This is a genomic window from Pelagibius sp. (genome assembly GCF_028281305.1).
In the GTDB taxonomy this organism is placed as follows: Bacteria; Pseudomonadota; Alphaproteobacteria; order Kiloniellales; family Kiloniellaceae; genus Pelagibius.
The window spans coordinates 1-56998 of record NZ_JANQKD010000045.1 but is presented as its reverse complement, the minus strand read 5'-3'; the positions used below and the strand labels follow the sequence as shown (position 1 = coordinate 56998).

At 64.9% G+C, this 56998-nt stretch carries 49 protein-coding genes and 1 tRNA gene (1 of these 50 cut by a window edge); 35 read left to right on the top strand and 15 right to left on the bottom strand.

The window, feature by feature from the left end; translation table 11 throughout:
* From Q0982_RS11190 to Q0982_RS11175, 4 genes are all read left to right on the top strand, one after another.
* Positions 1–783 carry the 3' portion of a carbohydrate ABC transporter permease gene (locus tag Q0982_RS11190; protein WP_299395418.1) on the top strand. It extends 87 nt beyond the left edge of the window, so only the last 783 of its 870 coding nucleotides appear in the window; its start codon lies off the left edge, out of view; the stop codon is at positions 781–783.
* Positions 780–1787, top strand: a complete 1008-nt coding sequence (locus tag Q0982_RS11185) for a carbohydrate ABC transporter permease (RefSeq protein WP_299395416.1) — start codon at positions 780–782, stop codon at positions 1785–1787. Before Q0982_RS11190 ends, Q0982_RS11185 begins: the two co-directional genes overlap by 4 nt.
* Before the next feature lie 112 nt (positions 1788–1899).
* Positions 1900–3354, top strand: coding sequence for an extracellular solute-binding protein (locus Q0982_RS11180; protein ID WP_299395414.1), 1455 nt, complete (start codon positions 1900–1902; stop codon positions 3352–3354).
* Between the two features lie 97 nt (positions 3355–3451).
* Positions 3452–4537 (top strand): ABC transporter ATP-binding protein, encoded by a 1086-nt coding sequence (locus tag Q0982_RS11175; RefSeq protein WP_299395412.1) that lies wholly within the window; start codon positions 3452–3454, stop codon positions 4535–4537.
* A 33-nt stretch (positions 4538–4570) separates the two neighbouring features.
* Here Q0982_RS11175 and Q0982_RS11170 read toward each other — a convergent pair whose 3' ends face one another.
* Positions 4571–6346, bottom strand: a complete 1776-nt coding sequence (locus Q0982_RS11170) for an ATP-binding protein (RefSeq protein ID WP_299395411.1) — start codon at positions 6344–6346, stop codon at positions 4571–4573.
* A 185-nt stretch (positions 6347–6531) separates the two neighbouring features.
* Between Q0982_RS11170 and Q0982_RS11165 the strand changes: the two genes are divergently transcribed.
* From Q0982_RS11165 to Q0982_RS11130, 8 genes are all read left to right on the top strand, one after another.
* Entirely contained in the window at positions 6532–7566 is a 1035-nt protein-coding gene (locus Q0982_RS11165; protein ID WP_299395408.1) for an aldo/keto reductase, read from the top strand.
* A gap of 23 nt (positions 7567–7589) precedes the next feature.
* Positions 7590–8426 carry an amidohydrolase gene (locus tag Q0982_RS11160; RefSeq protein ID WP_299395406.1) on the top strand — a complete coding sequence of 279 codons (837 nt, stop codon included), beginning with the start codon at positions 7590–7592 and terminating at the stop codon, positions 8424–8426.
* Between the two features lie 90 nt (positions 8427–8516).
* Positions 8517–9212: a pentapeptide repeat-containing protein gene (locus Q0982_RS11155; protein ID WP_299395404.1), complete on the top strand. Its 696-nt coding sequence runs from the start codon at positions 8517–8519 to the stop codon at positions 9210–9212.
* 16 nt (positions 9213–9228) lie between these two features.
* Positions 9229–10983 carry an FG-GAP-like repeat-containing protein gene (locus Q0982_RS11150; RefSeq protein WP_299395402.1) on the top strand — a complete coding sequence of 585 codons (1755 nt, stop codon included), beginning with the start codon at positions 9229–9231 and terminating at the stop codon, positions 10981–10983.
* Between the two features lie 157 nt (positions 10984–11140).
* Positions 11141–12190, top strand: coding sequence for a D-xylose ABC transporter substrate-binding protein (gene xylF / locus Q0982_RS11145; protein WP_322097007.1), 1050 nt, complete (start codon positions 11141–11143; stop codon positions 12188–12190).
* 134 nt (positions 12191–12324) lie between these two features.
* Entirely contained in the window at positions 12325–13569 is a 1245-nt protein-coding gene (locus Q0982_RS11140) for a sugar ABC transporter permease (RefSeq protein ID WP_299395400.1), read from the top strand.
* A gap of 12 nt (positions 13570–13581) precedes the next feature.
* On the top strand, positions 13582–14355 hold the full coding sequence (locus Q0982_RS11135) for an ATP-binding cassette domain-containing protein (protein WP_299395397.1): 774 nt from the start codon (positions 13582–13584) through the stop codon (positions 14353–14355).
* Between the two features lie 69 nt (positions 14356–14424).
* Positions 14425–15192 (top strand): SDR family NAD(P)-dependent oxidoreductase, encoded by a 768-nt coding sequence (locus Q0982_RS11130; RefSeq protein ID WP_299395396.1) that lies wholly within the window; start codon positions 14425–14427, stop codon positions 15190–15192.
* A 128-nt stretch (positions 15193–15320) separates the two neighbouring features.
* On the opposite strand, the gene Q0982_RS11125 is transcribed toward Q0982_RS11130, so the two are convergent.
* Entirely contained in the window at positions 15321–15863 is a 543-nt protein-coding gene (locus Q0982_RS11125; protein ID WP_299395394.1) for a lipopolysaccharide assembly protein LapB, read from the bottom strand.
* 395 nt (positions 15864–16258) lie between these two features.
* Here Q0982_RS11125 and Q0982_RS11120 point away from each other — a divergent pair, with 395 nt between their 5' ends.
* From Q0982_RS11120 to Q0982_RS11100, 5 genes are all read left to right on the top strand, one after another.
* On the top strand, positions 16259–19312 hold the full coding sequence (locus Q0982_RS11120) for a molybdopterin oxidoreductase family protein (RefSeq protein WP_299395392.1): 3054 nt from the start codon (positions 16259–16261) through the stop codon (positions 19310–19312).
* On the top strand, positions 19309–20061 hold the full coding sequence (locus tag Q0982_RS11115; protein WP_299395389.1) for a 4Fe-4S dicluster domain-containing protein: 753 nt from the start codon (positions 19309–19311) through the stop codon (positions 20059–20061). Before Q0982_RS11120 ends, Q0982_RS11115 begins: the two co-directional genes overlap by 4 nt.
* A gap of 69 nt (positions 20062–20130) precedes the next feature.
* On the top strand, positions 20131–21081 hold the full coding sequence (locus tag Q0982_RS11110; RefSeq protein ID WP_299395388.1) for a DmsC/YnfH family molybdoenzyme membrane anchor subunit: 951 nt from the start codon (positions 20131–20133) through the stop codon (positions 21079–21081).
* A 155-nt stretch (positions 21082–21236) separates the two neighbouring features.
* Positions 21237–22157 (top strand): sulfite exporter TauE/SafE family protein, encoded by a 921-nt coding sequence (locus tag Q0982_RS11105; RefSeq protein ID WP_299395386.1) that lies wholly within the window; start codon positions 21237–21239, stop codon positions 22155–22157.
* Positions 22158–22171: 14 nt separating this feature from the next.
* On the top strand, positions 22172–22915 hold the full coding sequence (locus Q0982_RS11100; RefSeq protein WP_299395383.1) for a TIGR02186 family protein: 744 nt from the start codon (positions 22172–22174) through the stop codon (positions 22913–22915).
* 14 nt (positions 22916–22929) lie between these two features.
* On the opposite strand, the gene mdoH is transcribed toward Q0982_RS11100, so the two are convergent.
* The 5 genes from mdoH to Q0982_RS11075 form a co-directional block, all read right to left on the bottom strand.
* The gene (gene mdoH / locus Q0982_RS11095; RefSeq protein ID WP_299395380.1) at positions 22930–24999 is read right to left on the bottom strand and encodes a glucans biosynthesis glucosyltransferase MdoH; all 2070 of its coding nucleotides are present in this window, start codon (positions 24997–24999) and stop codon (positions 22930–22932) included.
* A 32-nt stretch (positions 25000–25031) separates the two neighbouring features.
* Complete coding sequence (locus tag Q0982_RS11090; RefSeq protein ID WP_299395378.1) at positions 25032–25553, bottom strand: hypothetical protein; 522 nt, start codon at positions 25551–25553, stop codon at positions 25032–25034.
* Complete coding sequence (locus tag Q0982_RS11085; RefSeq protein WP_299395376.1) at positions 25550–26992, bottom strand: glucan biosynthesis protein; 1443 nt, start codon at positions 26990–26992, stop codon at positions 25550–25552. The genes Q0982_RS11090 and Q0982_RS11085 overlap by 4 nt, the downstream gene beginning before the upstream one ends.
* 473 nt (positions 26993–27465) lie before the next feature.
* Positions 27466–27912: a PRC-barrel domain-containing protein gene (locus Q0982_RS11080; RefSeq protein ID WP_299395374.1), complete on the bottom strand. Its 447-nt coding sequence runs from the start codon at positions 27910–27912 to the stop codon at positions 27466–27468.
* Between the two features lie 182 nt (positions 27913–28094).
* Positions 28095–29156 (bottom strand): YdiY family protein, encoded by a 1062-nt coding sequence (locus Q0982_RS11075; RefSeq protein WP_299395372.1) that lies wholly within the window; start codon positions 29154–29156, stop codon positions 28095–28097.
* Between the two features lie 473 nt (positions 29157–29629).
* Between Q0982_RS11075 and Q0982_RS11070 the strand changes: the two genes are divergently transcribed.
* Positions 29630–30004 carry a hypothetical protein gene (locus Q0982_RS11070; protein ID WP_299395422.1) on the top strand — a complete coding sequence of 125 codons (375 nt, stop codon included), beginning with the start codon at positions 29630–29632 and terminating at the stop codon, positions 30002–30004.
* A gap of 272 nt (positions 30005–30276) precedes the next feature.
* On the opposite strand, the gene Q0982_RS11065 is transcribed toward Q0982_RS11070, so the two are convergent.
* Positions 30277–31242, bottom strand: a complete 966-nt coding sequence (locus Q0982_RS11065; RefSeq protein ID WP_299395370.1) for a patatin-like phospholipase family protein — start codon at positions 31240–31242, stop codon at positions 30277–30279.
* Between the two features lie 236 nt (positions 31243–31478).
* Here Q0982_RS11065 and Q0982_RS11060 point away from each other — a divergent pair, with 236 nt between their 5' ends.
* Genes Q0982_RS11060 through Q0982_RS11045 form a run of 4 tightly spaced genes read left to right on the top strand, consistent with a single transcriptional unit; the run spans position 31479 to position 37350 of the window.
* Complete coding sequence (locus Q0982_RS11060; RefSeq protein WP_299395367.1) at positions 31479–32432, top strand: metalloregulator ArsR/SmtB family transcription factor; 954 nt, start codon at positions 31479–31481, stop codon at positions 32430–32432.
* 23 nt (positions 32433–32455) lie between these two features.
* Complete coding sequence (metF, locus tag Q0982_RS11055) at positions 32456–33424, top strand: methylenetetrahydrofolate reductase [NAD(P)H] (protein ID WP_299395364.1); 969 nt, start codon at positions 32456–32458, stop codon at positions 33422–33424.
* A complete protein-coding gene (gene metH, locus Q0982_RS11050) occupies positions 33421–36930 on the top strand; it encodes a methionine synthase (RefSeq protein WP_299395362.1) in 3510 nt (1169 codons plus the stop codon). Before metF ends, metH begins: the two co-directional genes overlap by 4 nt.
* 51 nt (positions 36931–36981) lie before the next feature.
* Positions 36982–37350 (top strand): hypothetical protein, encoded by a 369-nt coding sequence (locus Q0982_RS11045; RefSeq protein WP_299395359.1) that lies wholly within the window; start codon positions 36982–36984, stop codon positions 37348–37350.
* A 48-nt stretch (positions 37351–37398) separates the two neighbouring features.
* Here the strand turns inward: Q0982_RS11045 and Q0982_RS11040 are convergent, their stop codons facing one another.
* The 4 genes from Q0982_RS11040 to ggt all read right to left on the bottom strand — a co-directional run bounded on the left by Q0982_RS11040 (position 37399) and on the right by ggt (position 41553).
* Positions 37399–38493 carry an MFS transporter gene (locus Q0982_RS11040; RefSeq protein ID WP_299395358.1) on the bottom strand — a complete coding sequence of 365 codons (1095 nt, stop codon included), beginning with the start codon at positions 38491–38493 and terminating at the stop codon, positions 37399–37401.
* A gap of 112 nt (positions 38494–38605) precedes the next feature.
* Complete coding sequence (locus Q0982_RS11035) at positions 38606–39172, bottom strand: GNAT family N-acetyltransferase (protein ID WP_299395355.1); 567 nt, start codon at positions 39170–39172, stop codon at positions 38606–38608.
* Positions 39173–39196: 24 nt separating this feature from the next.
* Positions 39197–39904 carry a ribonuclease activity regulator RraA gene (locus Q0982_RS11030; protein WP_322097006.1) on the bottom strand — a complete coding sequence of 236 codons (708 nt, stop codon included), beginning with the start codon at positions 39902–39904 and terminating at the stop codon, positions 39197–39199.
* Between the two features lie 47 nt (positions 39905–39951).
* Entirely contained in the window at positions 39952–41553 is a 1602-nt protein-coding gene (gene ggt / locus Q0982_RS11025; RefSeq protein ID WP_299395350.1) for a gamma-glutamyltransferase, read from the bottom strand.
* A gap of 455 nt (positions 41554–42008) precedes the next feature.
* Here ggt and Q0982_RS11020 point away from each other — a divergent pair, with 455 nt between their 5' ends.
* The 9 genes from Q0982_RS11020 to rfbA all read left to right on the top strand — a co-directional run bounded on the left by Q0982_RS11020 (position 42009) and on the right by rfbA (position 51677).
* A complete protein-coding gene (locus Q0982_RS11020; RefSeq protein WP_299395348.1) occupies positions 42009–44306 on the top strand; it encodes a heavy metal translocating P-type ATPase in 2298 nt (765 codons plus the stop codon).
* A 102-nt stretch (positions 44307–44408) separates the two neighbouring features.
* A complete protein-coding gene (locus Q0982_RS11015) occupies positions 44409–44681 on the top strand; it encodes a hypothetical protein (RefSeq protein WP_299395345.1) in 273 nt (90 codons plus the stop codon).
* 220 nt (positions 44682–44901) lie between these two features.
* On the top strand, positions 44902–45918 hold the full coding sequence (locus tag Q0982_RS11010) for a TRAP transporter substrate-binding protein (protein ID WP_299395343.1): 1017 nt from the start codon (positions 44902–44904) through the stop codon (positions 45916–45918).
* 126 nt (positions 45919–46044) lie between these two features.
* Positions 46045–46584: a TRAP transporter small permease subunit gene (locus Q0982_RS11005; RefSeq protein ID WP_299395340.1), complete on the top strand. Its 540-nt coding sequence runs from the start codon at positions 46045–46047 to the stop codon at positions 46582–46584.
* A gap of 84 nt (positions 46585–46668) precedes the next feature.
* The gene (locus Q0982_RS11000) at positions 46669–48042 is read left to right on the top strand and encodes a TRAP transporter large permease subunit (protein WP_299395338.1); all 1374 of its coding nucleotides are present in this window, start codon (positions 46669–46671) and stop codon (positions 48040–48042) included.
* A 115-nt stretch (positions 48043–48157) separates the two neighbouring features.
* Positions 48158–48718 (top strand): dTDP-4-dehydrorhamnose 3,5-epimerase, encoded by a 561-nt coding sequence (gene rfbC, locus Q0982_RS10995; RefSeq protein WP_299395335.1) that lies wholly within the window; start codon positions 48158–48160, stop codon positions 48716–48718.
* 72 nt (positions 48719–48790) lie between these two features.
* Complete coding sequence (gene rfbB, locus Q0982_RS10990) at positions 48791–49861, top strand: dTDP-glucose 4,6-dehydratase (protein WP_299395333.1); 1071 nt, start codon at positions 48791–48793, stop codon at positions 49859–49861.
* Positions 49862–50779, top strand: a complete 918-nt coding sequence (rfbD, locus tag Q0982_RS10985; RefSeq protein ID WP_299395330.1) for a dTDP-4-dehydrorhamnose reductase — start codon at positions 49862–49864, stop codon at positions 50777–50779.
* A 25-nt stretch (positions 50780–50804) separates the two neighbouring features.
* Positions 50805–51677, top strand: coding sequence for a glucose-1-phosphate thymidylyltransferase RfbA (gene rfbA, locus Q0982_RS10980; RefSeq protein ID WP_299395329.1), 873 nt, complete (start codon positions 50805–50807; stop codon positions 51675–51677).
* Positions 51678–51705: 28 nt separating this feature from the next.
* Here rfbA and Q0982_RS10975 read toward each other — a convergent pair whose 3' ends face one another.
* Positions 51706–52212, bottom strand: coding sequence for a hypothetical protein (locus Q0982_RS10975; protein ID WP_299395326.1), 507 nt, complete (start codon positions 52210–52212; stop codon positions 51706–51708).
* Positions 52213–52437: 225 nt separating this feature from the next.
* Here Q0982_RS10975 and Q0982_RS10970 point away from each other — a divergent pair, with 225 nt between their 5' ends.
* From Q0982_RS10970 to Q0982_RS10955, 4 genes are read left to right on the top strand one after another with little or no spacing between them, the layout of a single operon-like run.
* Entirely contained in the window at positions 52438–52707 is a 270-nt protein-coding gene (locus tag Q0982_RS10970) for a MoaD/ThiS family protein (RefSeq protein WP_299395325.1), read from the top strand.
* Positions 52708–52712: 5 nt separating this feature from the next.
* Entirely contained in the window at positions 52713–53789 is a 1077-nt protein-coding gene (locus tag Q0982_RS10965; RefSeq protein ID WP_299395322.1) for a hypothetical protein, read from the top strand.
* A 60-nt stretch (positions 53790–53849) separates the two neighbouring features.
* Positions 53850–54950: a tryptophan 2,3-dioxygenase family protein gene (locus tag Q0982_RS10960; protein WP_299395321.1), complete on the top strand. Its 1101-nt coding sequence runs from the start codon at positions 53850–53852 to the stop codon at positions 54948–54950.
* 24 nt (positions 54951–54974) lie between these two features.
* A complete protein-coding gene (locus Q0982_RS10955; protein ID WP_299395318.1) occupies positions 54975–56156 on the top strand; it encodes an aminotransferase class V-fold PLP-dependent enzyme in 1182 nt (393 codons plus the stop codon).
* On the opposite strand, the gene Q0982_RS10950 is transcribed toward Q0982_RS10955, so the two are convergent.
* Positions 56153–56722 carry a PAS domain-containing protein gene (locus Q0982_RS10950; RefSeq protein ID WP_299395317.1) on the bottom strand — a complete coding sequence of 190 codons (570 nt, stop codon included), beginning with the start codon at positions 56720–56722 and terminating at the stop codon, positions 56153–56155. The genes Q0982_RS10955 and Q0982_RS10950 overlap by 4 nt on opposite strands.
* A gap of 178 nt (positions 56723–56900) precedes the next feature.
* A tRNA-Asn gene (locus Q0982_RS10945) sits at positions 56901–56976 on the bottom strand.
* Positions 56977–56998: the final 22 nt, after the last annotated feature.

Below are 56998 nucleotides of genomic sequence, written 5' to 3'. Positions count from 1 at the left end.
ACCGTGAGTTTTCAGTCCGTGCGGCTGGTGCCGCCGCGTCCGCCGCGTTTCATCGGCTTCGACAACTACGTGTCCCTGCTCGGCGAAGAGCGCTTCTGGCAGGTCGTCACCACAACCTCAGGCATCGTCTTCTCTTCGGTCCTGGTTCAGTACGTCATCGGCTTTGCCGTGGCTTTAGCCTTGTTCAGCCGGGTGCCGGGCGAACGCCTGTTCCGGGTCGTCTTCCTCTTTCCCATGCTTATGGCGCCGATTGCCGTGGCTCTGGTGGGGCGGATGCTGTTTCACTCCACCGTGGGCCCGGTGAACCACTTCTTCACCCTCCTGGGCTTCCCGAATCTGCCGTTTCTGACCGATGCCAACTGGGCCTTGGCGACCATCGTGACCGTGGAGGTCTGGCAGTGGACGCCCTTTGTTATCCTTCTGATGCTGGCCGGTCTGCAGAGTCTGCCACGCGATGTCTATGAGGCCGCGTCGCTGGAGAACGCCACGCCCTGGCAGCAGTTCTGGGGCATTACCTTCCCCATGCTGCTGCCGATCTCGGCGGCGGTGGTCTTTATCCGCATTATCGAAAGCTTCAAGATCATCGACACGGTTTTCGTGCTGACCGGCGGCGGGCCCGGCATTTCGACGGAAACCCTGACCCTCTATGCCTACCAGGAGGGCTTCAAGAAGTTCAATCTGGGCTACACCTCGGCGTTGTCTTTCCTCTTCCTGATCGTGGTGATTGTGATCGGCGTGGTCTACCTGGCGGTCCTGCGGCCCCATCTGGAGAAGCGGTCATGATGCGCCGTCCGCTCGTCTTCGGCCTCTGCCTGTTCTGGGCGCTGGTGACGCTGTTCCCGCTCTACTGGACGCTGGTCACCTCCCTAAAGCCGCCCACCGCGGTCAACGGCGGGCCGACCTATCTGCCCTTTATCGACTTCGTCCCGACGCTGCAGGCCTATCGGGACGCCTTTTCGGGCATTCGCGGCGACTTCATCGCGCCTTTCGTCAACTCCTCCCTGATCTCGATCACGGCAACGGCGCTGGCGGTGCTGTTCGGCACCATGGCGGCCTACGCCCTGGTGCGTTTCGAGTTCCGGGTCCGGCTGCTGTCCGGGCTGATCTTCGCCGCCGTGGCCATCGGCGGGTTTGTGCTCTTCAACGAAGCCCTGGGATACTCCCGGGCCGAGGCCATGGGGCTGGCGTTCGCGGTCTCGCTGCCTGCCTGCCTGCTGGCCAACCGCCTGCCGCTTCCGGGGCCGGTTCTTGGCAACAACGACGTGCTGTTCTGGTTCGTTTCGCAGCGCATGTTCCCGCCCATCGTCACGGCCTTTGCCCTGTTTCTTCTCTATTCGGAGATCGGGCGGGAGGGCTTTAAGCTGCTGGACAGCTTCCTCGGCATGGTGCTCTGCTACACGGCCTTCTCAATTCCCATTGTGGTCTGGCTGATGCGCGACTTCCTGGCCGCCCTGCCGGTTGAAATCGAGGAAGCTGCGCTGGTCGACGATGTCCCGCGGATCCGGATTTTCTTCGAGATCGTGCTGCCGATGGCGCGGCCGGGCCTGATCGCCACCTCGCTGATCACTCTGGCCTTCATCTGGAACGAGTTCCTCTTCGCCCTGCTGCTGACCACTTCGGAATGGCAGACCCTGCCGATTCTGCTGTCGGGCCAGAACTCCTACCGCGGCGACGAGTGGTGGGCGATTTCTGTGGCTGCGCTGTTCGGCATCGCGCCGATGATGGTGGTGGCCATGCTGCTTGCTAAGCTGATGCGCTCCGGCCTCACCCTGGGCGGCATTCGATGAGAGCAAGACAACAAGCAAGACGGACCGGCGCTGCAAGACGCCCAGCAAAGCGGATTGTGAAGAGGTGGCCGGCCACCAAAACCAAAGACAAGAGAGAAAGGGAGAAACGCCAATGAAAAAGCATCTCTTCGCCACGGCCAGCGGACTGGTCGTGGCCTTTGGAGTCTCGGGGGCAGCGCTCGCCTGCTCGCCGGACTTCTCCGGGGTTACCCTGAAGGTCGGCTCGCAGACCGGGCCCTTCATTGCCTCGGCAATGCAGGCGGCCGGCGAGAGCTGGGAAAAGCAGACCTGCGGCACCGTGGAAGTGGTGGAGTTCCCCTTCGGCGAACTCTATCCCAAGTACCTGACGGCGATGGTGGCGGGCGAAGCCGCCTTCGACGTGATCACCTTCGCGCCGGCCTGGACACCGGACTTCGCGCCCTACCTCTCCGAGATGCCGGAGAAGATCCGCACGACGGCGGAGTGGGAGGACATTGCCCCGGTTTACCGCGACCGCCTGATGGTGTGGAACGGCAAGCATCTGTCGCAGACCATCGACGGCGACCTGCACACGCTGTCCTACCGTCTCGACCTCTTCAACGACCCCGAGGAGCAGGCGGCCTTCAAGGCCAAGTACGGCTACGACCTCGCGGCGCCCGAGACCTGGGACCAGTACTACGACATCGCGGAGTTCTTCACCCGGCCGGAGGAGAACCTCTGGGGCACGGCCGAGGCCTTCCGCCGCGGCGGCCAGCAGTTCTGGTTCTTCTTCACCCATGCGGCGAGCTACACCAACAACCCGAACAATCCGGGCAGCATGTTCTTCGATCCGGAAACCATGGATGCCCAGGTCAACAACGAGGGCTGGGTGAAGGCGCTTGAGGACTACATCCGCTCGGTCGGCTACGCCCCGCCGGGCGCCCTGAACTACACCTCGGGCGATATCCGCACCGCCTTTGCCGGCGGTCAGGTGGCCATGAACTTCGATTGGGGCGACACCGGCACGATCTCGTCCGATCAGGCCCAGAGCCAGGTGGCGGGGTCCGTGGGCTCCGCGCTGACGCCGGGCTCGACGCAGATCTGGAACCACAAGACCAACGCCTGGGACACCTTCGACGAGCCGGTCCACTCGCCCTTCATGGCCTACGGTGGCTGGCAGGCGGCGGTGCCGCAGTCGGCGAAGAACCTCGATGCCTCCTGGCATTACGTCGAGTGGGCGTCCAACCCCGACAACTCGGGCCAGGCGGCGGTGACCGGCGGCTCCGGGGTCAACCCCTACCGCTTCTCGCACTTCACCAATCTGGACCGCTGGCTGAAGACCTTCTCGGAGGAGGAGGCCAAGATGTACCTCGCCGCTCAGCGCGGCAGCCTGGAGGCACCGAACATCGCGCTCGATATGCGTCTTCCGGGTTACTTCAGCTATACAGAGGAACTGGAGATTGAGCTGTCGAAGGCTCTGTCCGGGGAGGTCTCCCCGCAAGCGGCCTTGGACGCCATCGCGGAGAAGTGGAACGAGTTGACCGACGAGTTCGGCCGCGAGGACCAATTGGCGGCCTACCGGGCCTCCATGGGACTGCCGCCGCTCTGAGGCGCTGATGCTCTGATGCCGGGCACCGGGCTTTCATTCCCGGGGCCCGGCGCCTTCTTCTGACTGTTATGCTTTGGTGTTGAGGGGCCCCGTTTCTATGGCCGATGTGCGTTTACAGGGTGTCAGCAAGGCCTTTGACGAGGTGACCGTCATCCCGGCACTGGATCTGGAGATCGCGGACACGGAGTTCGTGGTCCTTGTCGGACCCTCGGGCTGCGGCAAGACCACCACCCTGCGCATGATCGCGGGGCTCGAGGCGGCCTCCGGCGGCACCATCACGATAGGCGCGCGGGACGTGACGGAACTGCGCCCGGGCCTGCGCAACTGCGCCATGGTGTTCCAGAACTATGCCCTCTATCCGCATATGACCGTTGCCGACAACATCGGCTACGGGATGAAGGTCAGGCGGATGCCGAAAGCCGAGATCGAGGCGCGGATCGCCGAAGCAGCGCGCATTCTGGGGCTGGAACCCTATCTCCAGCGGCGGCCCAAGCAGCTCTCCGGCGGCCAGCGCCAGCGTGTCGCCATCGGGCGGGCCATCGTGCGCCAGCCCGATGTCTTCCTCTTCGACGAGCCCTTGTCGAACCTGGATGCAAAGCTGCGTATCGAGATGCGCACGGAGATCAAGAGCCTGCACCGGCGTCTCAACAGCACCATGGTCTATGTGACTCACGATCAGGTCGAGGCCATGACCATGGCTGACCGCGTGGTGGTGATGAACGAGGGGCGGATCGAACAGGCCGCCGACCCCATCACGCTCTACGAGCGCCCGGCCAACACCTTTGTCGCCGCCTTCATCGGCGCGCCCTCGATGAATTTCGTCCCCGCCCAGGTGACCGCAAAGGGCGAGGGCCTGGCGCTGCGTCTGGAGGATGGCAGCGAACTGGCGATCCCGCCGGAGCGTTGGGAGCGGTACGGCCTCTACAAGGACCGGGCGGTGACCTTCGGCATCCGCCCCGAGCACAATGCGGGCGGCGACACAGGTGCTGCGGTGATCCGCATGACCGCCAGAACGATCGAGCCCTTGGGGCCTCACACCCTGATCATCGGCGAAGCCGCCGGCCGCGGCTACACCGCCCAGGTCGACTCCCACTTTCCGGCCGCGCCGGACGAGATGGTCCCGATTTCCCTCGATATGAGCAAGATGCACATCTTCGACCCGGAAACCGGCAGTTGCATATAGAGCGAAGCCCAGACCTATGCCCCTGGCCGGCCTTCAGCCGTAGGCCTTGGCCGCCTGCGGCGGCTTTTTCGGCAGCAGCCGCTGCGTCGGCAGCAGCACTGTAACCGTCGTTCCTATATCGGGCCGGCTTTCCAGTGTGAAGCTGCCGCCATGCTGCTCCGTCAGCGCCTTGATCAGGGGAAGGCCCAGGCCCGTGCCCTCGTACTTGCGATTGAGGCCGCCGTCGATCTGCCCGAACAGGGACATGGCCTTTGGAATGTCCTCTGCTGCGATGCCGATACCCTCGTCGCACACCTGGATCATATAGCCGCCGTCAGGCGCCGGGCAGGCCCGGGTCGTGACCTTGCTTCCCTTTGGACTGAACTTCACGGCATTTGTGAGCAGATTGACCAGGATCTGCTTCAGTTTGCGGGCGTCGGCGGAAAGCGGGGGCGAGTCCTGAGAAATTTCGAACTCCAGGGCCACGCCGCCTTCGGCGGCGCGCGGCTGCACCAGACGCTCAGCCGAAGCCGCAATCTCGAAAATGTCCACTTCCTCTTCGGCCAGTTCGTCGGCGGCACCCGACTCTATCTTGGAGAGGTCGAGAATGTCGTTGATCAGGCTGGTCAGGTGCTGGGCCGAATCGTGGATATCCGCGGCGTACTCTCGGTACTTGGCAATAACCGGCTCGGCGGACTGGTCTCTGATGACCTCTGAGAAACCGATGATCGCGTTCAAGGGGGTGCGAAGCTCGTGGCTCATGTTGGCCAGGAAGGCGGACTTCGCTTTGTTGGCTTCCTCGGCTTTGTCTCTCGCCTGTAGAATGGCCTGCTCGGCCTCGACCCGCTGTGTGATATCGGTGCCGATGCCGCGGTAGCCCATGAACGCGCCGCCCGCGTCAAAGATCGGCACGCCGTTGATGGCGATGGTGATGACGTCGCCGTCCGCCGTCCTCAGCTTGTAGGAGAACTCTCTGAAGGGGCGGTGGCTGTGCAGGTCCGCCAGATGCTGGGCCCATTTCTCGTTGTCGGTCTCCTCCATGGTGACCTGATGGCGTGTCCGGCCCAGTATCGTTGCCCCGTCGAAGCCCGTGATCTGTCTGTAGCGTTCGGAGACGTAGATGAACTTCAGCTCCGCATTGGTCTCCCAGTACCAGTCGGAGGCCGACTTCGCGAAGTCGCGGAAGCGCTGTTCGCTGCGAACCAGCGCCGTCTCCCATTTCAGGCGCTGGATCTCCCGGCCCAGGAGCGAGCCCAGAACACCCACGCCGACGACGTTCGCAATGGTGAGCTTCGGCCAGATGGTCATCAGCGCCGCCAGCTGCTTTTCCGGCGGCAGCAGCAGCACGACCGGGAGGGTCGCCACAGACGCCCCCGCGGCCAGCAGGGTCAGCCGCTTCACATCGGTCGCTGCCGTGGCCCGGCTGCGGATGAAGTAGTGGTAGGTCAGGCCGATGGCGCCCAAGGTGACGACATAGACGAGGCCGCTGGCCATTCCGGCACCGCCGATTGAAAGGCGGGTCAAGGCGACAATGGTGGTCGTGATCGCCGCCGCAAGCGGGCCGCCAACGACCCCTGCCAGAAGCAACGGGGCGCCTCTGCCGTCACCGAATATGCCCGGCTCCAGCTCGATCGGCACAAACATGAGACCTGCGGAGGTTACGCCGAAGAGCAAGCCGAGGCCGGCTTTCGCCGTCTTGGTCTGCCTGGTCTGAAGAGTAAAGGGGCTGCGCGCCAAAGCGGAGACGGACCAAGCCAGAAGTGCGAGCAGCCCGATGTTCGCGATGAAGGGCACGTAGCCACGCGCGATCGCTTCCCAGAATGTGTCCATCAGCGCTGCCAAGCCCGCCTTCTTGCCAATCCGGCAGCATACAAACACAATGGTTAACTGATTGTAATTGCGTGATCTCCCCTTCGAACTGAGCCTTATAAGGCATTGTTTTGGCGCGAAGACCGGAATGAATGGGGTTACACTCCAGGCACGGTTTTGTCGCATGAGAGGAAGACCACATGGCCATGACGAGTCCGACGAAGCGCAGGCTGGGCAAGACCGGCCTTCAGGTGACCGAGATCGGCTTCGGCACTGCGCCGCTGGGCAATCTCTATGAGAAGATCGATGACCGGGTCGCCACGGAAACCGTGGCTGCGGCCTGGGATGCGGGCCTGCATTTCATCGACACCGCGCCGTTTTATGGCTATGGCCTGGCCGAACACCGGGTCGGAGAATTCCTGCGCAATCAGCCGCGCGATGCCTTCGTGCTGTCGACCAAGATCGGCCGTCTGATCCGCCCTCACGATCCGGATGACGAATGGCCGGGGGTCTTCAAGGGGGCGCTGCCCTTCAAGCCGGTCTTCGACTACAGCTACGATGGGGTCATGCGCTCCTTCGAGGACTCTCTGCAGCGCCTCGGTCTGCACCGTATCGACGTGCTGCTGATCCATGATCTGGAGCCGGTTTCCATCGGCTCCGAGGCCGAGGCGGAGGCTCACCGCAGCGCCCTTTTGAGCGGTGCCAAGGGCGGCGGCTACGGTGCCCTGGACGAGTTGCGGCGCAACGGCGACATTGGCGGCATCGGTGCCGGGCTCAACTACTGGGAGGTGGCCGAGAGCCTGATCGGCGAGGGCGACTTCGACTGCTTTCTGCTCGCCGGGCGTTATACCCTGCTGGAGCAGGAGGCGCTGAACAGCTTTCTGCCGCTCTGCGTGGAGAAGGACATCGGGGTCTTCCTCGGCGGGCCCTACAACAGCGGCATCCTGGCCACCGGTGCAGTGCCGGGCGCCATGTACAACTACGAGCCGGCCGCGCCGGAGATCATCGACAGGGTGAACCGCATCGAAGCGGTCTGCCGCAGTCACGGCGTGCCGCTGGCCAGCGCCGCCCTGCGCTTCCCGCTGGGCCATCCCTCGGTGGCGGCCATCATTCCGGGCGCGCGGAGGCCCCAGGAGGTGGCGCGCAACCTGGCCACCTTCGATCAGCCGATTCCGGCCGCGTTGTGGAACGACTTGGTGGGCGAGGGGTTGCTGCGCCGCGATGCGCCGCTGCCGGCCTGACCGTAGGAAGTTGAGAGACCGCCATGATTGTCGACAGCCACGTCCACCTCTGGCAGATCGCCCGCGGGGATTACGACTGGATGATCGGTCCGGGAACCGAGGCCCTGGCGCCGATCCGGCGCGACTTTGCGGCGGGGGACCTGCGGCCCCTGCTTGCTGGCGCCGGGGTGGACCGGGTCGTGCTGGTCCAGGCTGCCGCGACGGTCGCCGAGAGTCGCTTCCTGCTGCAGCAGGCGGCAGCGATGCCGCAGGTGGCCGGCGTCGTCGGTTGGGTGGCGATGGACGAGGCTGCGGCGGAGGACAGTCTCGAAGACCTTGCTGCCGACCCGGCCTTCAAGGGCGTGCGGCCGATGATCCATGACATCGCGGACCCGGACTGGATGCTGGGCGACGCCTTGACCCCGGCTTTCGAGGTCCTGGTGCGTAAGGATCTGACCTTCGATTGCCTGGTGCGGCCGACCCATCTGCCAAACCTCTTGACGCTGCTCGGCCGCCACCCGGACCTGCGCGCGGTGATCTGCCACGGCGCAAAGCCGGAGATCGAGGCCGGGCACTTTACCGACTGGGCCGCGCAGATGGCCGCTGTGGCGCGGGATACGGCTGCCTTCTGCAAGTTGTCCGGCCTGATCACCGAGGCGGGGCCGGGCTGGACGCCGGCGGGGCTGCGTCCCTATGTCGAGCACCTGTTGGAGGTTTTCGGCCCCGAGCGCCTGATCTGGGGCAGCGACTGGCCCGTCTTGACGTTGACCGCCAGTTACGACGACTGGTGGACGGCAGCGCAGGGGCTTTTGGCGGATCTCAGCGAGGCCGACAAGGCTGCGGTCTTCGGCGGCAACGCGGTGCGGGCCTATCGCCTGTAGCGAGGATCTTCCATTGCTTTTCAAGGCCTTGTGGCTTCGCTACGATTGGGTTGTACAAGGTCCACGGATTCACTTGTCAGGAAGACCCAAATGGCTGCGCTTTTTGGACGACCGATCTTCTTTGTCGCGTTTGCGCTCAGTGTTGTCTGGGGCGTGCCCTTGGCGGAGGCGGCCTGCGCCGACCCGCCCCGGGCCGGCGTAGACTGGACGAAGTGCGAGAAACGCCGGCTGAACCTGACCGGCCAGGATCTCAGCAACGGCAGGTTCGGCTACACAGACTTCAGCCGCAGCGACCTCAAGAGCGTGCGCTTTGTGAAAGCCGATCTGAGCGAGGCGGAGTTCTCCAAGGCGCGGCTGGAGGGGGCCGACCTGAGTGAGGCACGCATGATCAAGACGAACGCCGACCGCGCCAATTTCCGCAAGGCGAGGCTGGTCGGCGTTGACATGACCAAGGCCGAGATGGCGCGCGCCGATTTCACGGGAGCGGACTTCTCCGGTGCGGTCATGGTCAAGGTCGAATTCGGACGCTCCATCCTCTCGGACGCGAACATGGAGGGGGCAGATCTCAGCCGCGCGGAGATCGCACGGGCGATCTTCAAGGGCGCGCGCCTTGCCGGCAGCAACTTTAGCGGGGCCTACACCTACCTTACCCGTTTTGAAGGGGCAGACCTTTCGGAGATCACGGGCCTGGAGCAACATCAGTTGGACGTTGCCTGCGGCGACGACGCGACGGTTCTGCCGGCCGGCCTCGTGCGCCCGTCAAACTGGCCCTGCTCGGACGACTGAGGGGCGGGTGGAAGCGATGCAGCGGGAGCGGGCATGGCGCTGCGGCAAGATGCTGGCGCTCTGCCTTCTGCTCTTCGGTTGCGCCCAGCCGCCCGACGCCTCTCAGGAACAACGCTCTTCGCAGGAAGCGGCAACGGGGCTCGCCGGCGATGCTGCGGCTGGTCTTGCGGTCCCGGTGCCGCGCTTCGCCGAGGAAACCCGGCAAAGCGGCCTGAACCACAGCTATCTGGGTGAGCGCAGGTATGTCGTCGGCGGTGGGCTGGCCCATCTCGACTGCGACGACAACGGCATGACCGACCTTTACCTTGCCGGAGGGGCCGCGCCGGCCAAGCTGCTGCGGAACCGCGGCACCCCAGGCGGCCCCTTGGCCTTTGAGGCGGTGGCGGAGTCACCGCTGGTACTGGACGCCGTCACCGGCGCCTACGCCCTGGATATCGACGGCGACGCTCACCAGGATCTGGCCGTGCTGCGGTTCGGCGAGAACATTCTCTTCCGTGGCCTCGGGGACTGCCGCTTCGAGCGCGCCAACGAGATCTGGGGCTTTGACGGCGGCAATGCCTGGTCCACCGCGCTTTCCGCAACTTGGGAAGAAGGGGCGGACTGGCCGAGCCTCGCCATCGGCAACTACATCGATCTGGAGCAGCCCGGCGCGCCCTGGGGCACCTGCTTCGACAACGCGTTGCACCGCCCCGCCGGTGACGATCGCGCCTTTGCCGCGCCGATCGCCCTGGCGCCGGGTCACTGTGCGCTCTCCGTCCTGTTCACGGACTGGGACGGCGACGGTGCCTCCGACCTCAGGGTCAGCAACGACCGGGAATACTACCGCGGCGGCGAAGAACAGCTCTGGCAGGTTCCGCCGGGCGGCCCGCCGCGGCTCTTTACCCGCGACGAAGGCTGGGCGAGGCTGGAGGTCTGGGGCATGGGTATTGCGAGCCATGATGTCACCGGCGACGGTCTGCCCGACTACTTCCTGACCTCCATGGCCGACAACAAGCTGCGCACGCTTGAACCGGCGGGCGCGGGTGCGGTGCAGAGACCGGCCTACCGCGATATCGCCTTTGCCCGGGGCGTGACCGCGCACCGGCCCTACCAGGGCGACCAAAGCAAGCCTTCGACCGCCTGGCATGCCGAGTTCCAGGACGTGAACAACGACACCCTGGCCGACCTCTTCGTCGCCAAGGGCAACATCGAGGCGATGGAGAACTTTGCCCTGGATGACCCCAACAACCTGCTGCTCGGCCTGCCCGACGGGCGTTTCGTCGAAGCCGGCGGTCTGGCAGGGCTGGATAGCGGTGCGCGCGGACGGGGCGCGGCGGTCGTGGACCTCAACGCCGATGGCCTGCTGGACGTGGTGGTGGTGAACCGCAAGCAACCGGCCCAGGTCTGGCGCAATCTCGGCCTGAGGGCAGATGCCGAGCAGGCAGGCGCGGAGGGCCACTGGCTGGGTCTGCGCCTGCGCCAGGACGGCGGCAACCGCGATGCGGTCGGCGCCTGGATCGAGCTGCGTTCCGCCGGACGTGTGCAGCGCCGGGAGGTCTTCGTCGGCGGGGGTCACGCCAGCGGCGGTCTCGGCTGGCATCATTTCGGATTGGGCGATGCCGAAGCCGCCGAGGTGCGGGTCCGCTGGCCGCACGGCGGGTGGGGGGCCTGGCTGCCGGTTTCCCCGGACCGCTTCGTCGCGGTGGTGCGCAACGACGCGGTGGGCGATCGCGTCACGGAAGTGCAGCAGGTGCGGCGCTGGATCGCAGAGCAATCAACCGCAATGAGGTGATTCCATCAAATCTGCATAACGGCTTTCCCGCTTCCTGAGGAAAACAGCTTATTGACAGAGCGGGTACGTACGTCAAATATGGGCTGAGAGAACAAGATTCGTTGGAACGAGCAGGCGCTGCGGGATGACCCTGCGGTGGACCAACAGGGAGGAACTCATGAAACGCGTGGTTCATGGACTGGCCGCCGGCGTGATGGCGGTGGGATTGATTGCTGCGGCCGCCGGTGTTGCGACGGCGCAGACCGTCGTCGGTGTCAGCTGGTCGAACTTCCAGGAAGAGCGCTGGAAAACCGATGAAGCGGCCATGAAGGCCGAGCTGGAGCGTCTGGGCGCGACCTATATCAGCGCCGACGCCCAATCCTCTAACGAGAAGCAGATCGCCGACATCGAGGGCCTGATCGCCCGTGGCGCCACGGCGCTCATCGTCCTGGCGCAGGATGCCTCGGCGGTTGTCCCGGGGATCAGCAAGGCCAGCGCCGAGGGAATTCCGGTGGTCGGTTACGACCGCCTGATCGAGGTTCCCGGCGTCTTCTATCTGACCTTCGACAACAAAGAGGTCGGCCGCATCCAGGCACGCGAAGTCTTCAAGGTTCAGCCCAAGGGCAACTACGTCTTCATCAAGGGCTCGTCCGCTGATCCCAACGCCGATTTCCTCCATTCCGGTCAGCTTGAGGTGCTGGATGCCGCCATCCAGTCCGGCGACATAAAGGTGGTCGGCGAGCAGTACACCGATGCCTGGCTGCCGGAGAACGCCCAGAAAAACATGGAGCAGATCCTGACCGCCAACGACAACAAGGTGGATGCAGTGGTCGCCTCCAACGACGGGACCGCCGGCGGCGTGGTTGCCGCCCTGACGGCGCAGGGGATGGAAGGCCTGCCGGTTTCGGGGCAGGACGGCGACCATGCAGCGCTCAACCGCGTCGCCAAGGGTCTGCAGACCGTGAGCGTCTGGAAGGATGCGCGCGAGCTTGGCAAGGCCGCAGCCGCCATCGCGGTCGAACTGGCAAAGGGGACGGCGGCCGATCAGGTGCCCGGCGCGACCAAGTGGAGCGACGGTCCCAGGGGTGTCACCATGGATGCCATCTTCCTGAGTCCGATCCCCATCACGTCTGAGAACCTCAACGTGGTGATCGACGCCGGCTGGGTCGGTAAGAACGTCGTCTGCCAGGGCGTGGACGCGTCCTCTGCGCCGGCCGCCTGCAAGTAGCGCGGTCTCACAGCAAAGCAAGGGCGGGCGGCCTCTCCAGGCGGAAATCGGGCGCCCGCCCAGCAAGGGAAGGGTCAGGGCCGCGCGCCGTTCAGCGATGGGCGGGCCGCGGCGCTGGCTGACTGGAAAATCGAATGGCTAGCGACGCTGACGTCAATGCGCCCCTGGGGACGGCTCCCCGGCTGTCGGCCATGGAGCAGTTCTCACGGCTTACCGGGCTCGACACCCGCCTTCTGGCAATGCTGGGGGCGCTCATCGCGATCTGGATCATCCTCAACCTGATGACGGGGGGGATCTTCCTGACGCCACGCAACCTCTACAACCTTGCGGTCCAAAGCTCGGTCGTCGGCGTCATGGCAACCGGCATGGTCCTGGTCATCGTCGCCCGCCACATCGATCTCTCCGTCGGTTCGGTGCTCGGCTTCCTTGGCATGTGCATCGCCTTCCTGCAGGTCGAGGTTTTCCCCTTGGGCGCAGCATGGAACTGGCCGCTGACTATCCTGCTCGGCGTCTTCCTGGGCGTTCTGGTCGGCATCTGGCAGGGATCCTGGGTCGCCTTCGGCGGCGTTCCGGCCTTCGTCGTCACCCTGGGCGGGCTGCTGATGTTCCGTGGCGCCGCCTTCATGATCACCGACGGTCGCACGGTGGCCCCGCTGGACCCGACCTATCAACTGCTCGGCGGCGGGATCGACGGCTCGATCGGCGCCACGGCGAGTTGGACCCTCGGCCTGATCGCCGTGGCGGCGGTGGCCTTCTTCAGCCTGAAGGCGCGGGCGAAGCGGGCGCGCTACGGCTTTCCGATGAAGCCGCTCTGGGCGGAGCTGGCCATGATCGCGGTCTGGTCGTTCCTGATCATCGGTTTCGTCCTTGTGATGAACGCCTACACCAAGCCGCGCAGCGATATTCCCCGCGGCATTCCGGTTCCCGTGCTGATCATGCTGACGGTGGTCATCGTGATGGCCTTCCTGTCGCGCTTCACCAAGTTCGGGCGCTACGTCTTTGCCATGGGCGGCAATCCGGAGGCGGCGGCCCTGTCCGGCATCAACGTGAAGCGTACGACCGTGATGATCTTCGTGGTCATGGGTGTCCTCTGTGCCGTCGCCGCTGTCATCACCACGGCGCGTCTCAATGCCGGGACCAATTCGATGGGAACCCTGGCAGAGTTGAACGTGATCGCCGCCGCGGTCATCGGCGGCACCTCGCTGGCCGGCGGCATCGGCACAATCCCGGGGGCGATCCTGGGGGCCGTGATCATGCAGAGCCTGGACAACGGTATGGTTCTGCTCGGTGTGTCCAGCGCCGTCCGCCAGATTGTCATCGGCCTGGTTCTGGTCGCCGCCGTCTGGTTCGACGTCGTCTACAACCGCGGCCGGCGGTAGGAGGGGAGAGCCATGACCACACCTCTCGTGGAGATGCGCAACATCTCGAAGCGCTTCGGCGGCGTTCAGGCGGTCGACGAGGTCTCGGTCGATCTCTACCCCGGCGAGGTCGTCGGTCTGCTCGGCCACAACGGTGCCGGCAAGTCGACCCTGATCAAGACGCTTGCGGGGGCCTATCCTTGCGATGGGGGCGAAATCTACGTGAATGGCGAGCGCGCTGTCATCGAAACGCCGCGCGACGCGCGTAAGTTCGGCATCGAGACCATCTATCAGACTCTGGCGCTGGCCGACAATCTGGATGCGCCCGCCAATCTCTTCCTCGGCCGCGAGCTGATGACCGCCTTCGGCACCCTGGACGACGACGCCATGGAACACCAGGCGCGTGCGGTGCTGCACCGCCTCAATCCCAACTTCACCAACATCAAGGATCCGGTGAAGAACATGTCGGGCGGGCAGCGCCAATCGGTCGCCATCGCCCGGGCCATCCTCTTCAACGCCAAGATCCTGATCATGGACGAGCCGACCGCGGCGCTGGGGCCGCAGGAGACCGCCATGGTCGCCGACCTGATCCAGCAGTTGAAGAAGGACGGCATCGGCATCTTTCTCATCAGCCACGACCTGCACGACGTCTTCGATCTCTCGGACCGCGTTTCGGTGATGAAGAACGGCCGCCTGGTCGGCACGCGCAAGACCTCCAGCGTCACCAAGGACGAGGTCCTCGGCATGATCATCCTGGGCAAGTTGCCGGGTGAGGAGACGCCGGAGGACATGGCCGCCCGTCACTGACCGCTCCGCTGCGCCGTACGCCGGCCGGCCACAGACGAAGCCTGCCCAATTCCAGAGGTACCCTTCGAGATGACAGGAACTGCGATCTATCCCAGCCTGAAGGACCGTGTCGTTTTCGTCACCGGTGGCGGCAGCGGCATCGGTGCGGCGATTGTCGAGCACTTCTGCCAGCAGGGCGCGAAGGTCGGCTTTGTCGATATCGATGCGGACTGCGCGGGGGAACTGGTGAGCCGGATGGAGGCGGCAGGCCACCACAAGCCGCTCTTCGTGGCCTGCGATCTCAGGGATATCGAGGCGCTGCGTGCCGCAATCGGCCAGATCCGGACGGCGCTCGGCCCCATCACGGTGTTGATCAACAACGCGGCCAACGATCAGCGCCACGACATCGACGAGGTCACTCCGGAATTCTGGGATGACCGGATCGCCGTCAATCTGAAGCATCAGTTCTTTGCCGCACAGGCGGTCTACCCGGACATGGAAGCCGCCGGCGGCGGGGCTATCGTCAATGTCGGCTCGGTATCCTGGATGATCGGGCAGGGCGGGATGCCCTGCTACACAACCGCCAAGTCGGCAGTGGCGGGCCTGACGCGGGCCTTGGCCCGGGACCTCGGACCCAAGAACATCCGCGTCAACTGCGTGGTGCCCGGCTGGATCATGACGCAGCGCCAGATCGATCTCTGGCTGACGCCGGAAGCGGAGGAGGATCTGATGAAGAGCCAGTGCCTGAAGCGCAAGCTCTATCCGGAAGACATCGCCAAGGCGATCCTGTTCTTTGCTTCCGACGATGCCGGCGCCTTTACCAACCAGAGCTATGTCGCAGACGGCGGCTGGGTTTGACAGGCGCTTTTGACGGAAGGGTGCAGAGGCGTGCGGGTGGTTGCCGGCGCAGGCGCCGCTCTGCTACGCACGGCAACCACCCCGCCTGAAGGCGAGGGGGCGGGCCCCCGCCTCAGCTCTCCAGCGCGTCAGTTCGCGCTGCTGTTCGAATTCGGAAGCGCTGCCTGACGCTCCTTGTATTCGGCGATCTTCGCTTTCAACACGCGGTACTCCTCGCAGCCGAAGAAGCAGAGCGAGTCCAGCTTGCTGAGCTGCGCCTCGGCCTTCTCGATCTCACCGGTGGTCAGATAGAGCTCGCCCAGGTACTCGTGGGCACCGCGGTGACTGGGATCGAGGGAAAGGGCGCGCTGGTAGTGGGTCAGCGCCACGTCGTAGTTGCCGAGCTTGCGGTTCGTGTAGCCCAGGTAGTTGAAGATGTCGGCGTTCTTGGGCTGCCGCTCGGCGGCCTTGGTCAGGTGGGCGATGGCCCTTTCGTAGTCGCCCGCCTCGATGTGTTTTTCCGCCTGGACATAGTCCTTATCCGCGGCGGTCGTCGTTTCGTTGCTGCTCCAGCCCGCGGCAAGCGCTGGGGCGGCGGGCGCGGCCAGGGCCGTCACCACCGCAGCGGCAGCGAAGAGCCGAAAGACCATGGTGCGGGTGGGGCTTTGGTTGCGCCGGGCGCTTGCGTTCATCGTCAGATCCTTTCTTCTGTGGATGGCGCCGTCGCTTGATCCGGCGGCTGTGCTTTGTCCCTACCTACGGGCCGGGCCCGGAAAGGGTTTCAACCTCGCCGCCGATAGTGCGGGAGGTGCCGCCCGGCGCCTTGGCGGATGCCCTGGCCAGGGATAGTCCAGGAACGAAGAATCGATAGGGCCAAGGGCCAAAAAACCCCGGAATCCTGTTATCTTGCGGTGGCTTCTGGGCTAGAAGCGAAGAGCGACAGAAAGAGGCTGCGGTCCGCTACACCGTGGCCGACGCCGTACTTTTGTCCGATTCCGATGAGCGAAACCCCGCCGGTTTCCGCGGCGGTCCCCACAGCGGCGCGGCAGTTCGCAAAGGCGATAGCTCGCAAAGACGAGAAGGATTGATGGTCAGCAGCCCATTCGATACCCCGAAGGAGCACGTCGAGACCTCGCCCTCCGTCGCCGATGAAGTCAAGCAGACCACCTGTTACATGTGCGCCTGCCGCTGCGGCATCAACGTCTACCTGAAAGACGGCAAGGTCCGCTATCTGGAAGGCAACCCCGACCACCCGGTGAACAAGGGCGTGCTCTGCGCCAAGGGTTCCGCCGGCATCATGCAGCACAACTCGCCGGCGCGGCTCAGCAAACCGCTGCTGCGCGTGGGTGAGCGCGGCAGCGGCGAATTCAAGGAGATCGAGTGGGAAGAGGCGCTGGGCCTGGCGGTCGACTGGCTGGGCACGGTGCGCCGGCGCGATCCGAAGAAGCTCGCCTTCTTCACCGGGCGCGACCAGAGCCAGTCGCTGACCGGCTGGTGGGCGGCTCAGTTCGGTACGCCCAACTTCGCCGCCCATGGCGGGTTCTGTTCGGTCAACATGGCTGCGGCCGGGCTCTATACCATCGGCGGGTCCTTCTGGGAGTTCGGCGAGCCGGACTGGGAACACACCCGCTACTTCATGCTGTTCGGCGTTGCCGAGGATCATGATTCCAACCCGATCAAGGCGGGGCTCGGCCGGCTGAAAACCCTGGGCCAGGCGAAGTTCGTCTCGATCAATCCGGTGAAGACCGGCTACTCGGCGATCGCCGACGAGTGGATCGGCCTCAGGCCCGGCACCGATGGCCTCTTCGTCATGGCGCTGATCCACGAGTTGCTGAAGGCGGAGAAGATCGATTGGGACTTTCTCGGCCGCTACACCAATGCGACCTGGCTGGTTGTAGACAACCCCGGCGGTGCGGATGACGGGCTGTTCGCCCGCAATGCGGAGGGCGCGGCGCTCTGCTGGGACACGGCGCGCAGCGCGGCAGTGCCGGCCAGCGATGTTTCGGCCAAGGCCGCGGTCGTGGGCCGCTACACGCTGCCTGACGGGCGGACGGCTGTGCCGTCCTTCGAGCTGCTGGCGAAGCGCTATCTCGATGCGTCCTACGCACCGGAGGCGGTGGCCGAACGGGTCGGCATTCCCGCGGAGACCATAAAGCGGATCGCCGCCGAGCTGGCCGAGGCGGCCTTCGAGAAAGAGGTGGTGCTGGACATCCCCTGGACCGATTGGGCCGGGCGCCGCCATGACCGCATGATCGGGCGGCCGGTCTCCATGCATGCCATGCGCGGGATCTCGGCCCACTCCAACGGTTTTCACACCTGCCGGGCCATCCACCTTCTGCAGGTGCTCCTGGGCTCCATCGATTGCCCCGGCGGCTTCGGCTACAAGGCCCCGTTTCCCAAACTGATTCCGCCGAGCCCGCTGCCGGCGGGCAAGTCGGTGGCGCCGGAGCGGCCGATTTCCGGCATGCCGCTCGGCTTTCCGCTCGGCCCTGACGACCTGCTGGTGGACGATGCGGGGGAGCCTCTGCGCATCGACAAGGCCTATAGCTGGCAGTATCCGCTGGCCGCCCACGGCCTGATGCATATGGTCATCCACAATGCCTGGGCCGGCGATCCCTATCCGGTCGATGTCCTGATGATGTACATGGCGAACATGGGGTGGAACTCCTCCATGAACGTCACCGGCACGCTCGACTATCTGACCGACAAGGACCCTGAGACCGGCGATTACAAGATTCCGCGCATCATCTACTCCGACGCCTACTATTCGGAGATGGTGCCCTACGCCGACCTGATCCTGCCGGACACGACCTATCTGGAGCGCTGGGACTGCATCTCGCTGCTCGACCGGCCGATCAGTTCGGCCCACGGTCCCGGAGACGCTATCCGCCAGCCGGTCTGCAAACCGGACCGGGATGTCCGCCCTTTCCAGGACGTGCTGATCGATCTCGGCGGACGGCTCGGGCTGCCCGGCCTGACGGAGGAGGACGGCAGCCCCAAGTACCCCGGCGGCTATCCTGACTACATCGTCAACCACGAGCGCTCGCCCGGCATCGGCCCGCTGGCCGGCTGGCGCGGCGCGGGCGGCGAGCAGAACGGGGTCGGCGCGCCCAATCCGGACCAGTTGCAGCGCTACATCGAGAACGGCTGCTTCTGGACCCACCGCCTGGCCCCGACGCAGCTCTACTTCAAGCACTCCAACCGCAACTACATCACCTATGCCAAGCAGATGGGCTGGCTGCCGACGGAAGAGCCCATCACCATGCAGCTCTACAGCGAGATCCTGCAGAAGTTCCGCCTGGCGGCGCGCGGCCACGGCAAGGTGCAGCCGCCGGAAAGCGAGCGGGCGCGCGTGGAGGCATTCTTCGATCCGCTGCCCTTTTGGTACGCGCCTTTCGAGGAAGCGGCTGTTGAGGGCGAGGGCTATGAGCTTCACGCCATCACCCAGCGCCCTATGCACATGTACCACTCCTGGGGTTCCCAGAATGCCTGGCTCCGGCAGATCACGGCGCGCAACCGGCTGTTCGTGCACCCCAAGACCGCCGAGCGCCACGGCATTGCCAACGACGACTGGGTCTGGGTGATCAGTCACCACGGGCGGGTCAAAGGCCAGGTGCAGCTCATGCACGGGGTCAATCCCGAGACCGTTTGGACCTGGAACGCCATCGGTAAGCGCCGCGGCGCCTGGGCCTTGGATGCGGACGCGCCGGAGAGCAAGCGCGGCTTCCTTCTGAACCACATCATCTCCGAGCTGCTGCCGGCGCGCGAGGGCGGCCACCGCTACTCCAACTCGGACCCCGTCACCGGCCAGGCGGCGTGGTACGATCTGCGTGTCCGGCTGGAGCGCTGCGCGCCCGATGAGGCCGAGGTGACCGATCCCTTTCTGGAGCCGGTCCAGGCCCCGGCACCGACCGGGGCGAGGCCGGCGGTGTTGCGCTACGGCGCAGATTTCAATGAAGCTTCGCCGGGGACACCCGGCCCCGCGGCACCGCGCCTCGAGCACGTGGAGTGGCTGGGCAACCGTCACGAGATCGCCCGCACCGTCGCCGGCGTGGCGGACGGCCACGGCAATCAGAAGCACGGGCAGGACCCTGCCGAGCCGGACGCGGATCCCGCCAGCCAAGTAAAGGTCGCAGAATGACCTCGCTACCCCGCAACCCGGGCCCGACGAAGCTGGGCCTCGTCATCGATCTGGACATCTGCGTCGGCTGCCATGCCTGTGCGGTGAACTGCAAGGAATGGAACACCGGCGGTCACTCGGCGCCGCTGACCGATCACGACCCCTACGGCGCCGATCCCAGCGGCGTGTGGTTCAACCGCATCCACAGCTTCGAGGTGGTCGATGACGACGGCGACAGCCGCACGGTTCACTTCCCGAAATCCTGTCTGCATTGCGACGATGCCCCCTGCGTGACGGTCTGTCCGACCGGCGCTTCCTACAAGCGCGAGGAGGACGGTATCGTTCTGGTCAATGCGGAGGCCTGCATCGGCTGCAAGCTTTGCTCCTGGGCCTGTCCCTACGGCGCGCGGGAGTACGACGAGGATGCGGGCGTCATGAAGAAATGCACCCTCTGCGTCGACAAGATCTACAACGAGAACCTGCCGGAGCGCAGCCGGGTGCCGGCCTGTGTTTCCACCTGTCCCGCCGGGGCGCGGCACTTCGGCGACCTGGGCGATCCGGATTCAGAGGTCTCGCTCCTGGTGGCGGCCCGGGACGGCTATGCCCTGATGCCGGAGCAGGGCTGCGCGCCGGTGAACCGCTACCTGCCGCCGCGCCCCAAGGCGGTTGCCGCGGAGTCATCGGGTGTTTCCGCGCTGGCGCCGGTTGCCGCCGAGGCTGGCTCGGCCGGGATGTTGGCGCGCTGGGTGGACCGGATGCTGAGCCGATGAGCGGCGCTGCGAAGAGCGAGACTCGGACCACGGCGACCCGGACGACAGTGATTTGAGGAGAGGTCCGGCGTGCATCCGGCAAAGTCTGTCATTCTTTTCACCACAGCTTCCGGTGCCGGTTACGGCCTGATCGCGTGGCTGGGCGTCCTCGCCATCCTGGGCCTGGTGCCGGCCGACCGCGGTCTCGGCCTGATCGCTTTCGGGCTTGGCTTCGGCCTGGTGGTCCTCGGGCTGGTGTCGTCGACTTTTCATCTCGGCCATCCTGAGCGGGCCTGGCGGGCGCTCAGCCAGTGGCGATCGTCGTGGCTGTCGCGCGAAGGAGTGGCGGCGGTCTTTACCTTTCTGCCGTCCGGCCTCTTTGCCCTTGGCTGGGTCGTCCTGGGCCGCAATGACGGCGCCTTTGCCGTCCTCGGCCTGATCGCCAGCCTGAGCTGCGTGGCCACCGTTGCCTGCACGGCCATGATCTATGCTTCGCTCAAGACCATCCGGGCCTGGCACTCGCCCTGGACCCTGCCGGCCTACCTGGTCATGGCCGCGCTCTCGGGCGGCCTTCTGCTGCTGGTCCTGCTCGGCCTCTGGGGACAGCCTCTGGCGGGGCCCTTCGGGGCTATCGTCCTGGCGCTCTTTGCGGCAACCCTGGCGGTGAAGCTGCTGTACTGGCGTTCCCTGGCGGACATGGATGACGCCAGCACAGCGGAGTCGGCAACGGGGCTTGGAGACTTCGGCAAGGTGAGCCTCCTGGAGGCGCCACACAGCGAGAGCAACTATCTGATGCAGGAGATGGGCTTCCAGGTCGCCCGACGGCACGCCGAGCGCCTGCGGCGCTTCGTGCTCTTCGGCGGGCTTGCGGCCCCCTTTGTGCTGGTGCTGGCCGGTCTCGCACTGCCTGGCGCAGGGGCTGTGGTGGCGGCGGTGCTGGCGGCTCTGCTGCTGGGGGCAGGCCTGGCGGTGGAGCGCTGGCTTTTCTTCGCCGAAGCCAAGCACGTGGTCACACTTTATTACGGCGAGAGCCGCGCCTAGGCAGGGGAGGAGCCTGGGGTCGGGGGACGAGGTACGCGGGCGGCGCCTTCCGCTGCCATTTCGAAAACGATTTCGTTGCGATGCACCATCGACGGAATATAAGCTGATCCATCTTGGGCCGGTCCCAGGAAAGGGGCCTCTAGAAAGCCGATTTGATGAATATTTATCTGCCCATCGCAGAGATTTCTGTGAATGTCTTTTTGCTGTTGGGCATGGGCGGGGCAGTCGGCTTTCTTTCCGGGCTCTTCGGGGTCGGCGGCGGCTTTCTGATGACGCCGCTGCTCATTTTCATCGGTGTGCCCCCGGCCGTGGCCGTGGCCACCGAGGCCAACCAGATCATGGCTGCCTCGGTTTCCGGCGTGTTGGCACACTGGCGGCGGGGCAACGTGGACTTCCGCATGGGGGGCGTGCTGCTGTTCGGCGGCACCCTCGGGTCGATCTCCGGCGTCTGGCTGTTCACCCTGCTGCGCGGTCTGGGCCAGTTGGACCTGGTGATCTCGCTCTGCTACGTGGTCCTGCTGGGCGTCGTGGGAACCCTGATGTTCGTCGAGAGCAGCCGCGCCCTCTTTCGCCGGCGCCGCCAGATCGACGTGCGCCGCAAGCTGCACCAGCACCACTGGATGCACGGCCTGCCGCTGAAGATGCGCTTCCGCAAGTCGAAGCTCTACATCTCGGCGCTGCTGCCGATCCTCATCGGCTTCGTGGTCGGCATCCTGGCCGCCATCATGGGCGTCGGCGGCGGCTTCATCATGGTGCCGGCGATGATCTACCTGCTGGGTATGCCGACCTCCGTGGTCGTCGGAACGTCGCTCTTTCAGATCATCTTCGTGACCGGCACCGTCACCTTCCTGCAGGCGACCGAGAACCAGACCGTGGATGCCATCCTGGCGCTGATCCTGCTGACCGGCGGTGTTATCGGCGCACAGATCGGTACCCGTGTCGGCACCCGGCTGCGGGGCGAACAGCTGCGCATCCTGCTGGCGGTCCTGGTGCTGGCCGTCTGCGGAAAGCTCGCTTACGATCTGGTGGTGACGCCGAGCGATATCTTCATTCTCGGCGCGCCGGGCGAGCTTTGACGGGGGGCGGTGAGATGAAGCTGAAGCGCATCCTTCTCGCTCTTGCCTTCTTCGCCCTGGCGATGCCGAGTGCGGCGCAGAACCCGCTGATCGCAGACCTGTCGGAGCATCAGATTCAGATCACCACCGGCTTCACGGGAACCCAGGTGCTGCTTTTCGGCACCGTGGAGCCCGACAGCGACGTCGTGGTGGTGGTCCGCGGGCCGGAAGAAGACACCGTCGTATGGCGCAAGGCGCGTTTTGCCGGGATCTGGGTGAACGACCAGCGGATCGTCTTCCGCAGGGTGCCGAGTTTCTTCGCCGTGCGCAGCTCCGCCCCGTTGGAGGAGATAGCCAGCGACACCATACGCGCCCGGCACGGCATGGGGGCCAACTTCCTCAGGCTGCGCCCGGTGGAGCAAACCGTCTCCGATACCGAACTGGCGGAGTTCAAGGCCGGCCTGATCCGCAACAAGCAGCGCGAAGGCCTCTTCGCTTCGAGCGACGAGCGGATCAACTTTCTCGGGGGGCAGCTCTTTCGCACCCGCCTGTTCTTCCCCGCGAACGTGCCGACCGGGTTTTACGATGTCGAGGTCTTCATGCTGAAGGACGGCAGGGTGGAGCACGCGCAGACGACTCCCTTGATTGTCAGCAAGGCCGGCCTGGGCGCCGATGTCTTCTACTTTGCCCACGGCTATTCGGCCTTTTACGGCTTGCTGGCCATCGTGCTTGCCGCCGCCGCAGGCGCTTTGGCGGCCTTCATCTTCCGCAAGGCATAGGCGGGGCCCCGGGGTCAGGCTCTCTTGCCCTCGGTCGCACTCTGGCCGAGGGACAACGGGCCCTCCTCGCTGGACTGCCAGGCCAGGGCATGGAGAGTCGTCATGCTGGCCGGGTCCGAGAGCAGGTCGCTGCGCTGCGACCGCGTCAGGCTCTCGACCCCCTGTTCCTGCAGCTTGGCGACGAGCGCGTCCAGGCGCAGCCGCTCGCTCTTGCTGCGGCTTTCCCGGGCAAGAAGGGTCAGGTGCAGGGCGTTCATAAAGGGATCGGCGATAGCCTTCTCGAAGAGCGTGCCCCGGCGCGGTGCGGCTTGGGCGTCTTGTTCCAGCGCCGTCAGGCGGCGGCAGAGATCCTCCAGCACCGCCGGTCGGTCGCTCTCGCAGGGCGTGAGAAACAGCCCCCGGCGCTGCAGGGCGCGGCCCAGATCGACCCGGCTGGTGAGCCGCGAAAGCGGGATCGCCAGCAGCGGACCCAACAGAACCGGCGTCAGCCAGGGGAAGAAATCGGGCAGGGAGTGCCAGCTCACCCAGCCGGCGGTTGCAGCGACGGCAGTATGACCAAGATGCACCGCCCCGGCTTCGGCCCAGGAGGTCTCGCCGTCGTCGCGCTTCTGGGCCGCCCAGCGGACCGAGCGGCCGGCCAGGATCGACACCACGAAGCCCAGCTGAAAGAGCATCAGGATAGGGGCCAGAAGGATCGACGTCAGGCTTTCCAGCAGCAGGCTGAGCCCGGCCTTGACGCCGCCGCCGTGGGCCATGAGCCGGCGCCGGTCGAGAAACAGGGTGAGATAGCCGAAGATCTTTGGCAGATAGAGAATCGAGAGCGTAATCGCCAGAAGAGTGGCTGCCTCGAAAGCGTAGGAAACCGGCCAGTTGGGGAAGAGATCCCCCTCCATGAAGTAGCTGTGCTCTGTTTGTGCCTGCCGCAGGGCCTCCAGGCCCGAGAGGACCAGCAGGACGAACCAGAACACGGAGGACATGTAAGCCATGATCCCCATGGCCAGATGCAGCCGGCTGAGCGGGCGCAGGCCTTCGGCGAAGACAACGCGCAGATGCTGAAGGTTGCCCTGGCACCAGCGGCGGTCGCGCTTGGCATGGTCGATCAGTGTCGGCGGCGGTTCCTCGAAGCTGCCGGAGAGATCGTCCGCCAGCCAGACCTGCCAACCGGCGCGCCTCAGCAGGGCCGCCTCGACAAAGTCGTGGCTGAGGATCTCTCCGCCGAAGGGTTCTTTGCCCGGCAGCGTCGGCAGCCCGCAGTGCGCCATGAAGGGGGCCACGCGAATGATCGCATTGTGGCCCCAGTAGTTTGCGCTGTCCTGAAACCAGAAGCTCAGTCCGGTCGCATAGACCGGGCCAAAGACACTCGCTGCAAACTGCTGGCTGCGTGCGAAGAAGGATTCCCGGAGCACCGGGGTCGGTGGGACCTGGATCAGCCCCACCTTCGGGTTCGCGTCCATGCGGTTGACAAGGCTGACGAGGCAATGGCCCGACATGATGCTGTCGGCGTCAAGCACCACCATGTAGTCGTAGCGGTAGCCCCAGGATTGGCAGAAGTCGGCGATGTTGCCGCTCTTGCGTGCCAGGTTCTTGGGCCGGTGCCGGTAGAAGACCGGCAGTTTGCCGGCGAACTCTCGGTTCAACTGGCTCCAGGCAAGCTCCTCGGCGAGCCAGACCTCGGGGTCGGTGCTGTCGGAAAGAATGAACAGCTCAAAGCGGTTCTCGTGCCGGGCACGCAGCAATGAGTTCAGTGTCGCCTGCAATCCGGCAAGGACCCTCTGCGGATCCTCATTGTAGATCGGCATCACCAACGCAACGCGGGAGCGTTCGTCTTTGGCACTGTCTTCCGGGATCGTCGTTCGCTCCGCCAGGCGATGGCCGGGCCGACCCAGCACATGGAGCACGAAGCCGGCCAGCGAGAGCCAGAACGCTGTGGTGATCCAGGCAAAAAGCAGGCCGAAGAGGGCAAGAATACCCAGCTCGAGAACCGAGAAACCCTGGCTGGCCAGGATTGTTCCGAGCACCAGAACGGCTGCAGCGGTCGAAGAGACGACCAGCATCAGCAGGACAATCCGCCGCATCTTTGGCATGCGCAAGGCTCCTTGCCCGAGGGCCCGGGCCGCTAGGGGATCAGCACAACCGCCAGGCAGGACAGGCTGACGACAAAGTTATGTGCCGGCCGCCAGGTGGAGGGCCAGGCGGAGGGGTCGACAAGCCAGGACAGTCTGGGACTTCGGACGGAGAGGTCCTGGTCCGGCATGGCCCGGTAGTTCCGCGGCGGCGTGCCCCAATCGGCCGTCGGGTTGAGGCTCTCCGCGGCCCTGCCGCCGCTGCGCTCATCGGTGCTGAAAATCTCGGCGATGCGGCCGCGGCAGGTCAAGCGGGCCTCGTCGCCGGGTGTCTCGATTGCATGGCGCTCGGCCAAGACACGGTCGACTGCGCCGATCACCTGCAGCCAGGACAGTTCGCTTTGCTGGCGGGAGGGAGCGAGAAGGGTGTCGCAGGCCTGAGCGATCAGGGCGGCACGCTCCCGCTCGTCGCCGACCCCTGCGGCGAAGAAGTAACGATCCAGCCTGCAAAGCAGCTGGGCGCGGATCATGTCACGGCGCCCGCCAGGGTGCGGCGTGGTGCCGGCTGTTTTCAACTGAGCTTCCACAAGTAACTCCATGTTTCGCTTAAAGCGTGTTCTTGGTCCTTCAAAAAGGCACGGAGTTCGATGGCCTCTTCTTCGCCGGGGTCCAACTCAAAAAGGGCGAACCAGGTTCCGGTGGCATCGCTTTTGCGTCCGCGTGGCTGCAGAATGCGTCCCGTGGATGCAGTGACCACCAGTTCGACTTTGCCGTCGTCGGGAATCTCGGCCAGCTTTCCGCCGCCGAACTCCAGGGCAAAACGCCGTCGCCCGGGTTCGCTGCCGGCACCTTCCCGGGTCTGAAGGTTGCGCCCGGTGTTCGGGAAATCGTTGAATGCGCTGGCAAAGCGCAGGCGGTAGCGGAAAGGCCACTCCTGGCCGGGTTCGACGCTGCGCTCCGGAACCCAGAGCAGGGCGATGTTGTCGTAGCGCTCGGCATCGCTCGGAATCTCGATCAGCTGAACGGCGCCATTGCCCCAGTCGCCCTGCGGTTCGATCCAGGCACTGGGACGGCGCTCGTAGTTCAGGTCCAGGTCCTGATAGCTGCGCGCATCGCGGTCGCGCTGCATCAGCCCGAAGCCGCGCGGGCTTTCGTTCTGGAACGAGCTGATCTGGAGTTCGCTGCGGTTGGTCAGCGGGCGCCAGATCCACTCGCCGTTGTTGCCGGCCATCAGCAGGCCGTCGGAGTCGTGAACCTCAGGCCGAAGGTCGTCTCTCGGCGGCGTCGAGTTCTCGCCGTAGAGGAACATGGACGTCAGCGGTGCGATCCCGAGCTTCTGCACGGCTTGGCGCGTGAACACGCTCGCCCGGACCTGCATCACCGATTCGATGCCCGGCGTGAGGACGAAGTGGTAAGCGCCTGTAAGGCTTGCGCTGTCCAACAAGGCATAGATCTGGATGGCCTGGTCGTCGGGCCGCGGCTTTTGAATCCAGAACTCCCGGAAGTAGGGGAACTCCTCCTTCTTCGGGAGGCCGGTATCGATGGCAAGGCCGCGCGCCGAGAGCCCGAAATGTTGGCCCGCCGCGAGCACCCGGAAGTAGCTGGCGCCCAGAAAGACCGCAAGCTCGTCGAAATGGTCGCTTCTGTTGAGAGGGTGAAGCAGACGAAACCCGGCAAAGCCGAGGTCTTCGGGGGTCCCTTCGAGCGGGCTGTCGGAATAGTCAAAGAGCGCCGGCGAATAGGGAATCGTCGAGATCTGCTCTTCATCGATGACGTTGATCTTCACGGTCTGGCGAAAGTACGAGCCGCGATGGAAGAGCTGCATCTGAAAAGGCAGCGCTTCGTCGCGCCAGATCGTCGCCTCCGGGCGAAAGCGGACTGCGTGGAACTGTGCCGGCGTCAGCTCGGCGAGGGTCTGGGGAAGGGTATCGGCATCGCCGCCCGCCATGGGCTCCGACGCCAAGCGGGCGGCCGCGCCGCGCAGCTTCTCGAAATCGAAAGGACTGTCGGGCATCGCGCGGTCCCATTGGCCCGCAGCGCTCGATCCCTGAGAGCCCACCCATTGGGCGAGCCCAAAACTGCCTAGTCCGATTCCCGCAAGGAAACGTCGCCGGTCAACCGTATGAAATGACACGCCTTCCTCTCACACCGAGTGGCCCTAGACCTTGCGATCTGCCCTCCAAACGGCCGGGATGTCCCTAAATGGGCTGGGTCTGATCACAGGCTTCCTGCCCCGCGTCCTGGCTACGCAGAGACCTACACATTAGAGACCCGTCGACCCCTGGCGATATTCCACAGGTTGAAAGGTGCCACCTAAAGTTACTTTGCTATGGTTTTGAAATAGCGGCCTTACTGGCCGGACTGCATCGATAAATCGGGTATAGACGGCGGCAATGTCGTCACGGAAGAGTCAAGGAAGTGGCATTTCGCCCGCTGCCATGCGCGCCGGACAGTTTGTTGGCAGACGTTCTGTCATCAGGCGCTTTGCTAGTTGAGATCGCCGATGGAGACCCCTGACTGGTCGGTCTCATAGGGCTGGCGCTCCGCCAGTTCGTCGGCCGTGAGCTTTCGGGTGCGCAAGAGCCTGGCGCCAGCGTCGTACTCGAGCTCGCGCCATTCAATGGCGACCGGCTTGCCGCCAATACCCAGAAATCCCCCGTGAGAAACCACGACCAGTCTCAGCTTCGAAGTGCGCCTGTCGAGGATCACGTCATCGACCTCGCCCAGCAGCTCGTTGTCGCGGTCCCAGATACTCATGCCCTGGATGTCGCGCGCGGTGGACACATCCGCACTGCCGGACTGGTTGGCTGGCGATGCCGCCGGCGCTGACTCCAGAGGCGGTGCTGATTCGGTGGGCGTGGCAGACTGGGCGCCTGCTGCGCCCGATTGCAGGGGAATCGCGAGCAGCACCGCTGCGACAGCGACCGCGATCATGCCCAGACCACGTCCGGAAGCGTCTGTGCCGGACGCGCCGCGGCCTGAAGGAACTCGAATCATTGGGCCTCCAGGGTCAGTAGTTTCGGAGCCGTTGGCCTTTACTCTTCCGACGCGACGCAGGCGGAATTATTCCGTGGGCAATGCGAGGGGCTGTGTGGCGGAAGCAGGAGCAGGCCCTACTAGAACCCATAGACCAGTGAGGCCTTGGTCGTGGTATCCAGTTCATCGGTGTCCTCCGGCACAGGACTGCGGTACTGCGCCGAGAAAGAGAATCGCCCGGCCAGGCTTTCGACAATCTGCAGCGTCAGGCTGGTTTCGTTCTCGAGTTCGCTGCGGTCGCTGTCCAAACGCAGCTCCGTTTCATTCGCCAGCTTGGCCGTCTCAGAGATCTGCCACGCGAGGTCGCTGTTGAGGCGCGCGCCCGGTACAGCTTCGGTCGTCCCTTCGTCGTCTTCGCGGAAGACACGAACGCTCGGACCGGCGGCGAGGGTCCAGGTCAATTGCTCGCCGTCGATCACCCTGGTGCCGAGGCCTGCCGAGGCTGTGATTTCGTATTCGAAGCCGCTGAAACGATCATCCTCGTAGTGGGTGAGGCCGTAGACAAAGGTGCGCTCCGTCAGGTCGTAGTTGAACTGGTACTCGGCCTCAATGGCCTGCTCTTCGGTCGCCAGGCGGGTTTCCAGGTAGTCGAAGGAGCCGCTCAGGATGTGGCGCCAGGGCGCCGCCTCGTAGATGACCTCGGCACTGGCTGAAACGCCCAGATTCTCTGTGTTTCCGCTGCGTGCGACTCCACCGAGCTCGGCCTCCCCCGACCAGGGGCTTTCCGCTTCGGCGGCTGTCTCCGCGGGTGCGGACTGTGCCTGCTGGGCGAGGCTCTGGTTGCCCGGCTGGGGCCTTGCCGCTGCGGCGCTGACCGGTCTTGCAGCGGCCGCCGGGTCGCTAGCCGATGCGGCGGTCAGAGGGGGGTCGAAGAGTGCGGCCAGCAGCAGTTCGGCCGCCCAGTCCGGCCGCAGCCCGATGGCGTGGCGCAGGATCGCACGGTTGTGCTCGGGGGCCGCCGCTATGGTCATGCGAAGCGTGCGCTGAAACGCCTCGATGTCGGTTCCCTTTGCCGATTCGACCACCGCTGCGAGCAGCTCGCTCGGGACTGGCTTCTCGGTCGCGCGGGTGGCTTGTGCGAAAGCGCTGAGCAAGGCGAAGAAGATCAGCGCGAGGTTCAGGGGCAGCTGTCTTTTCAACATGGCCAGCGACTATAGGTGCGCGGCTGCCGTGCTTGCTGTGTTTGATCTGTGTTGGGATTGATCGTTGTTCATGTCCCGCGGCGAAGGCAAAGGCCTTTTTCGTAGGGATCGGCAGTGCCGCGCGGATGTTTCCAAGTGGCCGAGACGACAACCGTGCAGTGCTCCGGGATCCATTCAGTGCTTGCGGTAAGATTCGTTAACGCCTGTCGAACGACTTCACAGTCATCGACGCCACGGCTCTCAGCGCGCATTTGTAATTGCCTTCATGCTGCGTACAACGGCAACACAGTCGAGTGGCTTGACAAGTTCATGGCCGCGAGAGCGACCGTCTCTTCATCGCAACAGTGAGAGCTTTTTGCATTCTGTTGCTTGACGACTGCTTCTCTTTTCTTGTCACTGCTTGACCAAAGAGGCACAATTCGCCGCGCGGGGTGGCATCACCGGATTCGTTCTGACGTTAGGGGATTAGACAATTGGCAACTACCAAGACTGCAAAGAGGCCGGCGAAGAAGAAGGCGCCGGCCAAGCGCGCGGCGAAAAAATCGACCGCGAAGAAGAAGACTGCGCGTAAGACGACGCGCAAGACCACAGCCAAGAGGAAGGTGGCTAAGAAGAAGGTAGCCAAGCGGCCAGCAGCGAAGCGGAAGGTCGCGAAGAAAAAGGTTGCCAAGAAGAAGGTAGCCAAGCGGCCAGCGGCGAAGCGGAAAGTCGCCAAGAAGAAGGTCGCTAAGAAGAAGGTCGCTAAGAAGAAGGTCGCCAAAAAGAAGGTCGCCAAAAAGAAGACTGCGAAGAAGAAAACCGCAGCGAAACGGAAGCCCGCCGCTCGTAAGAGAACGGCGAAAAAGTAAGCTAAATCATAACCTTACGACCTCGCGCCGAAACGGCGGTCCGCCGCCTTCGCTAACCAAGCCGGTAAGAGTTATGGTGATAACGGCGATCGCTCCAACGAGCGGTCGCCGTTTTCGTTCGGGCTTCACGAGGTTTGCTGAAGCCCCGATCAAACCTCACGCAGATGTGCCGTTAAGTCTCTTGCCGACGCCCTTCGGTATCGCTGCTCGGCGTCGCTGGGCGAGACGGCGCATGCGCTCTCACGCGTTGTCTGTCTCGAAGCCGTGCGGACTTACGTGCCGTTGTCGTAGGGCTCGCGACCGAAGATGGAAATGGCATCGTGCAGATCGGGCAGCACACGCTCTACCGAGTCTTCTCCTTCGGCGATGATCTCGTCGGCGCGGTCGAATTCGAAGAGTCCGACGTTCCCGAGTCGCGGCGTGATGTGCACGTCAGGGGGTTCGCCTGCCAAACGAGAGCGCGAAATTCTGTCCTGGACGATCCCCAAAGCGGAGATCATGGCGCCGAACATGCTGGGGTGACTCGGCTCACGGCGAAAGATGCGACTCGCCAGAGCGCCGATTCGCGACTTCGATCTCGCGGCATCGACGGCCTGCATCTCGCTCAAGAGATCGAAGCCGGCGACTGTCGGAACCTCTGCGCCCGCACGTCGCTCCTTGCCGATGATGTCGGCATTCAGGTTGACCGCGATCACCATCTGCGCCCCAAGGGCACGACAGACTGAAACCGGCACCGGATTGACGAGCGCACCGTCGACCAGCCATCGGCGGTCATGCTGCATCGGCTCGAAGATGCCGGGCAGCGAAAAGGAGGTGCGCATGGCGTCGACGATGTCTCCTCTGCGTAGCCAGACTTCATGACCGGTCACCAGGTCGGTCGCGACGGCGACGAAAGGCGTGGTGAGTTCCTCGATCTTCATCCCGCCAAGTTCGTGGCGCATGGCATCGACCAGATGGCGACCGCCCAACATGCCGCCGTTGCGCATGCGGAAGTCGATGTAGGAGATCATGCGCACCTTGTTGAGGGAGCGCGCCCAGGCCTCCAGCGCATCGGCCTTGCCGGCAAGATGGATCCCCCCGACGACCGCGCCGATCGACGTGCCGGCAACCACGTCCGGTTCGATGCCGTAACGGGCCAGGGCACGCAGCACGCCGAGATGCGCCCAGCCGCGCGCGACCCCGCTGCCGAGAGCAAGGCCAATCTTCGGTCGCCATTGCGGTTCGTCCACCTGGGCCATGGTTAATCATATAAGGCCTTCGCTTAAGCGAATCATAATCACCCCGCGGCGAGCCCGCCGTGAGCAGAAGAGGTCAAAACCGGGATTGAGGCGGTACCGCCAAAGGGCGGCGGCAGTCGGGAGAGTCCGCTTGCGCTCTTGACATAACGATATCTTTATATCTTTATAGTGATATCTCGAAGGGGCCGGGGACCGCTATCTCAAGGGGCGGGCAACCACGGGATAGGGCGAGGGCGATGGAAAGACTGCTTACAGCGATGAAGGCTGCCGCGGAGGCGACGCGGCTGCGGCTGCTGGTGCTTTGCGCCCACGGCGATTTGACGGTTTCGGACCTGGTGCAGATCCTCGGTCAGAGCCAGCCGCGGGTTTCCAGGCACCTCAGGCTTCTGACCGAGGCGGGCCTCGTGGATCGCAACCGGGAAGGCTCCTGGGTCTATTACCGGCTGGCGCAGCAGGGGTCGGGCGCCGCTTTGGCACAGACCCTGGTCGACTCTGTGCCGGATGACGATGCGACGGTTCGGAGCGATCTCGGCCGTCTCGAACATCTGATGAAAGAGCGCGCGCAGCGGGCGGAGGATTACTTCCAGCGCGTGGCGGCGCGCTGGGACGAGATCCGCGCGCTCTATGTGCGCGACGACGAGGTCGAGACCTTGTTGCAGAGGTTGGTGACCCAGGAAAAGGTCTCCGACCTCTTGGATATCGGAACCGGGACGGGCCGCATCCTCGAGATCATGTCCCCTCAGGTCGAACGCGCCGTCGGGATCGATCTCTCCGCCGACATGCTGATGATTGCGCGGTCAAAGCTGGAGCGTGCGCGCCTGCGCAACTGTGTGGTCCGCAAGGGCGACATGTATCACCTGCCGGTTGCGCCCGCCAGCTTCGATGCCGTGACGATCCATCAGGTGCTGCACTACGCGGAGCGCCCCGCACAGGCCATCGAGGAAGCCGCCCGCGTGCTGCGCCCGCAAGGCCGACTCTTCATCGTCGACTTCAAGGCGCATGCCTTGGATTACCTGCGCGACCAGCATGAACATCGTTGGCTTGGCTTCGACGACGAGCGCATCGAAAGCTGGCTGCAGGAGGCCGGGCTGGAGTTGGCCGAGTACAAGGAACTGAAAGGCGATCCGCTCACGATTTCGATCTGGACCGCGCGGCGCTTGCAGAGCGACCTGCAGGCAACTGCTGCCTAGACACTTCAGGATGAAGGACGATCATGGCTGACGCGAGACACATCTTGGGACCGACCGCCGGACGCGAGGCAAGGGTCGGCGGCGCGGGGCAAGCCCCCGGACCCCGCTTTTCCTTCGAATTCTTTCCGGCGGCATCCCCCCTGGCCGAGGAGCGCTTCTGGCGTGCATTGAAGGATCTCGAAGCCTTCGACCCGGCCTACGTGTCGATTACCTACGGTGCCGGCGGGACCACGCAGGAGCGGACGATCCGGGCTGTCGAGCGCGTGCTGAACGAGTCGGATCTTGTGCCCGCGGCGCATCTGACCTGCGTGGGCGCCAGCCGGGCCGAAATCGATGCCCTGGCCGAGCGCTACTGGGCGGCCGGGGTCCGGCGCATCGTCGCCTTGCGGGGCGATCCGCCGAAGGACAGCAAAGACTTCAGGCCGCACCCGCAAGGCTACGCCTTTGCCGCCGACCTCGTCGCCGGGTTGCGCCGGGTCGCCGATTTCGACATCTCCGTTGCCGCCTATCCGGAAGTTCACCCCGAGGCGCTGTCTGCCCAGGCCGACCTGGATAATCTGAAGCGCAAGCTGGATGCCGGCGCGCAGAGAGCCATAACCCAGTTCTTCTTCGACCCGGACGACTACCTGCGCTTCCTGGATCGCGCCCGCGCCGCGGGCATCACGGCGCCGATCATTCCAGGTATTCTGCCGATCGTTAACTTCCAGAGGACCCTGCAGATCGCCAAGGACTGCAAGGCCGCGGTTCCCGCCTGGCTGGTGCGGCTCTTTGAAGGCCTGGAAGAGAATGCCGAGGTCCGAAATCCGGTCGCCGTTTCCGTGGCGGCGGAGCTCTGCCGCTATCTCGTGCTGCACGGCGTCGAGGAGTTTCACATCTATACCTTGAACCGTGCCGACCTGACGGCGGCGGTCTGCCGCCTGCTGCTTTCGGACGCCGCCGGCCGGGACCAGGTCGATGCCGCAAGGCCCCTTGCTGTGGGCGGGCTGCGATGAGCGCCTTCTACGATCAGCTTACGCAGCGGGTTCTGCTCTGCGACGGCGGCATGGGCAGCCGCGTGCAGGCCATGGACCTTTCCGTCGAGGAAGACTACTGGGGTCAGGAGAACTGCACCGAGGTCCTGAACCTTTCGCGTCCCGACATCGTGCGGGAAATCCACCGCGGCTACTTCGAGGCCGGCGCCGATATGGTCGAGACCAACAGCTTCGGCGGCTCCCCCATCACTCTTGGCGAGTTCGGTCTGCAGGACCGTGCCCTGGAAATCAACCAGCGCGCGGCCGAGCTTGCCCGCGAGGCATCGGAGCTCTTTGCCGGCGACGGGCGCGACCGCTTCGTGGTCGGCTCCGTCGGGCCGGGGACGCGCCTGCCGTCGCTGGGCCACATTGACTACGACAGCCTGGAGCAGGCCTTCGCGACCCAATGCGACGGCCTGATCGCCGGCGGCGTCGACGCGGTTCTGATCGAGACCTGCCAGGATACGCTGCAGGTGAAAGCCGCCGTCAACGGCGCGAAAGCAGCGCGGCTGCGGGCCGGCAGGCCGGACCTGCCTGTCATGGTGCAGGTGACGGTGGAAACCACCGGGACCCTCCTTGTCGGCGCCGACATTGCCGCTGCTGCGACGGTTCTGCGGGCCCTGGACGTTTCGGTGGCGGGCCTCAACTGCGCCACCGGGCCGCAGGAAATGGCCCCCCATCTGGAATGGCTCGCCGAGAACTGGGCCGGCCCCATCTCGGTCCAGCCCAATGCGGGCCTGCCGGAGCTGGTGGACGGCAAGACGTCTTATCCCCTGCAACCTCAGGAACTGGCCGGCTGGCTGGAACGCTTCCTGCAGGAGGACGGCGTGAACCTGATCGGCGGCTGCTGCGGCACCACCACCGATCACATTGCCGCCCTGGATGCGATGCTGCGCCGCCGCGCCGGCGAAGAGTCAAAGCTGGCGATCCGTCCGGTGCCGAAATCGCGGCAGTCCTTCTGGGTTCCGTCTCTGGCTTCGCTCTATGGCCAGATTCCTCTGCGCCAGGAGAACGCCTATCTTTCCATCGGCGAACGCTGCAATGCCAACGGCAGCAAGAAGTTCAGGGAACTGCAGGAGTCCGGCGATTGGGACGGTTGCGTGGCCATGGGGGTGGAGCAGGCCAAGGAAGGCTCCCACGCCATCGATGTATGCACCGCCTTTGTCGGCCGCGATGAAACCGCTGAGATGAACGAGGTGGTGGGCCGCATGCGCGGCTCGGTGACCGCGCCGCTGGTCATCGATTCCACTGAACTGCCGGTGCTCGAAGCGGCGATGAAGCTCTACGGCGGCAAGCCGGTGCTCAACTCCATCAACTTCGAGGATGGCGAGGAGCCGGCGGCCAAACGGCTGGAGCTGGCGCGCCGCTTCGGCTCTGCGGTGATCGCGCTTACGATCGACGAAGAGGGCATGGCCAAGGAGGCGGACCACAAGGTCGCGGTCGCCAAGCGCCTGCACGACTTTGCCTGCATAAAGCATGGCCTGCCGGCCAGCGATCTGATCATCGATCCGCTGACCTTTACCATCTGCACGGGCAACGAAGACGACCGCAAGCTGGGTGTCTGGACCCTGGACGCCATCGAAGGCATCGCCCGGGAACTGCCGGACTGCCAAATCCTGCTGGGCCTCTCCAACATCTCCTTCGGCCTGAATGCCGCCGCGCGCCATGTGCTGAATTCGGTTTTTCTGGATCACGCCATCAAGCGCGGCCTCACCTCTGCCATTGTGCATGTCAGCAAGATCATGCCCCTGCACAAGATTCCTGAGGCAGAGGTGAAGGCGGCGGAAGACCTGATCTTCGACCGCCGGAGAGAGGATTACGACCCCCTCCAGGCTTTCATCGGGCTCTTCGAGGGACGTTCGGCCGTCGCCACCGAGAAAAAGGCGCGCGCCGAAGACGTGGAGACGCGTCTGAAGGACCGCATCATCGACGGCGACCGCAAGGGGCTGGAAGACGATCTGAACGAGGCCATGGCCAAGCATCCGCCGCTGGATATCATCAACGTCCATCTTCTGGACGGCATGAAGGTGGTGGGCGAGCTTTTCGGCGCAGGCAAGATGCAGCTTCCCTTCGTGCTGCAGTCCGCCGAGACCATGAAGGCCGCCGTGCGCTTCCTGGAGCCGCACATGGAGAAGGTCGAGGGCCAGGAAAAGGGCACTATCGTGCTGGCCACCGTCAAGGGCGACGTCCACGACATCGGCAAGAACCTGGTGGATATCATCCTCACCAACAACGGCTACAAGGTGGTCAACCTGGGCATCAAGCAGCCCATCGACAGCATCCTGACGGCCGTGGTCGAACACGAGGCCGATGCGGTGGGCATGTCCGGTCTGCTGGTGAAGTCGACGGTCGTCATGCGCGAGAACCTGGAGCGTATGACCCGCGAGAAGGTCTCGGTCCCGGTGATGCTGGGCGGCGCAGCGCTCACCCGCAACTATGTGGAACAGGACTGTGCGGCGGCCTACGGCACCGGTCAGGTGGCCTATGCCCGCGATGCCTTCGACGGCCTGTCGCTGATGGACAAGGTGGTGAACGGCAACTTTGATGCGCACGTCAACGAGCGCACGGAAAAGCGGCGGCCGCGCTCCGACAAAACCAAGCGGGTTCTGGGGCAGGCGACGCGGGCCGATGAGCGCCCCGTGGACCTGGAAGAGACCCGCCTGCGCCGTGGCGAACTGGCCGCAGGCGTGGAGGTGCCGGAGCCGCCGTTCTGGGGGCCGCGGGTGCTGGCGCGGGTGCCTCTGGACACCCTGGTGCCCTTCCTCAACGACCGCATGCTCTATCAGTTTCAATGGGGTTTTCGGAAGAACGGCCGTTCGCTGGGGGACTACATGAAGTGGGCGCGGCGGGAACTGCGCCCGACTCTGAAACGCATGCTCGACGTCTCCAAGCAACAGGACATCCTGGTGCCACAGGCGGTATACGGCTACTGGCCGGCCAACGCCGAGGGCAATGACGTGATCGTTTTCGATCCCGAGGAGCGGGACCGGGAGGTGGCGCGCTTTACCCTGCCGCGCCAGGCCCGCGCGGGCGGGCTCTGCATTGCCGACTTCCTGCGCGATGTCGAAAGCGGCGAGCGGGATGTCCTGGGCCTGCAGGTCGTCACCGTCGGGCAGAACGCCTCCGACGTGGCACGGGACTGGTTCAACGACGACCGCTATCAGGACTATCTCTATCTGCATGGCCTGGGTGTCGAGATGGCCGAGGCCCTGGCCGAATACCTGCACAAGCGTATCCGTGCGGAACTCGGTTTCGGCCACGAGGACGCGCGCGACATGGAGGCGATGCTGAGTCAGGGCTATCGCGGCTCGCGCTATTCCTTCGGCTATCCGGCCTGTCCCAACCTGGAGGATCAGGAGCAGCTCCTGGCCCTTCTGAATGCCGAGGAGATCGGCATCGTCATGTCCGACGAGCACCAGCTTCACCCCGAGCAGTCGACCTCGGCGATCGTCCTGCACCATCCGCAGGCGAAGTACTTCTCGGTCTAGCCCCGGCGTACTCCGTCAGGGAAAGGCCGTCCCAGAAAGGGAGAAACACAGATGATGGCAGCATCCAAGAAGGTTCTGGACCTTGGCGACTTTCGTCAGGAGAGCGAGTCTGCCACCGCCGAAGCCGCCAAAGCGGCCGACTGGTGGGAGCAGGAGTGGCTGAAGTTCCCCACGGTCAGCTTGGATGGGGAGGGCGCCTGGCACTACTGGGACGTGCCGGCCGACACCGGGGTCTATCAGGATGACTGGCCCTTGGGCGAGCGGCTGGCCAAGGGGACCATCGCGCAGATGCGCCGCTTCCCGGAGGGCAGCACCGTCCTGCGCCGTATCCTGAAAGAGATGGATCCGGAGACAACCATCGCTCAAGGCTTCCTCACAGCTCTGGAAGACTGCCTCTGCTATCCCGACCGAGAGCTCTAACGGGGAGCTCTAACGGGGAGCTCTAACGGGGAGCTCTAACGGGGAGCTCTAGGTGTCGCGGGCCCGCGCGCCGAAGACCACCAACAACAGCAGAAACAGCGCCGTCAGCGCGAGCGAGAAACGCAGCCCCGCCGCCTCCGCAAGAAAGCCCACCCAGGCCGGGCCCAGCAGCGAGCCGCTGTAGCCGGCGGTCGCCACAGCGGCGATGCCGCTGCCGTGGCCGATGTCCCGGTGGCTGCCGCCGAGGGAGAAAAGGATGGGCACGATGTTGGCGACGCCGAAGCCGATCAGCGCATAGCCGGCGAGTGCAAGAGGAACCGCGCTTGCCGCAAGGGCAAGGGCGTAGCCCAGGACCGCGGCGACCGCGCTGACCCTTAGCACCCGCACCCGTCCATACCGGGCGACGACCCGGTCGCCCAGAAGACGGGCCGCCGCCATGGCCGCGGAAAACACGCCGAAGCCGAGCGCGGCGGTACTGGCACCGGTGTTCAGGACCTCACGCAGATAGACCGCCGACCAGTCGAACATCGCGCCCTCGCAGACAAAGGCGATAAAGGCGAAGGCGGCCACCAGCCAAAGGGGCCGCGGCGGCAGTGCGATGAGGCGCGCCTCGCTTTCCGCACCCCGGGCATCGCCGAGCAACGGCCGCAAGGCAATCAGCGCCGCGGGCAGGAGCATCATGGCCGCGCCGGGGAGGAGATGCTGCAGGCCGCCGCCGAGGGCATAGACGCTGGCAGCCGCACCGGCACCGGCCATGCCCCCGATGCTGAAGAAGGCGTGCAGCGAGGACAGGATCGGCCGCTCAAGCGCGCGCTCGACCGAGACCCCCTGCGCATTCATGCTGACGTCCATCAGGCCGTTGGCGAAGCCGATGACGACAGCGACAAGGAGAAGCTCGGAGAGCGATCCGGCAAGCAGCACCAGAGGCAGGGAGAGGCAGAACCCCAGGGCGCTGAAGCCGACGACCAGGCGGCTGCCGAAGCGGTCGATCTTCGGGCCGCCGAAAAGCATGGCCAGAATCGAGCCGAGGGCAAAACACAACAGCGCCATTCCCAGGTCGCCGTCATCGAGAGCAAGCCTTTGCTTGATCTGCGGAATCGCCGAAGCCCAGCAGCCGATCAGGGTGCCGTTGATGAAGAACACCGCGGTGATCGACCGGCGGGCGTGGAGAACGGCTTGCGAGGCTTGAAGAATGTGGACGCCTCCTGCAAAGCGACGTCGGCGCCCGGGCGGTCGTGGTGAAGGCTTCTGTCTGTCAGCCCGCCGCTGAATGCTGCGCGGCCCGTCGTCCGGACTGCCGCAGTTGCTTTTCCATTTCGGCAGCGGGGATGAAAAGGCCGCCGCCGGTTTTCCAGTGGCGGTGCCGCAGCACCCGGTAGCCTTGGGACTCGTAGAACGGCAGGCCGACGAGGCTGGCGCCTATCGAGACCCGGTGATGGCCCATCGCTTTGATCGCCGCCTCGGCACGCTGGAGCAGCAAGCGGCCGATGCCCAGGCGCGCCCAATCGGGATCGACGTAGAGCCCCCGAACCTCATGGTCTTTGCGCGAGCAGAAGGCGACGACGCCCGCTTTGCGGTTCACGGCGACTTCGAAGATCTCCTCCTCCTCGATCATCGCGGCCCCGTAGCGCTCGGCGGTGTTGCCGCTGGCCCAGCTCTCCAGCTGCGCATCGCTGTAGATGCGGCGCCCAAGGGTCAGGATGGCGCGCTGATGCACCCGCAGCAGGGCATCCCCGTCGTTCGGGGTGCCGCGCCGCAGTCGGTAGCCAGGAAAGAATCGCTTAGCGCCGCGCATGGCCGCAAGGCTAGGAAAGCCTTGCATGCCTTGCAAGGAGGATTTGGCCGTTCAGCCGTCCCCGGTTTCCGTCCGGTAGCGCGCCAGGGTTTCCTCATTAGGCGGATAGAGGCCGGGCAGTTTCGCGCCATGGCCGACCTCGCGCATGATCCAGGCCTCCAGACGTTCCTGCTCCAGGCCCAGATCGGCGACCTCCCGGATCAGGGCTTGGGGAACGACCACGGCGCCGTCGCGATCCGCCACGATCAGGTCGTTCGGGAAGACCGCCACGCCGCCACAGGCAATGGGATCCTGCCAGCCGACGAAGGTCAGCCCGGTGACCGACGACGGCGCTGCGATACCGTCGCACCAGACCGGCAGACCGCTGGCCTCGACACCCTCCAGATCCCGCAGCACGCCGTCGGTGACCAGCGCCTCGACCCCGCGTTTGTGCATCCTTGCGCAGAGAATGTCGCCGAAGATCCCGGCGTCCTGGACGCCCATGGCGTCGACCACGGTGATCACGCCTTCCGGCATTTCTTCGATGGCGGCGCGCGTCGAGGTGGGGGAGGACCAGGAGGCCGGTGTCGCCAGATCCTCCCGGGCTGGAACGAACCGCAGCGTGAACGCCGGGCCGACGCGGCGTCTGCGCGCATCAACCAGCGGCTTTGCGCCGCGCAGCCAGACGTTGCGCAGCCCCTTTTTCAGAAGGATCGTCGTGATCGTGGCCGTCGAAATCTGGGTGTAGACGTCGTGCAGGGCCGGGTCGAGCGCAGTCAAAGAGTCCCCCATGGTCCGGTTTGTGGCGGGCTCAGTAACCCCAGGTCCTAGTACCCCAGGGCGCAGCCGTCCTTGCGCGGATCGGAGCCGCCGGCCAGCGTTCCGGCCTCCCAGTCGATCTGAATCGCCTGGCTGCCGCCGATCGGTTTCGGCGGCTCGCAGAAACGATGGCCCATGTCTTCGAGCGTCGAGAGTATCTCCTGCGGCACGCCGCTTTCCGCCTCGACCTCGGTGGCGCCTTCGCCGGGTTGGGCGAAGATGCGCGGCATGTCCATGGACTGCTGCACGTCCAGTCCGAAGTCCAGTAGATTGGTGAGCAGGCGGGCGTGGCCGGCCGCCTGATAGTGGCCGCCCATGACGCCGAAGGGCATGACCGCGCGCCCGTCCTTCACCATCATGCCGGGGATGATGGTGTGCATGGGCCGTTTGCGCGGCGCGATGCAGTTGGGATGCGCGGGATCGACGGAGAAGGCGCCGCCACGGTTCTGCAGCACCACCCCGCTCTTGGGGCCGGTGATGCCGCTGCCGAAGGAGTTGAAGGTTGAGTTGATGAAGCTGACGGCGTTGCGGTCCTTGTCGACGACGCTCAGGTACACCGTGTCAGCGTGGGCCGCGACCGGCGCCGGGGCGGGGGCGGCGCTCGCCCGCCTGGGGTCGATACGCCCGCGCAGCTCCGCTGCATAGTCTTCGGAGAGCAGGTGCTCTACGGGGACTTCGGCCTGCGCAGGGTCGGCAAGATGGGCATCGCGTTCCTGGTAAGCCAGGCGCATGGCCTCGATCTCCAGATGCAGGCGTTCCGCCGTGAACTCCCCCAAGCTGGCGAGATCGTAGCCCGCGAGAATGTTGAGGATCAGAAGTGCGATGACGCCCTGGCCATTGGGCGGGCACTGGACGATGTCGAAACCCCGGTAGCTCGATTTGATCGGCTCGACATATTCGCCCTCGGCCTCTGCGAAGTCCGCCGGGCTGTGCAGGCCGCCCAGCGCGCGCAGATGGTCCACGAGGTCTTCAGCGATCGCGCCCTTGTAGAAGGCATCGCGGCCTTCCCTGGCGATCAGCTCCATGCTGGCGGCGAGCGCCGGCTGACGGTGGATGGTGCCGAGGCCGGGGGGCTTGCCGCCGGGAAGGAAGATCCCTGCAGTCGCCGGATCGTGCGAAAGGGTCTCGACCTCGCTGTCCCAATCGGTGGCGACACGCTCTGTAATGGCATAGCCGTCGCGTGCGAAACGGATCGCTGGCTGCAGCATGTCGCCCAGGCTGCGGGTGCCGTGGTCGCGCAGCAGCCGGTCCCAGGCGTCGATGGACCCGGGAACGGTCACCGAGTGGGGACTGTAGCGCTCGAGGGTGTCGATGCCCTGCTCGCCATACCAGGCCGCCGTCGCTGCGGCCGGCGCGCGGCCGGAGCCGTTGAAGGCGACGACCTCACCGCTGCCGCGCGGCGCATAGAGGACAAAGCAGTCGCCGCCTATGCCGGTCGATTCCGGTTCCACCACACCCTGGACCGCGCAAGCCGCAACGGCGGCATCCATGGCGTTGCCGCCGTCCTGCAGCACGTTGATCGCGGTCAGCGTCGCCAGGCTGTGGGAGGTTGCCGCCATGCCGTTCAGCGAGCGGGCGACCGAGCGGCCGGCGAGTTCCAGATTGCGCATAGGTACATCATCCTCCCGGGGACATGGCCCGACAAGAACCATGCTCTCGCCGCAGGGCGGCCGCAACAGCGGCTGCCAAGTGCCGGCAGGTGGAATGGTCAGCAGGCCAATTGATCGTTTGGTTTCCTATCATGTAGCCCGACCGCCCCGGCTTGGGAAGCTTTCTATACCGGGAGCGCGAAGCCTCTCGGACCTGGACTCCATATCGTTGCTGCGGCCTTGACCTTCCAGTCACTGGAAGCCCCAGAACCTAGCGCATGGAACAGGACTCTGGAGCACGGGCGACGGCGGCTTCAGCCGAATTGGGCCGTCATGACGGTGCGGCCCCAACCCCGACCCCAAACCCGGCCCCAAACCCGGCCCCAAACCCGGCCCCGACCCCGACTTCAAGGAGCGGCTGCCCAGCCTCTTCGGTCGGCGGCGCCGGTGGTCATGATGCTGGGGATCATAACACCGTGCAGCAGCCCGAGACGGCTGTCGATCCGGTCTGCGGCATGGCCGTCGCCAGGACGGAGGACGCTCTGTGCCACGAGCACGGCGGTGAGATCCATTACTTCTGCAGTGCCCATTGCCTGGAGAAGTTCCGGCACGATCCGGACGCCGTGCTGGAGGGGAGGGGTGGGCCACAAGCGCCGGCCGATCCGGATGCGCTCTACACCTGTCCGATGCACCCGGAGGTCGAGCAGCAGGGGCCGGGGACCTGCCCCCTCTGCGGCATGGCCCTGGAGCCCGTGGAGATCACGCTGGACGACGGTCCCAACCCCGAGCTCGAGGACATGGCGCAGCGCTTTCGGATCTCGGCGGTTCTGACGCTGCCGCTTGTCGTGCTGGTGATGGGCGAGCACCTTGCCGGTCTGCGGCTGCTCACGCCGGCGTGGTCAGCCTGGCTTCAGCTTGGGCTGGCGGCGCCGGTGGTGCTCTGGGGCGGATGGCCGTTTTTCGAACGCGGCTGGGCGTCTGTCCGGACCCGTCATCTGAACATGTTCACGCTGATCGCCATGGGCACGGGGGCCGCTTTTCTCTTCAGCCTGGCGGCCACGGTGATGCCCGGGGTGTTTCCAGACTCTTTCCGCAGTGCGGCTGGAGAGTTGCCTGTCTACTACGAGGCCGCGGCTGTCATCGTTACTTTGGTGCTGCTGGGCCAGGTGCTGGAACTGCGGGCGCGCGAGCGCACCGGTGGTGCGCTGCGGGCCCTGTTGGATCTTACGCCCAAGACCGCCCGCCTGTTGGAGGATGACGGAAGCTATCGCGAAGCGCCCGTGGAGGCCCTGCAGCCCGGCGACCGTGTCCTGTTGCGGCCCGGCGAGAAAGTTCCGGCCGACGGCAGGGTTGTCGAGGGGAAAAGCAGCGTCGATGAATCCATGCTGACCGGCGAAGCCGTGCCGCAGGCAAAGCGGCCCGGCGATCGTGTTGTCGGCGGCACGGTGAACGCCAGCGGCAGCCTCGTCTTCCGCGTCGAGAAGGTGGGGCGCGACACCGTTCTCTCTCAGATCGTCCAGCTCGTCGGCAATGCGCAGCGCAGCCGTGCGCCGGTGCAACGCCTGGCGGACAAGGCGGCTGCAGTGCTGGTTCCGATTGTGGTGCTGATTGCGGTGGTCAGCTTCGCTGCCTGGGCGCTTCTGGGGCCGCCGCCGGCCATTGCCTACGCGCTTATCGCTGCCGTCTGCGTTCTGATCATTGCCTGTCCCTGCGCGCTGGGCCTGGCCACGCCGATGTCCATCATGGTGGCTGTCGGCCGCGGCGCGGGCCTGGGGATCCTGGTGAAGGAAGCCGAGGCGCTGGAGCGTCTGTCAGCGGCAGATACCTTGCTCATCGACAAGACCGGCACCTTGACGGAAGGGCAGCCGTCGGTCGTAACCATCGCGCCGGCGGAGGGCGTCACCGAAACCCATCTGCTCCAAGTGGCGGCCAGCCTTGAGCAGCGCAGCGAGCATCCCCTGGCAGAGGCAATCGTTTCCGCAGCGCAGCGCCGCGGCGTGCCCCTTAAATCCGTGTCGGGGTTCGATGCCGTTGTTGGAAAAGGGGTTCAGGCGTGCCTGGACGATGTCCTTCTGCGGGCGGGGTCCGTAGCATGGTTCAGCCATCTGGGCTTCTCAACGGACCCACTGGTCGCCGTCATCGACGCCATGGAGCGCAAGGGTCAAACGGTGATCGCTGTTGCCGAAGACAACCGTCTGCTGGGCGTGATGGCCATTGCCGATGCCCTCAAGCCGACAACGCCGCAGGCGATTGCCGATCTGCGCGCCGACGGCCTGGAAATCGTCCTGGTGAGCGGGGACACCCAAGCGGTCGCAGAAGCGATTGCCGGAGAGCTGGGCGTCACGCGTGTTGTCGCGGGCGCTTTGCCGGCTGACAAGGCAGCATTGGTTCGACAACTCCAGGAGGAGGGGCGTGTCGTCGCCATGGCCGGCGACGGCATCAACGACGGCCCGGCCCTGGCCCAGGCCGATATCGGCATTGCCATGGGCAGTGGCACCGATGTTGCCATCGAGGCGGCCGGCATCACCTTGCTGAAAGGCGATCTGGGCCGCCTCTTTACGGCACGGCGTCTCAGCCGGGCGACGTTGGGGAACATCCGCCAGAACCTTTTCTTTGCGTTTCTTTACAACGGTTTGGGCGTCCCGCTTGCTGCCGGCGTCTTGTTTCCGCTGACCGGCTGGTTGTTGAGCCCGATGTTTGCCGCGGCTGCGATGTCACTCTCTTCGGTCTCCGTTATCGGCAACGCCCTGCGTTTGAGCCGCCAAAGGCTTTAGCCCTTCTCCTTTTTCGGGTGAACCGCCCGCGAAACTTGGACTATAGTGGGCTGGAAGGCGCCGCTGCGCGCCTGCGCCGGAAACAGGGCGGGGCTGGTTGAGATGCATGGTCTCAAGAACTACAACCTCGTTGTCGAGCCTTGGCCCGGAAACCCCGGACCGCTCAGGCCGGTGGGCAGACCCGGATACCGCTGGCGTGTCACCTGGGAGTTGAACGGCGAGTTCTACGCCGAGGGCTTCGAAGACACCCATTCCACAGCCCGTGCCGCGGCGGAAGCCTATCTCACCCAGCAAGGCATAAAGGTAATGTCAGCCTACCGTCCGGCGCTGCGCGCCATCGCGGAGAAAGCCAGGGCTGAAAAGTCCGCCGAGTGACTTTCGAAGAAGCGCTCACCGCTGGTCCAGGCGCTGGTTGGCTGCCCCTCCTTTCAGCAAAGCGCCTTGCCGCCAGCCGCTTGAGTTGACCGCCGTAAGCTGCCGTAAGCTGTTGTCGCTCTTTGCACTTTGCCCTAGGCTAACGCCCGAAGGCGCGGAAACTCGTGCCGGGAGCCGCGCGGCGATGCTTCGCGCAAGAGAAATAAAACGGGAGGAACCCATGCGTTCATTGAAAATCGCCGCCCTGGCGGCGGCTACCTCGGTGTTTGCCGTCTCTTCGGCTTTCAGCGCAGAGCACACGCTGCGCATTCAGACCCACTACGCACCTGAGCAGACATCGGGCAAACTGGCCCAGCAGTTTGTCGATGATGTTGAGGCCATGTCCGGTGGCCGCATCGATATCGAGCTGTTTTTCTCATCGTCCGTTGTGAAGTCGGTTGAAACCTTCGATGCGGCTGCCAGCGGCATCCTCGATGGCGACATGACCGGCGGCGCCTATCAGACCGGCAAGAACCCCGCGTTCCAGTTCGTCGGCGATATCATGGGCGGCTACGACACACCCTGGCAGCAGTATGCCTGGCTCTATCACGGCGGCGGCTACGAAGCGGCCAACGAGTTGTACAACGAATACAACATGCAGCTTATCGGCTGGTGGGTTTACGGACAGGAATCGATGACGTCCTCCCGTCCGATTGCCGGTCCGGCCGATCTGCAGGACTGGAAGTTCCGGTCACCGCCGGGGCTGGAAACCGAGATCTTCGCCGAACTCGGGGCCAAGCCGGTGGTGATGGACTTTACAGAAGTCTTTACCGCGCTTGAGACGGGGATCATCGACGGCGCCGACTACTCCGGACTTGCAAACAACAAGTCAATTGGCCTCTTCGATCTGGTGAAGCATGCGACCTATCCGGGCTTCCACTCCATGCCATCGGACCATCTGGCGATCCGAAAGGATGCTTGGGAGGCGCTTCCCGAAGATCTGCAGCGGATCATCGAAGTCGCTATGCAGAAGCTGGCCTTCCAGACAGCACTGACCTTTGAGGTCGAAAACAACAAGGCGGCTGCGGCGCTGCGCGATCAGGGCGTGACCCTTTACGACTGGTCGCCCGAGGACCGCGCGGCTTTCCGCGGTGCTGCCCAGCGTGCTTGGCAGGGCTGGGCTGACAAAACGCCGGAAGCGCGCGCCCTGGTCGACAGCCACACCGCCTTCCTGAAGACCCTGGGCCTGGTGCAGTAAGCGCCGGAGCATCAGTCCATAATCGGGCCCCTGGCTGCAGAGTGCGGCAGGGGCCCGAACTTTCTTGGGTCCTTACCGCAGGCCGTCGGTTGAGACGCAGAGTAACGCGGAGAAGGGAGCGGGGTGATGGTTGAGCATGAGGTCGAAAACTGGATGGACCGCATCACCATCGCGATCAGCCGTGTGACGATGTTCGTGGTCGCCTTTATCGTTGCCATCATGTTCTACGAAGTCGTGATGCGGTACGTCTTCGAGCAGCCAACCCTCTGGGTCAACGAGATGTCGCTTTGGTTTGCCGGCGGCGTTTATCTGCTCGCCGGTCTCTATGTGATGCAGCAGCGCGGCCACATCCGGATCTTCATCCTTTACGACATGGTGCCGCGGAACTGGCAGCGGCTGTTCGACACCATCTCCGTTGCCCTGATCTGCATCTTCGCATTCGCTGTCGTGTGGGGCGGCTTCAACGAGGCCTGGGCCAAGATGCTGCGTTGGGAGACCTTCGGCACCGCCTGGGATCCGCCGATTCCGGCGACGATGAAACCCTTGGTCCTTGTTGCAGTGGTGCTGATCGCGATCCAGTCGGTGACCAACCTGATCGCCGACTGGAACAAGAAGAAAGAGGTTCACGACCTCGCCGAAGAAGTGAAAGAAGAGCACATCGACTGACCCGGGCGCCAACCGGGCAATAAGGGGAGCGGCCGGGGCAATGGCCGCGCCTGGGAGCATCACGGTCTTTGGGGGGCCAGGTGAATGGATATCGGAACGATCTCGCTGATCCTGCTTATTGGATTGTTCGTTCTGCTGGCGATCGGCATGCCGCTGGGTTTCGCGTCCGGCTTTCTGGCGGTTGCCGTCTTGCTGATGAAGTTCGGGCCGGACCTGCTGTTCCGATCCTTCGGGACCGGCCCGCTGAACATTCTGGCCCAGCGCATGTACGGCCTGATGACGGACTATGTCCTGATATCCGTGCCGCTGTTCATCTTTATGGCCTGTCTGATGGAACGATCGGGCATCGCCAAGGCGATGTTCGACAGCCTCAACGTCTGGCTGAGCCGTACCCGCGGCGGCATTGCCATCGTCACCGCCATCATGGCCATCATCATGGCTGCCATGTCCGGCATCATCGGCGGCGAGGTCGTGCTGCTGGGCCTCATCGCGCTGCCGAACATGCTGCGCCTTGGCTACAACCAGGACCTCGCCATCGGCACGATCTGCGCCTCCGGCAGCCTGGGCACCATGATCCCGCCCTCCATCGTGCTGATCATCTACGGCCTGGTGACCGAGACCTCGATCCATGCCCTCTTCAAGGCAGCCTTCGTGCCGGGCTTTATCCTTGGTGGCTGTTACATTCTCTACATCATCTACCGCACCCGCAGGTATCCGGAGCAGGCGCCGCTGCCGGAAGGCGGCGATGAAATCACCATGGCCGACAAGCTGCGTGCCTTGCCCGGCCTCATTGCGCCCCTGCTTATCGTTTTGGTGGTGCTGGGCTCGATTTATGGCGGAATCACCGCCATCACCGAAGCGGCCGGCATGGGGGTGGTCGCGGTGCTCATTCTCATCACGCTGCGCGGCGAGCTGTCCTGGGCGCTCTTCAAAGAAGCGCTGATGCGGACCTGGAAGTCGACCGGTACCATCCTTTGGATCACCTTTGGGGCGACGGCCCTGGCCGGGGCCTACACAATCGCCGGCGGGCCCACCTATGTCGCCAATCTGATCATCGGCACGGAGTTTCCGACGTTCGGCATCCTGCTGCTGATGATGCTGATTTTCCTGATTCTGGGTGCGGTGATGGACTGGGTGGGCATTGTGCTCCTTGTCATGCCGGTCTTCCTGCCCATCGTTTTGAAGCTCCCTGTGGAGGAACTCGGGCTGACCGGGGCGCTGGTGGCGGCACCCAGCTTCGTTGCCGTCTGGTTCGGTATCCTGTTCTGCGTCAACATGCAGGTGAGCTTCCTCAGCCCGCCCTTCGGCCCTGCGGCCTTCTACCTGAAGTCGGTGGCCCCGTCCCATATCACCCTGCCGGAGATCTTCCGCGGCTTCCTGCCTTTCATCGTCCTGCAGCTTTTCGTGCTGGCGCTGGTCCTGCTGTTCCCGGAGATCACCATGATCTTCCGCAGTTGAGGCGCGGAGGGGGTAGAGCGCCGCGGCGGTTCGCCCCGATCCCTGCGATTGCAGTATGATGCCGGGGCGACTCCGGTCTTCCATCCTGCCGCCCGCAACCCTGAGAGCCCCTTTCATGGACGTGACAAGCCTGGCCATTCCTGCGGTGCGCCTGATCAAGGCGGTGAAGCATGGCGATCACCGGGGGTTCTTCTCGGAGACCTACAGCAAGCGTGATCTGGCGGCAGCGGGGATCGAGGCCGACTTCGTGCAGGACAACCAGTCGCTGTCGGCGGCCGTCGGGACGGTGCGCGGCCTCCATTTCCAGGTTCCGCCGTGCGCCCAGGCGAAGCTGCTCAGGGTCGTGCGCGGCGCCGTCTTTGATGTCGCGGTCGACCTGCGCCGGGGATCGCCGAGCTACGGCCGCCACGTGGCGGTTACGGTTTCGGCCGCCGACTGGAACCAGATCTTCATCCCTGTCGGCTTTGCCCACGGGTTCTGTACCGTGGAACCCGACACCGAAGTGATCTACAAGGTGAGCGATTACTACGCGCCCGAGGCCGAACGCGGCCTCCTCTGGAACGATCCTGAATTGGGGATCGACTGGCCGGTTGCAGCGGCGGAGGCGGTGCTCTCGCCCCGCGACGGCCAGTGGCCGCCGCTAAGGGAATTGTCAGGGTTTTTCGATTATGGATGAGCGACTTAGACCGTTTCGTGAACATGCTCCGGCAGCCTGCCGCGGTGCCGGATCTGTTTTAGGGGTCGCTTCATGAAGGTTCTTGTGACCGGCGGGGCCGGCTTTATCGGCTCGGCGGTGATTCGCGAACTGCTGTCGGGCAAGACCGCGCAGGTGGTCAACCTCGACAAGCTGACCTATGCGGCAACGCCGGAGGCCATCGAGCACTGGGCGGAGGATGCCGGCTACGCCTTCGAACAGATCGACATCTGTGACGGCCCGGCCCTGCGGGCGGCCTTCGCTCAGCACCGCCCAGATGCTGTGATGCATCTGGCGGCGGAGTCCCATGTCGACCGCTCCATCGATGACGCCGGCGATTTCATCCAGACCAACGTGGTCGGCACCTACCGCCTTCTGGAAACCGCGACAGCCTATTGGCGCGAACTGGAGGGGGCGGCCGCCGCGCGCTTCCGCTTCCATCACATTTCCACCGACGAGGTCTATGGTGCCTTGGGGAAGGAAGGACATTTCACCGAGGAGACGCCCTACCAGCCGAATTCCCCTTATTCGGCCAGCAAGGCGGCTTCGGACCATCTGGTGCGCGCCTGGAACCGGACCTACGGCCTCCCCGCCGTGACCAGCAACTGCTCGAACAACTACGGGCCCTACCAGTTTCCCGAGAAGCTGATCCCGCTGATGATCATCAACGCGCTGCAGGAGAAGCCGCTGCCGGTCTACGGCAAGGGGGAGAACGTGCGCGACTGGCTGCATGTGGAAGATCACGCGCGCGCTCTGGTGACGATCCTGACCTCGGGCCGCATCGGCGAGACCTACAACGTCGGCGGCGACAGCGAGGAGCGCAACATCGACGTGGTGGGCAGGATCTGCGATCTGGTGGACGCGGCGCGCCCGCGCAGCGCCGGCACATCGCGCCGTGACCTGATCACCTTCGTTGCCGACCGGCCGGGCCACGACCTGCGCTATGCGGTCGATTCCTCAAAGCTCCGTGCCGCCCTGGGCTGGAAGCCGCAAGAGACCTTCGAAAGCGGTCTGCGGTCCACCGTGTCCTGGTATCTGGAGCACGAAGCCTGGTGGCAGGGTATTCTGAAGCGCCGCTATCAGGGCGAACGCCTGGGGCTCTCGAAACCGAAGAAGGCCGGGTAGATGGCGGATGCGCCGGGCCCGGGAAGGGTTCTGCTGCTGGGAGCCGGGGGCCAGCTTGGCTTCGAGGTCGAGCGCCTGGGCCGTTCGCGAAACCTGGATTTGACTGTGATGGGGCGCCAGGAACTGGACATCACCCACCGCCTTGCTTTGCGTTCGGTGATCAGCCGCGGCTTCGACCTGGTCGTCAACGCCGCTGCCTACACCGCTGTCGACCGGGCGGAGACCGAGGAAGGCCGCGCGCTGGCCGTCAACCGCGACGGGGCGCAGTTCGTCGCTGAGGCCTGTCAGGACGCCGGGGCGGCGCTGATCCATATCTCGACCGACTACGTTTTCGACGGCCGGAAGGGCAGTCCCTATGACGAGGATGACCCTCTTTCCCCGATCAACGTTTACGGCCGCAGCAAGGCCGCCGGCGAAGCCGCCGTCCGGCAGGCCTGTGCGCAGCACGTAATCCTGCGGACGTCCTGGGTGTTCGGCGCTCACGGCCAGAACTTCGTGAAGACCATGCTGCGCCTCGGGCAGGAGCGCGACGAGGTCCGCGTGGTCGCCGATCAGTTCGGCTGCCCGACGCCTGCGCAGGGTCTGGCTGCCGCGATCCTGGCAGCGGCAGGCAAGTTCGCGGAAAAGCCGTGGGGGACCTATCACTGCTGCGGCGGGGAGCGGACGACCTGGTTCGACTTCGCCAAGACGGTTTTTGCCGAGCAGGCCGTGCTGACCGGCGCCGCCGCGCCCGCGCTGGTGCCGATCGCTACGGAGGACTACCCCACCCCGGCGCGGCGTCCGATCGATACGACCCTGAACTGCAGCGCCTTTCAGGAGCGCTTTCGTCAGACGGCCCTGGACTGGCGGCAGGGGCTGCGCGATGTGCTGCGCGAGCTGCAGGCGGGCGACCGGCTGAGCTCGGCCGGCGGGGCCTAATGGGGGAAGAGGGGAACTACGGACGATGAAGGGGATCATTCTCGCAGGCGGCGCCGGCACGCGCCTCCACCCCGTCACCCTGGCAGTCAGCAAGCAGCTCTTGCCGGTCTACGACAAGCCGATGATCTACTATCCGCTGTCGGTGCTCATGATGGCCGGCATCCGGGACGTCCTGATCATCACCACTCCCCACGATGCGCCGCTGTTCCAGGCGCTCCTGGGCGACGGCGCACGCTGGGGAATCTCCATAAGCTACACCGTTCAGCCCAGGCCGGAAGGGCTCGCCCAGGCCTTTCTCCTCGGCCGCGACTTCATCGCGGGCCAGAAGTCGAGCCTGATTCTGGGCGACAACATCTTCTACGGCCAGGGCCTGCAGGAGGTGTTGATGCGCGCCGCCGGCCTGCGCGAAGGCGCTACGGTTTTCGGCTATCAGGTTTCCGATCCGGAGCGCTACGGCGTTGTCGAGTTCGACGCCGGGGGCCGGGCGGTCAGCCTGGAGGAGAAACCCGCTCAGCCGAAGTCCCGCTTCGCCGTGACGGGCCTCTACTTCTACGATGAGCAGGTCTGCGATCTGGCGGAGGGCCTCGAACCCTCGGCGCGCGGCGAATTGGAAATCACCGACCTGAACCGGCGCTATCTGGAGGCCGGCAGTCTGAATGTCGAGCGCTTCGGCCGCGGCTATGCCTGGCTGGACACCGGAACCCACGACAGCCTGATCGAAGCCGCGCAATTCGTACAGACCATCGAAAAGCGTCAGGGCCTCAAGATCGCCTGCGTCGAAGAAATCGCTTACCGCAAGGGCTTTATCACGGCCGAGGATCTCTGCCGCCTTGCAGAGCCGCTGCGCAAGAACGACTACGGCGACTACCTGCTGCGCATTGCCCAGGGTCCCGTCTAGGGCCTGACCGTCAAGAGAGCCGGCGAAGCTACTCCAGGTCCTTGATTCGCCCTGTTTCTGCAGGAATCCCAGGCACCAGGACGATACGGTACCATTCCAGGTCTTTGCGGGCTGCCAGCTCGGCGTCTGAAAGCGTCTGCTGCTCACCCAGGCTCAGCAGGTCCGTGCCGATGTTCTGGCCGGCGACGAAGACCGCATAGTCGCCGGGACCAACCTCTGCGGAGATCACCGGTTCCGTATCGACCACGGACATGATGTGAACCCAGCCACTTGCTGAATGAAACGGCAGGCAAAGGACCCTCTCCCAGTCGCCCAGGTCCGGGCCCGTTTCCGCGGTCACCAACTCCACCCAGTGGTCGTTGAGGTCCGCTTCGGTCCCCACCATGCGGAACGACTCCCCGCCGGCAAAGCCCTGATCCATGGCGTCGTCGTCCCAGTTGTCATCGTCGGTGATCGATTTCGCCGGGTCGTCGCAGATGGCGATCTGATAGTTGCTCGCGAAGACGCGCCCGGCGCCGAGTTCCTTTTCCGCCATTCCGGTTTCCCTTATCTCGTGCTGCTGTTTCCGTGGCTTGCCAGTATCGATCCCAAGATAGGCTTGACGCCCATGTGGTGCGAGGACCGGCCTGCCTAAAGCCACTTCTGGTGTCCTGTGGGTCGGTCGTTTCCGGCCATCGGTTCTCCATTTGAGGATCCGTCCGACGAGGCAATTGAGTTTTTTGCGGGATCGGGGCAGGCTCTATCGTCAGGAACTACGGCAATGCCACGCGTCACCTTTACCGCCAACCTGCAGCGCCATCTCGACTGCCCGTCGCTCGAGGTCGGGCCGGGTAATGTGGATCAGGTGTTGGCAGCGGTCTTCGCGCAGCGTCCCGTGCTGCGCTCTTACATTGTCGATGACCAAGGGCGGCTGCGCCGTCATGTGAATGTTTTCATCAATTCGACGATGATCGCAGACCGCAACGGCCTAAGCGACGCCGTGGGCGAGTCCGACGAGGTTTTTGTCTTTCAGGCACTTTCCGGGGGGTAGGCAAGGTGGGCGGATTCACGCTGGTGGCGACCCGCAAGGGGCTCTTTGACGTCGGTTTCGACGGCGACCCACAGCCGCGCTGTATCGGCTTTCTGGGCGATCCGGTCTCTTCCGTGCTGCAGAACGAGCACGACGGTGCGATCTACGCAGCGCTCAACCTCGGTCACTTCGGGGCCAAGCTGCACCGCTCAGACGATTTCGGCGCGACCTGGCAGGAACTCCCGGTTCCCGCCTATCCGCCCGCAGAGGGGGAAGACGCGCCGAGCCTCAAGTTCATCTGGACCCTGGCCCGCGGCGGCCCGGAGCAGCCGAAGCGTCTTTGGGCCGGCACGCTGCCGGGCGGTCTCTTCCGCTCCGACGATCGCGGCGAGTCCTGGGCGCTTGTGGAGTCGCTCTGGAACCAGCCCTCGCGCAGCGAATGGTTCGGCGGTGGCTACGACGAGCCCGGGATCCATAGCATTATCGTCGACGACCGAGACAGGATCCTTGTCGGGATCTCCTGCGGCGGCGTCTGGATCAGCGAGGACGACGGTGCGAACTGGGTCCTGGGCGGGAAGGGTCTGGCCGCCGACTACATGCCGCCGGACCGCAAAGACGACCCGCGCATTCAGGATCCTCACTGCCTGGCCGTCTGCCGGGATGCGCCGGATGTTGTCTGGTGCCAGCATCACTGCGGTATCTTCCGTTCGGAGGACGGCGGCCGCTCTTTCGTTCAAATCAAGGATGTGGCTCCCTCAGCCTTCGGATTTGCCGTGGCGGCCCACCCCAGCGACCCCAAGACCGCCTGGTTCGTGCCGGCGGTGAAGGACGAGTGCCGGGTGCCGGTCGACGGGCGCTTTGTCGTCACCCGCACCGGGGACGGCGGCGCCAGCTTCGAGAGCTTCTCGCGGGGGCTGCCGCAGGAGCGCGCCTACGACCTCGTTTATCGCCATGCTCTTGCCGTCGGTGGCGATGGCCGCAGCTTGGTCATGGGTTCGACCACGGGGGCGCTCTGGTTCAGTGGCGATGCCGGCGAGTCCTGGTCGCTGTTGTCAGCCCATTTGCCGCCGATTGCCCAGGTCTGCTTCGCCGACCGGCCTTGATCGCTGCGGCGAATCGCGCTTGGTTGTCGCAAGCCGTCCATGGACAGGGGGTGCAGGGCCGTGAGCCAAGACTCCAAGCCGCTCTACTACGCGGATTATCTGCAACTCGACCGGCTGCTGTCGGCGCAGCAGCCTGAGAGCGAGCGGCGTGGCCGGCCGGCCCACGACGAGATGCTGTTCATCATCGTCCACCAGGCCTACGAACTCTGGTTCAAGCAGATCCTCCATGAGATGGCGCTGGTCGACCGGATTTTCGCCAGCGACAGGGTGGCCGACCGCGACATCGGCGCGGCGGTCGCCGCCCTGCAGCGTATCCAGCGCATCCTGAAGCTGGTGACCGAGCAGCTCGATGTGCTGGAGACCATGACACCGCTGGACTTTCTCGAGTTTCGCGACCTTCTGTTCCCGTCCTCCGGTTTTCAGTCGCTGCAGTTCCGGCTCATCGAGATTGGCCTGGGCTTGCGGCGCGGCCAGCGGGTGAGCCCGGACGAGCGGCCTTACGACAGCCGTCTGAACGACGCCGACCGCCTGCGGGTACAGGAAGCGGAAGCGGTTCCGAGCCTGAGCGACCGGGTGGAGGCCTGGCTCGGCCGCACCCCCTTTGTCGAACTTGGCGGCTATCGCTTTCAGGAAAGTTACCGCGCCGCGGTGGCGCGGATGCTGGCCCAGGACAGCGCCACGCTGCGCGACAACACGGCGATCGGCGTGAAGGAGCGCGATGCCGGCCTTGCCGCCCTGGAGGCGGCGCAGGAGCGTTTCGAGGCGATCTACGACGAGGCGCGCCACGCCGACCTGGCTGCCCAGGGGGTGTGGCGCTATTCCTGGCGGGCGCTGCAGGCGGCCCTTTTCATCACCCTCTATCGCGATGAACCGGCCCTGCAACTGCCTTTCCGCTTGCTCAGCCTGCTGATGGACATCGACGAGACCATGACCGCCTGGCGCTACCGCCATGCCCTGATGGCGCAGCGCATGATCGGCATGAAACTCGGCACCGGCGGGTCTTCGGGCCATGACTACCTGAGCGAAGCGGCGCGCCGCTATCGGGTCTTTGGCGACCTTTTTGCGCTCTCCACCTTTCTGATCCCCCGCTCGGCTCTGCCGCCGCTGCCCGAAGACGTGCGCCGCGCCATGGGCTACGGCTACAGCGCCGGTGAAAGCTGAATGCGGCCCCTAAGCGATCCAAGCGTGAGCTATAAGGAACACTTCAGCCGCTTCTTCGCTGCGGCCCCCGGGCGCCTGCACTTCGCGGCCCACAGCCACCATCTCTGGCCCGACGTGACCTTCGATGCGCAGGTGGCCTGCTGGCAGGATGCGGCGCGGCTCGCCGACCGGAAGTGGGACACGGTTTTCGGCGAGGTTCTGCCGGAGACGCAGCGGCGCATCGCCACTCTGCTTGGGCTCTCGGATCCGGCAAGCCTTGCCTTCGCGCCCAACACCCATGACTTTCTGCGCCGGCTGCTGTCCTGCCTGCCGGCTGGTCGCGCCGCGCGAATTCTTTGCAGCGACGGGGAGTTCCACAGCTTCTCCCGGCAGGTGGCCCGCCTCGAAGAAGACGGCCTGCTGGCGGTGACCCGCGTGCCGGTGGAGCCTTTCGCCGACTTCGCCGAACGCTTTGTCGAGGCCGCGGCCCGGGGAACGCCCGGAGGCGGCTTTGACATGATCTATGTAAGCCAGGTGTTCTTCAGTTCCGGCTTCGCGATTGACCCTCTGGACGGCTTCGTGGACCGCCTTGCGGTCGAGGATGTCCTTCTCGTCATCGACGGCTACCACGGCTTTCTCGCGCGGCCGACCGATCTCTCGGCTATCGAGGGCCGGGCCTTTTACCTGTCCGGCGGCTACAAGTACGCCATGGCGGGGGAGGGCGTCTGTTTTCTCCACGCGCCACCGGGCGTGGCGCTGCGGCCGCGCGACACCGGCTGGTACGCCGCCTTTGGCGCTCTCGAGCGGGCGGGCGGGGAGGAAGTCGCCTATGCCGCCGATGCGCGCCGCTTTCTCGGTGCGACCTTCGATCCCGTCGGCCTCTACCGCCAGCGCGCGGTCCTCGACTGGCTTTCGGAACTGGGCCTGACCGCCGCCGGCATTCACGACCACGTCCTTGGTCTTCAGCGGCTCTTCCTCGAGGCCTTGGAGCGAAAGGCACCGCCCTGTTTGCCTCTGCGCGCGCTGCTGCTAGATCCGCGGCTTGCGCCCTGCGGCAACTTCCTGACCTTCGATCTTGGCGAGGCCGCAGCCGGCGCGCTGCAAGGCCGCCTCCTGGATGCGGATATCATCACCGACTATCGGGGCGCACGGCTGCGCTTCGGCTTCGGTCTTTACCAGGATGCGGAGGACGTCGAGCGGCTGGTCAACCGCCTTGCCGACTTCTAGCTCGCTTCCTCGATCGGCTCCGAACCGTCCAGTGGAACGATGCAGGTGATGCGTTTGGCGCGCTGTTCTGCGAGGGCGCGGTCGGGGAAGGTCTCGCGGTACACGGTGATGCCGATCAGCCCTTCGGCATTGCCCTCGCCATCCATCAGCGGCAGCAACAGGCGCTCGCCGTAGCCCGGTTGCCGCCATTCGTGATAGAGGCGGCCGATCACCATGGATATGGCCGGCGTTTCGATGCAGGCCTGGAAGTAGTGCCGCACACGGGGCAGAGCCTCCTCAGCGACGGTCTCCTCCAGGGTGCGCCCGACAAGCGAGCGGTCGTAGCGTGCCCGGATGTGCTCGCCCTCCAGACGATACCGCAGCTGGCCCGTCTCAGCCTCGAACTCCATGAGCCAGAGGTCCGGTAGGAGCGCCGGAAACTGCTCCGGCTTCAGATCTTCCCGGCGCGGTGGACGCTCCATTGTGCCCAGCGCTATCCAGGCGTCGAGCAGCGTTATCGCCTCCGCGCTGGCCAAGTAGTTCTTCGCCTTCTGGGCGGATTTTCGCCAGCTCGGAAAGATCAGCATAGAGAGGAACGCTTGGTCGTGGATGATGCCCGGCGGATGCTTGGGTGCCCGAATCGGATCGCGCAGAGTCTATACCACGAAAACATAAGCTCACATCCAGACGCTGCGGTCTTCCGCCGCCCGGTCGCGCAACGCAAAAGGGGCGTGGAACCAGTGCTCCACGCCCCTTTCGTCGCGTTGGCTCCGCGGACTGGACTCGAACCAGTGACCCGGTGGTTAACAGCCACCTGCTCTACCAACTGAGCTACCGCGGATCAGGATTTCCACCGCACCCGG

What these genes read in the sequence shown, in the direction of transcription:
- Q0982_RS11005 (WP_299395340.1), top strand. Translation starts at nt 46,045, where the DNA reads ATGGTTGAGCATGAGGTCGAAAACTGGATGGACCGCATCACCATCGCG.
- Q0982_RS11130 (WP_299395396.1), top strand. Translation starts at nt 14,425, where the DNA reads ATGACAGGAACTGCGATCTATCCCAGCCTGAAGGACCGTGTCGTTTTC.
- Q0982_RS11125 (WP_299395394.1), bottom strand. Translation starts at nt 15,863, where the DNA reads ATGAACGCAAGCGCCCGGCGCAACCAAAGCCCCACCCGCACCATGGTC.
- Q0982_RS11105 (WP_299395386.1), top strand. Translation starts at nt 21,237, where the DNA reads ATGAATATTTATCTGCCCATCGCAGAGATTTCTGTGAATGTCTTTTTG.
- Q0982_RS11045 (WP_299395359.1), top strand. Translation starts at nt 36,982, where the DNA reads ATGATGGCAGCATCCAAGAAGGTTCTGGACCTTGGCGACTTTCGTCAG.
- Q0982_RS11035 (WP_299395355.1), bottom strand. Translation starts at nt 39,172, where the DNA reads ATGCAAGGCTTTCCTAGCCTTGCGGCCATGCGCGGCGCTAAGCGATTC.
- rfbA (WP_299395329.1), top strand. Translation starts at nt 50,805, where the DNA reads ATGAAGGGGATCATTCTCGCAGGCGGCGCCGGCACGCGCCTCCACCCC.
- Q0982_RS11150 (WP_299395402.1), top strand. Translation starts at nt 9,229, where the DNA reads ATGCAGCGGGAGCGGGCATGGCGCTGCGGCAAGATGCTGGCGCTCTGC.
- Q0982_RS11080 (WP_299395374.1), bottom strand. Translation starts at nt 27,912, where the DNA reads ATGATCGCGGTCGCTGTCGCAGCGGTGCTGCTCGCGATTCCCCTGCAA.
- Q0982_RS11075 (WP_299395372.1), bottom strand. Translation starts at nt 29,156, where the DNA reads ATGTTGAAAAGACAGCTGCCCCTGAACCTCGCGCTGATCTTCTTCGCC.
- Q0982_RS11000 (WP_299395338.1), top strand. Translation starts at nt 46,669, where the DNA reads ATGGATATCGGAACGATCTCGCTGATCCTGCTTATTGGATTGTTCGTT.
- Q0982_RS11100 (WP_299395383.1), top strand. Translation starts at nt 22,172, where the DNA reads ATGAAGCTGAAGCGCATCCTTCTCGCTCTTGCCTTCTTCGCCCTGGCG.
- Q0982_RS11060 (WP_299395367.1), top strand. Translation starts at nt 31,479, where the DNA reads ATGGAAAGACTGCTTACAGCGATGAAGGCTGCCGCGGAGGCGACGCGG.
- ggt (WP_299395350.1), bottom strand. Translation starts at nt 41,553, where the DNA reads ATGCGCAATCTGGAACTCGCCGGCCGCTCGGTCGCCCGCTCGCTGAAC.
- Q0982_RS11185 (WP_299395416.1), top strand. Translation starts at nt 780, where the DNA reads ATGATGCGCCGTCCGCTCGTCTTCGGCCTCTGCCTGTTCTGGGCGCTG.
- Q0982_RS11175 (WP_299395412.1), top strand. Translation starts at nt 3,452, where the DNA reads ATGGCCGATGTGCGTTTACAGGGTGTCAGCAAGGCCTTTGACGAGGTG.
- mdoH (WP_299395380.1), bottom strand. Translation starts at nt 24,999, where the DNA reads ATGCCAAAGATGCGGCGGATTGTCCTGCTGATGCTGGTCGTCTCTTCG.
- Q0982_RS11065 (WP_299395370.1), bottom strand. Translation starts at nt 31,242, where the DNA reads ATGGCCCAGGTGGACGAACCGCAATGGCGACCGAAGATTGGCCTTGCT.
- Q0982_RS10975 (WP_299395326.1), bottom strand. Translation starts at nt 52,212, where the DNA reads ATGGCGGAAAAGGAACTCGGCGCCGGGCGCGTCTTCGCGAGCAACTAT.
- Q0982_RS11135 (WP_299395397.1), top strand. Translation starts at nt 13,582, where the DNA reads ATGACCACACCTCTCGTGGAGATGCGCAACATCTCGAAGCGCTTCGGC.
- Q0982_RS10970 (WP_299395325.1), top strand. Translation starts at nt 52,438, where the DNA reads ATGCCACGCGTCACCTTTACCGCCAACCTGCAGCGCCATCTCGACTGC.
- Q0982_RS11160 (WP_299395406.1), top strand. Translation starts at nt 7,590, where the DNA reads ATGATTGTCGACAGCCACGTCCACCTCTGGCAGATCGCCCGCGGGGAT.
- rfbD (WP_299395330.1), top strand. Translation starts at nt 49,862, where the DNA reads ATGGCGGATGCGCCGGGCCCGGGAAGGGTTCTGCTGCTGGGAGCCGGG.
- Q0982_RS11115 (WP_299395389.1), top strand. Translation starts at nt 19,309, where the DNA reads ATGACCTCGCTACCCCGCAACCCGGGCCCGACGAAGCTGGGCCTCGTC.
- Q0982_RS10950 (WP_299395317.1), bottom strand. Translation starts at nt 56,722, where the DNA reads ATGCTGATCTTTCCGAGCTGGCGAAAATCCGCCCAGAAGGCGAAGAAC.
- xylF (WP_322097007.1), top strand. Translation starts at nt 11,141, where the DNA reads ATGAAACGCGTGGTTCATGGACTGGCCGCCGGCGTGATGGCGGTGGGA.
- Q0982_RS11180 (WP_299395414.1), top strand. Translation starts at nt 1,900, where the DNA reads ATGAAAAAGCATCTCTTCGCCACGGCCAGCGGACTGGTCGTGGCCTTT.
- Q0982_RS11010 (WP_299395343.1), top strand. Translation starts at nt 44,902, where the DNA reads ATGCGTTCATTGAAAATCGCCGCCCTGGCGGCGGCTACCTCGGTGTTT.
- Q0982_RS11015 (WP_299395345.1), top strand. Translation starts at nt 44,409, where the DNA reads ATGCATGGTCTCAAGAACTACAACCTCGTTGTCGAGCCTTGGCCCGGA.
- rfbC (WP_299395335.1), top strand. Translation starts at nt 48,158, where the DNA reads ATGGACGTGACAAGCCTGGCCATTCCTGCGGTGCGCCTGATCAAGGCG.
- rfbB (WP_299395333.1), top strand. Translation starts at nt 48,791, where the DNA reads ATGAAGGTTCTTGTGACCGGCGGGGCCGGCTTTATCGGCTCGGCGGTG.
- metH (WP_299395362.1), top strand. Translation starts at nt 33,421, where the DNA reads ATGAGCGCCTTCTACGATCAGCTTACGCAGCGGGTTCTGCTCTGCGAC.
- Q0982_RS11120 (WP_299395392.1), top strand. Translation starts at nt 16,259, where the DNA reads ATGGTCAGCAGCCCATTCGATACCCCGAAGGAGCACGTCGAGACCTCG.
- Q0982_RS11140 (WP_299395400.1), top strand. Translation starts at nt 12,325, where the DNA reads ATGGCTAGCGACGCTGACGTCAATGCGCCCCTGGGGACGGCTCCCCGG.
- Q0982_RS11085 (WP_299395376.1), bottom strand. Translation starts at nt 26,992, where the DNA reads ATGCCCGACAGTCCTTTCGATTTCGAGAAGCTGCGCGGCGCGGCCGCC.
- Q0982_RS11155 (WP_299395404.1), top strand. Translation starts at nt 8,517, where the DNA reads ATGGCTGCGCTTTTTGGACGACCGATCTTCTTTGTCGCGTTTGCGCTC.
- Q0982_RS11165 (WP_299395408.1), top strand. Translation starts at nt 6,532, where the DNA reads ATGACGAGTCCGACGAAGCGCAGGCTGGGCAAGACCGGCCTTCAGGTG.
- Q0982_RS11170 (WP_299395411.1), bottom strand. Translation starts at nt 6,346, where the DNA reads ATGGACACATTCTGGGAAGCGATCGCGCGTGGCTACGTGCCCTTCATC.
- metF (WP_299395364.1), top strand. Translation starts at nt 32,456, where the DNA reads ATGGCTGACGCGAGACACATCTTGGGACCGACCGCCGGACGCGAGGCA.